This is a genomic window from Nocardia sp. NPDC052566, assembly GCF_044547285.1.
In the GTDB taxonomy this organism is placed as follows: domain Bacteria; phylum Actinomycetota; class Actinomycetes; order Mycobacteriales; family Mycobacteriaceae; genus Nocardia.
Window position 1 is genome coordinate 115,344 of record NZ_JBIUAF010000007.1, and the last position, 55,052, is coordinate 170,395.

At 68.0% G+C, this 55,052-nt stretch carries 59 protein-coding genes and 1 pseudogene (2 of these 60 cut by a window edge); 38 read left to right on the forward strand and 22 right to left on the reverse strand.

Translation table 11 applies throughout. From position 1 onward, the window contains the following. From ACIG5A_RS35185 to ACIG5A_RS35235, 11 genes are all read left to right on the forward strand, one after another. On the forward strand, positions 1–252 hold the 3' portion of the coding sequence (locus ACIG5A_RS35185) for an ABC transporter substrate-binding protein (RefSeq protein ID WP_397248232.1). The gene continues 861 nt to the left of window position 1, outside the view; the window shows 252 of its 1,113 coding nt (coding positions 862–1,113); its start codon lies beyond the left edge, outside the window; it ends in the stop codon at positions 250–252. Between the two features lie 4 nt (positions 253–256). Beyond that, a complete protein-coding gene (locus ACIG5A_RS35190; RefSeq protein WP_397248234.1) occupies positions 257–1,276 on the forward strand; it encodes an ABC transporter permease in 1,020 nt (339 codons plus the stop codon). Then, positions 1,273–2,121, forward strand: coding sequence for an ABC transporter ATP-binding protein (locus tag ACIG5A_RS35195; protein WP_397248236.1), 849 nt, complete (start codon positions 1,273–1,275; stop codon positions 2,119–2,121). The genes ACIG5A_RS35190 and ACIG5A_RS35195 overlap by 4 nt, the downstream gene beginning before the upstream one ends. A 70-nt stretch (positions 2,122–2,191) precedes the next feature. Further along, the gene (locus ACIG5A_RS35200) at positions 2,192–3,580 is read left to right on the forward strand and encodes a PLP-dependent cysteine synthase family protein (RefSeq protein WP_397248238.1); all 1,389 of its coding nucleotides are present in this window, start codon (positions 2,192–2,194) and stop codon (positions 3,578–3,580) included. 11 nt (positions 3,581–3,591) lie between these two features. Then, positions 3,592–4,308 carry a YcnI family protein gene (locus ACIG5A_RS35205; protein ID WP_397248240.1) on the forward strand — a complete coding sequence of 239 codons (717 nt, stop codon included), beginning with the start codon at positions 3,592–3,594 and terminating at the stop codon, positions 4,306–4,308. 627 nt (positions 4,309–4,935) lie between these two features. Continuing rightward, positions 4,936–6,480, forward strand: a complete 1,545-nt coding sequence (locus ACIG5A_RS35210; protein ID WP_397248242.1) for a copper resistance protein CopC — start codon at positions 4,936–4,938, stop codon at positions 6,478–6,480. 645 nt (positions 6,481–7,125) lie between these two features. Beyond that, entirely contained in the window at positions 7,126–7,275 is a 150-nt protein-coding gene (locus ACIG5A_RS35215; RefSeq protein WP_397248244.1) for a hypothetical protein, read from the forward strand. A gap of 83 nt (positions 7,276–7,358) precedes the next feature. Then, on the forward strand, positions 7,359–8,723 hold the full coding sequence (locus ACIG5A_RS35220; RefSeq protein WP_397248246.1) for a glutamine synthetase family protein: 1,365 nt from the start codon (positions 7,359–7,361) through the stop codon (positions 8,721–8,723). Then, positions 8,704–9,471 carry a gamma-glutamyl-gamma-aminobutyrate hydrolase family protein gene (locus ACIG5A_RS35225; RefSeq protein ID WP_397248248.1) on the forward strand — a complete coding sequence of 256 codons (768 nt, stop codon included), beginning with the start codon at positions 8,704–8,706 and terminating at the stop codon, positions 9,469–9,471. The genes ACIG5A_RS35220 and ACIG5A_RS35225 overlap by 20 nt, the downstream gene beginning before the upstream one ends. Beyond that, on the forward strand, positions 9,468–10,826 hold the full coding sequence (locus ACIG5A_RS35230) for an aldehyde dehydrogenase family protein (RefSeq protein WP_397248250.1): 1,359 nt from the start codon (positions 9,468–9,470) through the stop codon (positions 10,824–10,826). Before ACIG5A_RS35225 ends, ACIG5A_RS35230 begins: the two co-directional genes overlap by 4 nt. A 7-nt stretch (positions 10,827–10,833) precedes the next feature. Further along, positions 10,834–11,619 carry a 3-oxoacyl-ACP reductase gene (locus ACIG5A_RS35235; protein WP_397249407.1) on the forward strand — a complete coding sequence of 262 codons (786 nt, stop codon included), beginning with the start codon at positions 10,834–10,836 and terminating at the stop codon, positions 11,617–11,619. Positions 11,620–11,634: 15 nt separating this feature from the next. Here the strand turns inward: ACIG5A_RS35235 and ACIG5A_RS35240 are convergent, their stop codons facing one another. Continuing rightward, positions 11,635–12,354, reverse strand: a complete 720-nt coding sequence (locus ACIG5A_RS35240; protein ID WP_397248252.1) for an SDR family oxidoreductase — start codon at positions 12,352–12,354, stop codon at positions 11,635–11,637. A 74-nt stretch (positions 12,355–12,428) separates the two neighbouring features. On the opposite strand from ACIG5A_RS35240, the gene ACIG5A_RS35245 reads away from it, so the two are divergent. The 4 genes from ACIG5A_RS35245 (at position 12,429) to ACIG5A_RS35260 (ending at position 16,451) form a co-directional block, all read left to right on the forward strand. Beyond that, positions 12,429–13,028 (forward strand): TetR/AcrR family transcriptional regulator, encoded by a 600-nt coding sequence (locus tag ACIG5A_RS35245; protein ID WP_397248255.1) that lies wholly within the window; start codon positions 12,429–12,431, stop codon positions 13,026–13,028. A gap of 86 nt (positions 13,029–13,114) precedes the next feature. After that, positions 13,115–14,281 carry a sensor histidine kinase gene (locus ACIG5A_RS35250; RefSeq protein ID WP_397248257.1) on the forward strand — a complete coding sequence of 389 codons (1,167 nt, stop codon included), beginning with the start codon at positions 13,115–13,117 and terminating at the stop codon, positions 14,279–14,281. Then, on the forward strand, positions 14,278–14,937 hold the full coding sequence (locus tag ACIG5A_RS35255; RefSeq protein WP_397248259.1) for a response regulator: 660 nt from the start codon (positions 14,278–14,280) through the stop codon (positions 14,935–14,937). Before ACIG5A_RS35250 ends, ACIG5A_RS35255 begins: the two co-directional genes overlap by 4 nt. 80 nt (positions 14,938–15,017) lie before the next feature. Continuing rightward, complete coding sequence (locus ACIG5A_RS35260; protein ID WP_397248261.1) at positions 15,018–16,451, forward strand: hypothetical protein; 1,434 nt, start codon at positions 15,018–15,020, stop codon at positions 16,449–16,451. Here ACIG5A_RS35260 and ACIG5A_RS35265 read toward each other — a convergent pair. Beyond that, positions 16,432–17,316, reverse strand: a complete 885-nt coding sequence (locus ACIG5A_RS35265) for an NmrA/HSCARG family protein (protein ID WP_397248263.1) — start codon at positions 17,314–17,316, stop codon at positions 16,432–16,434. The two genes, ACIG5A_RS35260 and ACIG5A_RS35265, sit on opposite strands and share 20 nt — an antisense overlap. A 111-nt stretch (positions 17,317–17,427) precedes the next feature. Between ACIG5A_RS35265 and ACIG5A_RS35270 the strand changes: the two genes are divergently transcribed. Further along, positions 17,428–18,255 carry a helix-turn-helix transcriptional regulator gene (locus ACIG5A_RS35270; protein ID WP_397248265.1) on the forward strand — a complete coding sequence of 276 codons (828 nt, stop codon included), beginning with the start codon at positions 17,428–17,430 and terminating at the stop codon, positions 18,253–18,255. Position 18,256: 1 nt separating this feature from the next. On the opposite strand, the gene ACIG5A_RS35275 is transcribed toward ACIG5A_RS35270, so the two are convergent. Continuing rightward, positions 18,257–18,826 carry a TetR/AcrR family transcriptional regulator gene (locus tag ACIG5A_RS35275; RefSeq protein ID WP_397248267.1) on the reverse strand — a complete coding sequence of 190 codons (570 nt, stop codon included), beginning with the start codon at positions 18,824–18,826 and terminating at the stop codon, positions 18,257–18,259. A gap of 96 nt (positions 18,827–18,922) precedes the next feature. Here ACIG5A_RS35275 and ACIG5A_RS35280 point away from each other — a divergent pair, with 96 nt between their 5' ends. Continuing rightward, positions 18,923–19,360, forward strand: a complete 438-nt coding sequence (locus tag ACIG5A_RS35280) for a hypothetical protein (protein WP_397248269.1) — start codon at positions 18,923–18,925, stop codon at positions 19,358–19,360. 158 nt (positions 19,361–19,518) lie between these two features. Continuing rightward, positions 19,519–20,628 carry an MAB_1171c family putative transporter gene (locus tag ACIG5A_RS35285; protein ID WP_397248271.1) on the forward strand — a complete coding sequence of 370 codons (1,110 nt, stop codon included), beginning with the start codon at positions 19,519–19,521 and terminating at the stop codon, positions 20,626–20,628. A gap of 104 nt (positions 20,629–20,732) precedes the next feature. Here ACIG5A_RS35285 and ACIG5A_RS35290 read toward each other — a convergent pair. Continuing rightward, positions 20,733–21,830: pseudogene (locus tag ACIG5A_RS35290) on the reverse strand (transcription termination factor Rho, short form); the annotation flags it as partial. A gap of 353 nt (positions 21,831–22,183) precedes the next feature. On the opposite strand from ACIG5A_RS35290, the gene ACIG5A_RS35295 reads away from it, so the two are divergent. Beyond that, positions 22,184–23,041, forward strand: coding sequence for a cyclopropane mycolic acid synthase family methyltransferase (locus ACIG5A_RS35295; protein WP_397248273.1), 858 nt, complete (start codon positions 22,184–22,186; stop codon positions 23,039–23,041). 97 nt (positions 23,042–23,138) lie between these two features. Here the strand turns inward: ACIG5A_RS35295 and ACIG5A_RS35300 are convergent, their stop codons facing one another. Together ACIG5A_RS35300 and ACIG5A_RS35305 are read right to left on the reverse strand one after the other, a co-directional pair. Beyond that, a complete protein-coding gene (locus ACIG5A_RS35300; RefSeq protein WP_397248275.1) occupies positions 23,139–23,540 on the reverse strand; it encodes a PaaI family thioesterase in 402 nt (133 codons plus the stop codon). A gap of 35 nt (positions 23,541–23,575) precedes the next feature. After that, complete coding sequence (locus ACIG5A_RS35305; RefSeq protein ID WP_397248277.1) at positions 23,576–24,802, reverse strand: MFS transporter; 1,227 nt, start codon at positions 24,800–24,802, stop codon at positions 23,576–23,578. A gap of 212 nt (positions 24,803–25,014) precedes the next feature. Here ACIG5A_RS35305 and ACIG5A_RS35310 point away from each other — a divergent pair, with 212 nt between their 5' ends. Beyond that, entirely contained in the window at positions 25,015–25,953 is a 939-nt protein-coding gene (locus ACIG5A_RS35310) for a cytochrome c oxidase assembly protein (protein ID WP_397248279.1), read from the forward strand. Between the two features lie 55 nt (positions 25,954–26,008). Here ACIG5A_RS35310 and ACIG5A_RS35315 read toward each other — a convergent pair whose 3' ends face one another. The 3 genes from ACIG5A_RS35315 to ACIG5A_RS35325 form a co-directional block, all read right to left on the reverse strand. Continuing rightward, positions 26,009–26,692 (reverse strand): hypothetical protein, encoded by a 684-nt coding sequence (locus tag ACIG5A_RS35315; RefSeq protein ID WP_397248281.1) that lies wholly within the window; start codon positions 26,690–26,692, stop codon positions 26,009–26,011. A 258-nt stretch (positions 26,693–26,950) separates the two neighbouring features. Continuing rightward, entirely contained in the window at positions 26,951–27,700 is a 750-nt protein-coding gene (locus ACIG5A_RS35320; protein WP_397248283.1) for an SDR family oxidoreductase, read from the reverse strand. A 20-nt stretch (positions 27,701–27,720) separates the two neighbouring features. Further along, positions 27,721–28,092: a hypothetical protein gene (locus ACIG5A_RS35325; protein ID WP_397248285.1), complete on the reverse strand. Its 372-nt coding sequence runs from the start codon at positions 28,090–28,092 to the stop codon at positions 27,721–27,723. 174 nt (positions 28,093–28,266) lie between these two features. On the opposite strand from ACIG5A_RS35325, the gene ACIG5A_RS35330 reads away from it, so the two are divergent. From ACIG5A_RS35330 to ACIG5A_RS35345, 4 genes are all read left to right on the forward strand, one after another. After that, positions 28,267–28,968, forward strand: a complete 702-nt coding sequence (locus tag ACIG5A_RS35330) for a sigma-70 family RNA polymerase sigma factor (RefSeq protein WP_397248287.1) — start codon at positions 28,267–28,269, stop codon at positions 28,966–28,968. 126 nt (positions 28,969–29,094) lie between these two features. Continuing rightward, positions 29,095–30,267: an N-acetylmuramoyl-L-alanine amidase gene (locus ACIG5A_RS35335; RefSeq protein WP_397248289.1), complete on the forward strand. Its 1,173-nt coding sequence runs from the start codon at positions 29,095–29,097 to the stop codon at positions 30,265–30,267. 85 nt (positions 30,268–30,352) lie between these two features. After that, on the forward strand, positions 30,353–31,405 hold the full coding sequence (locus tag ACIG5A_RS35340; protein WP_397248291.1) for a CobW family GTP-binding protein: 1,053 nt from the start codon (positions 30,353–30,355) through the stop codon (positions 31,403–31,405). A gap of 108 nt (positions 31,406–31,513) precedes the next feature. Continuing rightward, a complete protein-coding gene (locus tag ACIG5A_RS35345) occupies positions 31,514–31,705 on the forward strand; it encodes a hypothetical protein (RefSeq protein WP_397248293.1) in 192 nt (63 codons plus the stop codon). A 17-nt stretch (positions 31,706–31,722) separates the two neighbouring features. On the opposite strand, the gene ACIG5A_RS35350 is transcribed toward ACIG5A_RS35345, so the two are convergent. The 4 genes from ACIG5A_RS35350 to glp all read right to left on the reverse strand — a co-directional run bounded on the left by ACIG5A_RS35350 (position 31,723) and on the right by glp (position 35,447). Beyond that, positions 31,723–32,721, reverse strand: a complete 999-nt coding sequence (locus tag ACIG5A_RS35350) for an AraC family transcriptional regulator ligand-binding domain-containing protein (RefSeq protein WP_397248296.1) — start codon at positions 32,719–32,721, stop codon at positions 31,723–31,725. A gap of 62 nt (positions 32,722–32,783) precedes the next feature. Beyond that, positions 32,784–33,227 (reverse strand): molybdenum cofactor biosynthesis protein MoaE, encoded by a 444-nt coding sequence (locus ACIG5A_RS35355; RefSeq protein ID WP_397248299.1) that lies wholly within the window; start codon positions 33,225–33,227, stop codon positions 32,784–32,786. Beyond that, positions 33,214–34,227 carry a bifunctional molybdenum cofactor biosynthesis protein MoaC/MoaB gene (gene moaCB / locus ACIG5A_RS35360; RefSeq protein ID WP_397248301.1) on the reverse strand — a complete coding sequence of 338 codons (1,014 nt, stop codon included), beginning with the start codon at positions 34,225–34,227 and terminating at the stop codon, positions 33,214–33,216. The genes ACIG5A_RS35355 and moaCB overlap by 14 nt, the downstream gene beginning before the upstream one ends. Next, positions 34,224–35,447, reverse strand: a complete 1,224-nt coding sequence (gene glp, locus ACIG5A_RS35365; RefSeq protein ID WP_397248303.1) for a gephyrin-like molybdotransferase Glp — start codon at positions 35,445–35,447, stop codon at positions 34,224–34,226. The genes moaCB and glp overlap by 4 nt, the downstream gene beginning before the upstream one ends. A gap of 121 nt (positions 35,448–35,568) precedes the next feature. On the opposite strand from glp, the gene moaA reads away from it, so the two are divergent. From moaA to ACIG5A_RS35380, 3 genes are all read left to right on the forward strand, one after another. Beyond that, positions 35,569–36,627: a GTP 3',8-cyclase MoaA gene (gene moaA, locus ACIG5A_RS35370; protein WP_397248305.1), complete on the forward strand. Its 1,059-nt coding sequence runs from the start codon at positions 35,569–35,571 to the stop codon at positions 36,625–36,627. Continuing rightward, positions 36,620–36,862 (forward strand): MoaD/ThiS family protein, encoded by a 243-nt coding sequence (locus ACIG5A_RS35375; protein ID WP_397248307.1) that lies wholly within the window; start codon positions 36,620–36,622, stop codon positions 36,860–36,862. Before moaA ends, ACIG5A_RS35375 begins: the two co-directional genes overlap by 8 nt. Before the next feature lie 77 nt (positions 36,863–36,939). Next, positions 36,940–37,341, forward strand: a complete 402-nt coding sequence (locus ACIG5A_RS35380) for a DUF1003 domain-containing protein (protein WP_397248309.1) — start codon at positions 36,940–36,942, stop codon at positions 37,339–37,341. On the opposite strand, the gene nadE is transcribed toward ACIG5A_RS35380, so the two are convergent. Next, on the reverse strand, positions 37,338–38,171 hold the full coding sequence (nadE, locus tag ACIG5A_RS35385) for an ammonia-dependent NAD(+) synthetase (protein ID WP_397248311.1): 834 nt from the start codon (positions 38,169–38,171) through the stop codon (positions 37,338–37,340). The two genes, ACIG5A_RS35380 and nadE, sit on opposite strands and share 4 nt — an antisense overlap. Before the next feature lie 22 nt (positions 38,172–38,193). Continuing rightward, the gene (locus tag ACIG5A_RS35390; protein WP_397249409.1) at positions 38,194–38,811 is read right to left on the reverse strand and encodes a TetR/AcrR family transcriptional regulator; all 618 of its coding nucleotides are present in this window, start codon (positions 38,809–38,811) and stop codon (positions 38,194–38,196) included. Between the two features lie 156 nt (positions 38,812–38,967). Here ACIG5A_RS35390 and ACIG5A_RS35395 point away from each other — a divergent pair, with 156 nt between their 5' ends. From ACIG5A_RS35395 to ACIG5A_RS35420, 6 genes are all read left to right on the forward strand, one after another. Next, entirely contained in the window at positions 38,968–39,537 is a 570-nt protein-coding gene (locus tag ACIG5A_RS35395) for an NAD(P)H-dependent oxidoreductase (protein ID WP_397248313.1), read from the forward strand. A 412-nt stretch (positions 39,538–39,949) separates the two neighbouring features. Then, a complete protein-coding gene (locus ACIG5A_RS35400; RefSeq protein WP_040693941.1) occupies positions 39,950–40,183 on the forward strand; it encodes a redoxin NrdH in 234 nt (77 codons plus the stop codon). A gap of 47 nt (positions 40,184–40,230) precedes the next feature. After that, positions 40,231–40,689 carry a class Ib ribonucleoside-diphosphate reductase assembly flavoprotein NrdI gene (gene nrdI, locus ACIG5A_RS35405; protein WP_397248315.1) on the forward strand — a complete coding sequence of 153 codons (459 nt, stop codon included), beginning with the start codon at positions 40,231–40,233 and terminating at the stop codon, positions 40,687–40,689. A 53-nt stretch (positions 40,690–40,742) separates the two neighbouring features. Beyond that, positions 40,743–42,824, forward strand: coding sequence for a class 1b ribonucleoside-diphosphate reductase subunit alpha (gene nrdE, locus ACIG5A_RS35410; protein ID WP_397249411.1), 2,082 nt, complete (start codon positions 40,743–40,745; stop codon positions 42,822–42,824). A gap of 136 nt (positions 42,825–42,960) precedes the next feature. Continuing rightward, positions 42,961–43,179, forward strand: a complete 219-nt coding sequence (locus ACIG5A_RS35415) for a type II toxin-antitoxin system VapB family antitoxin (protein ID WP_397248317.1) — start codon at positions 42,961–42,963, stop codon at positions 43,177–43,179. Beyond that, the gene (locus ACIG5A_RS35420) at positions 43,170–43,619 is read left to right on the forward strand and encodes a PIN domain nuclease (protein ID WP_397248319.1); all 450 of its coding nucleotides are present in this window, start codon (positions 43,170–43,172) and stop codon (positions 43,617–43,619) included. The genes ACIG5A_RS35415 and ACIG5A_RS35420 overlap by 10 nt, the downstream gene beginning before the upstream one ends. Positions 43,620–43,643: 24 nt before the next feature. On the opposite strand, the gene ACIG5A_RS35425 is transcribed toward ACIG5A_RS35420, so the two are convergent. The 3 genes from ACIG5A_RS35425 to ACIG5A_RS35435 all read right to left on the reverse strand — a co-directional run bounded on the left by ACIG5A_RS35425 (position 43,644) and on the right by ACIG5A_RS35435 (position 46,406). Beyond that, complete coding sequence (locus ACIG5A_RS35425; protein WP_397248321.1) at positions 43,644–44,636, reverse strand: LLM class F420-dependent oxidoreductase; 993 nt, start codon at positions 44,634–44,636, stop codon at positions 43,644–43,646. Positions 44,637–44,735: 99 nt separating this feature from the next. Then, on the reverse strand, positions 44,736–46,139 hold the full coding sequence (locus tag ACIG5A_RS35430) for a glycosyltransferase (RefSeq protein ID WP_397248323.1): 1,404 nt from the start codon (positions 46,137–46,139) through the stop codon (positions 44,736–44,738). 102 nt (positions 46,140–46,241) lie between these two features. Continuing rightward, positions 46,242–46,406 (reverse strand): hypothetical protein, encoded by a 165-nt coding sequence (locus ACIG5A_RS35435; protein WP_397248325.1) that lies wholly within the window; start codon positions 46,404–46,406, stop codon positions 46,242–46,244. 185 nt (positions 46,407–46,591) lie between these two features. Here ACIG5A_RS35435 and ACIG5A_RS35440 point away from each other — a divergent pair, with 185 nt between their 5' ends. Together ACIG5A_RS35440 and mgtE are read left to right on the forward strand one after the other, a co-directional pair. Then, complete coding sequence (locus ACIG5A_RS35440; RefSeq protein ID WP_397248327.1) at positions 46,592–47,101, forward strand: hypothetical protein; 510 nt, start codon at positions 46,592–46,594, stop codon at positions 47,099–47,101. Positions 47,102–47,376: 275 nt separating this feature from the next. Continuing rightward, positions 47,377–48,738 carry a magnesium transporter gene (mgtE, locus tag ACIG5A_RS35445; protein ID WP_397248329.1) on the forward strand — a complete coding sequence of 454 codons (1,362 nt, stop codon included), beginning with the start codon at positions 47,377–47,379 and terminating at the stop codon, positions 48,736–48,738. Positions 48,739–48,790: 52 nt separating this feature from the next. On the opposite strand, the gene ACIG5A_RS35450 is transcribed toward mgtE, so the two are convergent. Both ACIG5A_RS35450 and ACIG5A_RS35455 read right to left on the reverse strand, forming a co-directional pair. Further along, a complete protein-coding gene (locus ACIG5A_RS35450) occupies positions 48,791–49,189 on the reverse strand; it encodes a hypothetical protein (protein ID WP_397248331.1) in 399 nt (132 codons plus the stop codon). Positions 49,190–49,288: 99 nt separating this feature from the next. Further along, the gene (locus ACIG5A_RS35455) at positions 49,289–51,379 is read right to left on the reverse strand and encodes an MMPL family transporter (RefSeq protein ID WP_397248333.1); all 2,091 of its coding nucleotides are present in this window, start codon (positions 51,377–51,379) and stop codon (positions 49,289–49,291) included. 458 nt (positions 51,380–51,837) lie between these two features. On the opposite strand from ACIG5A_RS35455, the gene nrdF reads away from it, so the two are divergent. The 3 genes from nrdF (at position 51,838) to ACIG5A_RS35470 (ending at position 54,114) form a co-directional block, all read left to right on the forward strand. Continuing rightward, the gene (nrdF, locus tag ACIG5A_RS35460) at positions 51,838–52,800 is read left to right on the forward strand and encodes a class 1b ribonucleoside-diphosphate reductase subunit beta (protein ID WP_397248335.1); all 963 of its coding nucleotides are present in this window, start codon (positions 51,838–51,840) and stop codon (positions 52,798–52,800) included. A gap of 117 nt (positions 52,801–52,917) precedes the next feature. Then, complete coding sequence (locus tag ACIG5A_RS35465) at positions 52,918–53,442, forward strand: O-acetyl-ADP-ribose deacetylase (RefSeq protein WP_397248337.1); 525 nt, start codon at positions 52,918–52,920, stop codon at positions 53,440–53,442. A 228-nt stretch (positions 53,443–53,670) separates the two neighbouring features. Further along, complete coding sequence (locus tag ACIG5A_RS35470; RefSeq protein WP_397248339.1) at positions 53,671–54,114, forward strand: DUF222 domain-containing protein; 444 nt, start codon at positions 53,671–53,673, stop codon at positions 54,112–54,114. On the opposite strand, the gene ACIG5A_RS35475 is transcribed toward ACIG5A_RS35470, so the two are convergent. Together ACIG5A_RS35475 and ACIG5A_RS35480 are read right to left on the reverse strand one after the other, a co-directional pair. Further along, positions 54,087–54,326, reverse strand: coding sequence for a hypothetical protein (locus ACIG5A_RS35475; RefSeq protein ID WP_397248341.1), 240 nt, complete (start codon positions 54,324–54,326; stop codon positions 54,087–54,089). The two genes, ACIG5A_RS35470 and ACIG5A_RS35475, sit on opposite strands and share 28 nt — an antisense overlap. Positions 54,327–54,493: 167 nt before the next feature. Then, positions 54,494–55,052, reverse strand: the 3' portion of a protein-coding gene (locus ACIG5A_RS35480) for a polysaccharide deacetylase family protein (RefSeq protein ID WP_397248343.1). 116 nt of this gene lie beyond the right edge of the window; 559 of the gene's 675 nt are visible here — the last part of the coding sequence; its start codon lies beyond the right edge, outside the window; it ends in the stop codon at positions 54,494–54,496.

The window sequence follows — 55,052 nt, forward strand, 5'->3', positions numbered from 1 at the left end:
GGGAGTCGCTGGGCCGGCGCGAACATCGCGCAGACGGCGGCCATCGAGGTCGACAAGAAGTATGTCGCCGCGGAGCGCGATGTCATCGAATCGATTCTGAAGACCTATGGATACAACCCGTCGGCGGCCAAGCTCAAGGGCGAAATCACCCCTGGCATCGCGAAATTCGCCAAGACCGGCTACCTCGACCGCAAGACCGATCCGCAGGCGCTGGCCGACAAGGTCTATGTGGACCTCGGCCTGAACTGGTGAGCGCGTGACGACAACCGTTGATACCGAGCCGATCCGGCCCTCGGTGCGGGAGACCCCCGCCGCCGCGCCGGTTCGGCGCTATCCACCGACGCTCGGCTTCGTCGCGGCATGGGCGCTGTGGGCGCTCACCGCCGCGGTGACGCTGCTCGTACCGGACGAATTGCAGGTCGCCGCGCCGCTCGCGATCGGGGTGGTGTTCTCCGCGCTGACCGTGGCACTGGCCGCCTGGGCGCTGTACGCCTACCGGAATCGGGAAGCGACGCTGCGGCTCCGGCACTGGACGCCCTGGCTCGCCGCGTCCGCGGTCTGGTTCCTGTTCTGGGAGTACAGCACCGCGAAGACCGGCTGGCTGCCACCGCCGCACTTCGCCTCGCCGCAGCAGATGCTGCTCGTGTTCTACAGCGACGCGGGCATTCTCGCGTCGAGCACCTGGCATTCGCTGCTGTTGCTGCTCACCGGATTCGCCATCGGCGCGGTCGCGGGTCTCGGCACCGGCATTGCGCTCGGCTGGTCGAAACTCGCGTCGTACTGGGGCAATCCGGTGCTGCAGACCGTCGGGCCGGTGCCCGCCGCGACCTGGCTGCCCGTGGTGCTCGTGCTGTTTCCGACCACCTACAGCGGCAGCATCTTCATGGTCGCGTTCGGGGTGTGGTTCCCGGTGGCGGCGCTGACCAGGGTCGGCATCGCCGGGGTGGCCCGCGGATATTTCGATGTCGCACAGACACTCGGCGCGTCCAAGCAGTTCCTGATCTGGCGGGTCGCGGTGCCCGGTGCGCTGCCGAGCATCTTCACCGGCATCTTCATGGGCCTCGGCGCCTCGCTCGCGGCGCTGGCGGTGGCGGAGCTGCTCGGGGTGAAAGACGGTCTCGGCTGGTACATCCAGTGGACCAAGGGCTGGGCGGCCTACCCGAGGATGTACGCGGCGATCGTGATCATGATCGTGGTCTGCCGCACCCTGATGGTGGTGCTGTTCCGTGTCCGCAATCGGGTGCTGGCCTGGGAGAAGGATTTGGTGCGCTGGTGAGCACGGAGATTCGGGGCAGCGCGATCGAGATCGACGCGGTATCCCATCAATTCGCGGTCGCGGGTCCACGCAAGCGCGGTCTCGGCGACCTGCTGCTCGGCAGACCGGCGCCGACACCGACGCGCGCACAGGAATTGGGGCGCCTGCGCGTGCTCACCAACGTGTCGCTGCGGATCGAGGCGGGCGAATTCGTCGCGCTGCTCGGACCGTCGGGCTGCGGTAAGTCGACGCTGCTGCGGATGCTCGCCGGGCTCGACCGGCCCTCGCGCGGTGCGCTTTCCGTCGACGGCGCGCCCGTCATCGGGCCGGATCCGCACCGCGCGTTGATGTTCCAGGATCCGACGCTGTTCCCGTGGCGCACCGTCGCGCAGAACGTCGCGCTCGGCCCGCAGGCAAGGGGCACGCTGGCCGCCGACCGGGACCGGGTGGCGCGAGCGCTGGAACTGGTCGGGCTAGCGGAATTCCACGACGCGTATCCGGCGCAGCTGTCCGGCGGTATGGCGCAGCGCGTCGCGCTGGCCAGGGCGCTGGTCAACCGGCCTCGGCTGTTCCTGCTCGACGAGCCGCTCGGCAAGCTCGACGCGCTCACCAGGGCCACGCTGCAGACGGAGATCGCGCGGCTGTGGCAGCGGGACGGATTCACCGCGGTGCTGGTCACCCACGACGTCGACGAGGCGCTGCGGCTGGCCGACCGCGTGGTGGTGTTCTCCCCGCGGCCCGGAAAGGTGTTGCAGGACTTGCGGATCGACGCGCCGCGCCCGCGCGATCACGATCATCCCGAATACCTGCGGCTGCGCAGGGCGATCCTGGCGCTGCTCGGCGAGCAGGGGCGGGCCGTCGCATGAGCGGGTCAGGCCCGGAGGCGGCAGCTTGCGTAACCACGCAGGGCCCCCGCTCGTGCGGGAAGGACACAGTATGAGTGACGGCGTGTACGACTCGATCGTCGAGGCGATCGGCAATACGCCGCTGGTCCGGTTGAATCGGATCGTCGACGGCAGTGCGGCCACCGTCTACGTCAAGCTCGAATACCTGAATCCCGGTGGCAGCGTGAAGGATCGGGCCGCCCGCGCGATGATCCTCGCCGCCGAGGACGCGGGGGAGCTGCGGCCGGGTGGCACCGTGGTCGAGGCGACCTCGGGTAATACCGGGATCGGCTTGGCGGCCATCGCCGCGGCGCGCGGCTATCGGACGATCGTCGTGGTGCCGGACAAGTCGAGCCGCGAGAAGATCGCGCTGCTGCGTGCGCACGGCGTCGAGGTGCATGTGACACCGGGCGGACGGCCAGCGGGGCATCCCGAGCATCTGCGCAGTGTCGCACTGCGATTGGCGGCCGAGATCCCCGGCGCGTGGTTCGCCGGCCAGTACGACAATCCGGCCAATCCCGAGGCGCATCGGCGGACAACGGGGCCCGAGCTCTGGGCGCAAACCGGCGGGCGGATCACCCATTTCGTCGCCGGAGTCGGTACCGGCGGCACCATCACCGGTACCGGCGAATATCTGAAGGAGATCTCCGGCGGTGCGGTGCGCGTGATCGGCGCCGATCCGGCGACCTCGGTCTACGGCGGCGGTGACGGCCGCGCCTGGTACGTCGAATCGGTCGGGCACTACCTGCATCCGGAGACCGAGACCGACGAGTGGCCGGACTCCTACCACCCCGAGATCGTCGACCGGATCGAGCGGATCTCCGACGTCGAATCGCTCACCGTGCTCGGCCGTCTCGCCCGGGAGGAAGGCCTGCTGCTCGGCGGATCGTCGGGGACCGCGGTCGCCGCCGCGCTGCGGATCGCGCGCACGCTCGGCCCGGAGGATGTCGTCGTGGTGCTCGCACCGGATTCCGGGCGGTCGTACCTGTCGAAGTACTTCGACGACGATTGGCTCGGCCGTTTCGGTTTCCCGCTGTACGGACCGGCGAACGAGCCGACCATCGGCGCGCTGTTCGACGAGGTCGCCGGATCGACCCTGCGCACCATCGCCTCGGGAGCCACCGTCGCCGCGGCACGGGAGTTGCTCGAAGTCGCGCCGGTGCTGCCGGTGTTGTTGCAGCGCAGCGCGTCCGGACCGGCCGTGGTGGTGGAGATCCTCGGCGTCGTCACGGCGGCCTCGCTGGCCGGCGCACCCGATGACGCCGTCGTCACCGAATACGCCGACGCGCCGCTGCCGGTAGTCGGCAGCACCGAGCCGGTGCGCCGCGCGGCCGAACGCATCGCCGATCGGCCGGGCCCGGTACTGGTGGCATACGAAGGGCGCGCGGTCGCCGTGCTCGACGGCGCGCGAATCATCGCCGCCGCAACGAATTCGAAGTAGGAAGGTCTGTAGTGAAACGAGTTGGACTGATGGCCGCCGCGACGATCGGGCTGACGCTCGCCGCACCAGGCATCGCCTCGGCCCACGTCACCGCGACGGCCCCCGATGCGGCGCCGGGCGGCTATTCGGTGGTCACCCTGCGCGTGCCCACCGAATCCGAGAAGGCGGGAACCACCCGCCTGGAAATCACCCTGCCCCAGGACCATCCACTGGCCGTGGTCCGCGGCGCGAGCACCCCCGGCTGGGACATCAGCGCACGCAAAACCACCCTCCCCGCCCCGATCGACAACGGCCACGGCGGCAAGGTCGCCGACTACGTCTCCTCGGTGACCTTCACCGCCCGCGAGGGAATCTCCATCGCCCCAGGCGAATTCGCCGAATTCAAACTTCTCCTCGGCCCCCTGCCCGACGTCCGCACGCTGACGCTGCCCGCCATCCAAACCTACAGCGACGGCACCGTGGTCTCCTGGATCGAACGCGGCGTCGACGGTACCAAACCGGACAAGCCGGCCCCGGTAGTCCAACTCACCGCCGCCAAGGGCCACGACACACACGACGCCGCAACCAAGACCGACCCATCGCACACGGAAACACCTGCGGCACAGGCTGATTCACACAAGGATGCTTCGAACACCGGATCCTGGCTCGGCGGAATCGCCCTGATAGTCGCCCTCGCCGCAGCCGCACTGGCCGCCCTCCCGCTTGTCCGCGCGGCCCGAAACCGGTGAACACCCCGCACCACGACACGGATTTCGAGTGGGTGCGGAGCGTAGCCACCCCACGCGCACCGATCGTGCCCCGTACCGCAGTCATCGCGTGATTCAGTGCGCTGCGCCCGATCGACTACGCCGCGCCGATGGCAGGGCGCGACGTGTGACCCGACCGGGGCGACCTACTCGAGCGCCGATCACGCTGCCGCGCACCGATTGCCGTCCCGCGCCGCCGATATCGCAGTATTCGGTGCGCGGCGTCCGAACGACTGCGCGGCACGGCCCCTTGGGCGCGACATGCGGCTGCCGATGATCCGAGAGAGTGCCGCATGCTCGGTGTGCGCGGATCATGCTGCCGCGCACCGATTGCGCCGCCGCGCTGTAGATATCGCGCTATTTGGTGCGCGGCGTGAACATGGTTGCGCGGCACTGGGGTACGGGAGTGATGTGCGGCTGCCGACGGCTCGACCGGGTGCCGCGACCGCTGCGAGCGCCGAGAGTGAATTCGCGCGCCGATTGTGGCGCCGCGCTGCGAATTCGGTGCTATCCGGTGCGCGGCGTGCGATTGGTTGCGCGGCACCGATGGCTAGGTGTGGTTCCGGGGCTGGCGGTGGACTCGGCTGGTGCGGCGATCGGGTGCTGGGCATGACGGTTCGGGTGCTGTTCGGGGTGTTCGCGTTTCTTGCGGTGGGGGTGGTTTCGGCGGGGCCCGCGGCGGCGCATGCGAGCATGGTGGCTACCGATCCGGCCTATGGGGCTGCGGTCGAGCGGGCGCCCGAGCGGATTTCGGTGACGTTCGATGAGACGGTGACGGCGGCGGGGAGCGGGGTGACCGTTGCCGATCGGGAGGGAAAGCGGGTCGATACCGGGGAGGTGCGGGCGGCGGATGGTGGGCACACCGTTGTTGTCGGGCTCGAGCCCGGACTGCCCCAGGGGACGTATCTGCTGAGCTGGACGGTGCTTTCGGCGGATGGGCACACGGTGGGCGGGTCGAGTGTGTTCGGGGTCGGGGTGCCGCCGGATCTGCTGCTCGCGCAAGCACCGCGCGATCCGTTGATCGCTGCCGCCGATACCGTGGTTCGGTTGCTCGCCGCGCTGGGGTATCTCGGCATCGTGCTCGCGGTCGGGGTGCCCGCGGTGGCGTGGGCGGTATGGCGCCCGGGGCTGCGCACCCGAGCAGTGGTGCAGCTGACCAGGGTTGGGGCCACGACGGTCGGGCTGACGTCGCTGTTCGTCCTCGCGGCGACGCCGGTGCGCCTTGCCGGTGCCGCCGGGTTGGCCGATCCGCAGGTGTGGTGGCAGGCGGCCACCTCGACGGTCGGCGCGGCCGCGCTGATCCGCGTCGTCGCCGCCACGGTGATCGCCTGCGCCGGACGGTGGCCGAAAGCTGTTGTCGCCGCGGATATCGTCGTCGTGCTGGCGACCGCCGCCGCCGGACACGCCATGGCGGGGACGGATCGTGTCGCCGCCCTGGTCTCGACAACGCTGCACCTGGTGGCGATGTCGGTCTGGGTGGCCGGTCTCGTCCTTGCCGTACTGGTGTGGCGACGGCCCGATCGGGTGCGGCTGCTCGCCGGATTCGGCAAGGTCGCGGTCGGCGCGATCGCGGTGCTCGCGCTCACCGGCGGGTATCAGAGCTGGCGGTCGGTCGCGCCGCTCGACGCGCTCTGGACGACCTCGTGGGGCCGACTGCTCCTGCTGAAGCTGGCGCTGATCCTGGCCGCCTGCGGTGCCGCGCTGCTCGCCCGGCGTGTGAGTGCCGCGTTGCACGTCGAATTGGCCGTGCAGATCGGCGTCTTGGTGGCCACCGCGATCCTCGCCGGTGTCGCACCGGCCCGCGATACCTACGACCCGGCCGTCACGCTGACCGCCGACGCCGGTCCACTGCGCGCGAACATCACGGTCGATGGCGCGCACGCGGGTACGCAGCGGGTCACCGTGCGCCTGCGGGATTCGAACGGCGAACCTGTCGGCGCCGCAGGACTGACCGGACGGCTCACCCGCGCCGACGGCGAGCTCGGCCCCATCGACATCCCGTTCCGCCGCGTCGATCCGATCGAACTCGGCCCGAACTACTTCACCGCCGATACCGTCCGGATACCACTGGCCGGTGCCTGGCAGCTTCAGTTGACCGTGCTCGCGGATCGCACCAATGGCTATGCCGTGACCGTGCCTTACCGAGTCTGGTGACCCCTGCGCGCCACCGGCGATCGCGCCGCCCGGGCAGTCGACCGGCCGGTCGGAGCGCCGCTGCGCGCGGCCGGATTTCGCGGACGGCTCGGCCGATCGCCAGACGGCACTGGATGAGGTTGTGGGCCAATAAGTTTGGCGCTGCCTACCGCCCGGCGGAGGAGGTGCCGGGCGGGGCAGCCGTGAACGAGTCAACAGGGGCGGTCTGAGCTGACGCCACGAGTCCGATGAGAGGGCGCTGAGAAAGTGCGCACAATGTTCGACTACGCGCACGGCGCGCGCAGAAGAGAACGATGTTCTCGGGAGCGCCTGATGACGGGCCGTCCGTGACCGCGTTCGCCGCCGTCACGCAGCTGCCCGCCCTCGCTTTCGTCGGCATTCCGGCGGTCGGGCACTGCCGCGGCACAGGGGCACCGCCAACGCACATGGCCAAGCGGGAGCGCCGGGGGCCGCGCGGTCCTGGGTGGCCACGGTGGCCTGGCTGACACGAAGTCGGTGAAGTCCCTCACAGCGGGCTTCGCAAGCCGAAGGGCTCGGCATGAGGCTAACCATTTGCCGATCAACGCATCTCGCCGCCGACCACCCCTCGGATACTGGTTGCACCCCGCTATGACTCGCCGGTGATCGTTACCTTCGGTCATTACCTTGGATGCGGTTCGCATCCAGATCAACACGAAGGAACTCGATATGCCGCTGCTCGATTTCGGTTCGGCCGCCCTCAACCTCGCCAATGTGGTGACCGGTATCGCCGCCAACGTCACCTACCTGCTCCAGGCCTGGCACGTCATTCCGTAGGCAACACGCTTTGTGAGTCAGCGCACACGACGCTCTCTTTTGCTCTAGCGTGAGCACGGTTGGTGCCGAGAGAGGTGTCGTTGATGCGTACGGGGATGCTGAGCCTGGCGGAGTTGCGGGAGCGGGTCGAGTCGGGGGCGATCGACACGGTGCTGGTCGCGATGACCGATATGCAGGGGCGGTTACAGGGGAAACGTTGTGCCGCACGGTATTTCCTGGACGAGGTGGTGGCGCACGCGACCGAGGCGTGCGACTACCTGCTCGCCGTCGACGTGGAGATGAACACCGTCGACGGCTACGCGATGTCGTCGTGGGACACCGGCTACGGCGATGTGGTGCTGCGCCCCGACCTGAGCACGCTGCGGCTGGTGCCGTGGTGGCCGGGAACCGCGCTCGTACTCTGCGATGTGGAGCAGGTGCAGCCCGCGGGCGCGCCGGTAGCGCCGTCGCCGCGCCAGGTGCTGCGCGCGCAGCTCGACCGGTTGGCCGAGCGTGGATTGCACGCCTATGTGGGCACCGAACTCGAATTCCTGGTGTTCGACGACAGTTACGAGGCCGCGTGGAACGGCGGCTACCGGCAGCTGACGCCCGCCAACCAGTACAACGTCGACTACTCCATGCTCGGCACCGCGCGGATCGAGCCGCTGCTGCGCCGCATCCGCACCGAGATGGACGCCGCGGGAATGTATGTCGAGTCGGCGAAGGGCGAATGCAACCCCGGCCAGCATGAGATCGCGTTCCGCTTCGACGAGGCGCTGGTGACCTGTGACAACCACAGCATCTACAAGACCGGCGCCAAGGAGATCGCGGCGCAGGAGGGGCGCAGCCTCACCTTCATGGCCAAATACAATGAGCGCGAGGGCAACTCGTGCCATATCCATATCAGCCTGCGCGACAAGGACGGTCAGCCGGTGTTCGCGGGCGGCGGCCCGGAGGGCACCTCGGAGCTGATGCGCCACTTCGTCGCGGGCCAGCTGGACTGCCTGCGCGAGTTCACCTATCTGCTCGCGCCGAATATCAACTCCTACAAGCGATTCGTGCCGGGCAGCTTCGCGCCGACCGCACTGGCCTGGGGCCGTGACAACCGCACCTGCGCGCTGCGGGTGGTCGGGCACGGTCCCTCGCTGCGGATGGAGAACCGGGTGCCCGGCGGCGACGTGAATCCCTATCTGGCGGTCGCCGCTTCGATCGCGGCGGGACTGCACGGGATCGAGCACCTGCTGCCGCTGGAGCCGGGATTCCACGGCAACGCCTACCGGTCGAGCAGGCCGCGGGTGCCGCGCACTTTGCGCGAGGCCGCGCAGTTGTTCGGTGACAGCAAGGTGGCGCGCGCCGCCTTCGGTGATGATGTGGTGGAGCACTACCGCAATGCGGCGCAGGTAGAACTGGACGCCTTCGACACCGCAGTCACCGATTGGGAGCGAATCCGTGGTTTCGAACGACTCTGAGCAGTCAGTTTCCGAGCAGGCAGTACGGCCCGTCATCGGGCTGCCGACCTATCTGGAGTACGCCAGATTCGGCTCGTGGGATACCGAATGTGCCGTGCTGCCACACCCTTACGTGCACATGGTGGAGCAGGCCGGCGGCATCCCGGTACTGCTGCCGCCCGGCGGGGTGGCGCGGCCGGAACTGGTCGCCCGGCTCGACGGGCTGGTGCTGACCGGTGGCGCCGACGTCGATCCCGGCCGCTATCACGCGACGCCCGACCCGTCCCTCGGCGCCGTCCGGCCGGATCGCGACGAATCCGAGTTCACGCTGTTCGCGCTGGCCCGCGCGGTCGAGCTGCCGATGCTGGCGGTGTGCCGCGGGTTGCAGGTGGTGAACGTCGCGCTCGGTGGCACACTCGTGCAGCATCTGCCCGATGTGGTCGGGCACGAGGAGCATTCGGGCGGCGCGAACTGCTTCACGGTGACCCACGTGCACACCACGCCGGGCAGTCGGGTGGCCGGGATAGTCGGACCCGAGGTGAAGGCGAACTGCCATCACCACCAGGCGATCGGCGAGCTGGCCGGGGAATTGGTCGTCACCGCGCGCGCGGCGGACGACACCATCGAGGCGGCGGAGACGCGCGGCGGCCCGTTCCTGGTCGGGGTGCAGTGGCATCCCGAGGCGGACGCGTCCGATATCCGCTTGATGCGCGCCCTCGTCGAGGCCGCCGCCGCGTATCGCGACGAACGAAGGAGTGGGAACAGGTGACGACCAGCCAGGTGATCAACCCGGCGACCGAACAGGTTGTGGCGTCGGTCGATTCGACGAGTGCGGCGGATACCGATGCGGCCGTCGAGCGCGCGCAGGCGGCCGCGCGGACATGGCGCGAGGTCGCGCCGGGTGACCGCGCGCGACTGCTGCGCCGATTCGCCGACGCGGTCGATGCCGATCTGGACCATCTCGCCGGGCTCGAGGTCGCCAATGCCGGGCACACCATCGGCAATGCCCGCTGGGAGGCGGGCAACGCCCGCGACGTACTGCATTTCGCCGCCGGCATGCCGGAACGCCTGCTCGGCAACCAGATTCCGGTCGCGGGCGGTGTGGACATCACCTTCCACGAGCCGCTCGGCGTCGTCGGCGTCATCGTGCCGTGGAACTTCCCGATGCCCATCGCGGCATGGGGTTTCGCGCCCGCGCTCGCCGCGGGCAACGCGGTGGTGCTCAAACCGGCCGAGCTGACCCCGCTCACCGCGATCCGCCTCGGCGAGCTCGCGCGCGAAGCGGGCCTGCCCGACAACGTCTTCCAGGTGCTGCCTGGTAAGGGCTCGGTGGTCGGCCAGCGCTTCGTCACCCATCTCGCCGTGCGCAAGGTGGTGTTCACCGGCTCCACCGAGGTGGGCAAGCAGATCATGGCGGGCTGCGCCGAGCAGGTGAAGCGGGTGACCCTGGAACTGGGCGGTAAGAGCGCGAATATCGTGTTCGCCGACGCCGATCTGGAGCGCGCGGCCGCCACCGCGCCGTACGGCGTGTTCGACAATGCGGGCCAGGACTGCTGTGCGCGGTCCCGGATCCTGGTGCAGCGCAGCGTATTCGATCGATTTCTGGAAATGCTGGAGCCCGCCGTGCGCGGTGTGAAGGTCGGCGACCCCACCGACGAGGCCACCGAGATGGGCCCGCTGATCTCGGCCGCGCACCGCGAGCGCGTCGCCGGATATGTGGCGCCGTCGAAGGTGGCGTTCACCGGCACGCTGCCCGACGGACCCGGATTCTGGTATCCGCCAACGGTTGTGCTGCCGGAGGGGCCCGCCGATCGGGTGCTCACCGAGGAGATCTTCGGCCCGGTCGTCGCGGTGCTGCCGTTCGAGGACGAAGCCGACGCGATCAGGATCGCCAACGACACCGAGTACGGCCTGTCCGGCTCCATCTGGACCAATGACGTCGGCCGCGCGCTGCGGGTGTCGCGCGGGGTTGAGGCGGGCAACCTGTCGGTGAATTCGCATTCCTCCGTGCGGTATTGGACGCCATTCGGCGGATACAAGCAGTCCGGGCTCGGCCGGGAACTCGGTCCCGACGCGGCGCTGGCGTTCACCGAGACCAAGAACGTCTTCATCGCCACCCAATAGAACACCGATCAACCGAACAGGAGATGCTGTGCAGCGCTTAGAGGGTCGTGTCGCCGTGGTCACCGGCGGTGGTAGTGGCATCGGCCTCGCCACGGTCCGCCGCTTCGCCGCCGAGGGCGCGAAAGTCGTTGTCGCCGATATCGACCCGACCTCGGGCGAGAAGGCGGCCGCCGAGGTCGGCGGACTGTACGCACAGGTCGACGTCACCGACGAGGCGCAGGTGCGTGCGATGTTCCAGACCGCCGTCGACACCTACGGCGGCCTGGACATCGCCTTCAACAACGCGGGAATCTCGCCGCCGGACGATGATTCGATCCTCACCACCGGCCTCGACGCGTGGCGGCGGGTGCAGGAGGTCAACCTCACCTCGGTCTATCTGTGCAGCAAGTACGCCATCGAGCACATGCTCGAGCGCGGTAAGGGCTCGGTGATCAACACCGCCTCGTTCGTCGCGGTGATGGGCGCGGCGACCTCGCAGATCTCCTACACCGCCTCCAAGGGCGGGGTGCTGTCGATGAGCAGGGAACTGGGAGTTCAGTTCGCGCGCCAGGGGATTCGGGTCAACGCGCTGTGCCCCGGCCCGGTGAACACCCCGCTGCTGCAGGAGCTGTTCGCCAAGGATCCCGAGCGCGCGGCCCGCCGCCTGGTGCACGTGCCGGTCGGCCGCTTCGCCGAACCCGAGGAGATCGCCGCCGCCGTGGCCTTCCTCGCCAGCGACGACGCCTCGTTCATCACCGCCTCGCAGTTCATGGTCGACGGCGGTATCGCGGGCGCCTACGTCACGCCGCTGTGATCCGCGGTGCGCCCGCTACTTGGGCGCACCCAAGCGCGCGCCGCCGTCGACCCGCACCACGATGCCGGTGGTGAAGCCGTTGCCCGCCAGGAATTCGATGGCCTGCGCGATATCGTCGGCGGTGCCGATCCGGCCGACGGGGGTCGCCGCAGCCAGCGACGAGAACACCTCCGCGCGTGCGTCATCGGGCAGGAAGTTCCACCACTCGGTATCGATGACGCCCGGCGCGACGGCGTTCACCCGCACCGGCGCCAACTCGACCGCGAGCACCGGAACCAGCGCCTCCACACCGGCATTCACCGCGGCGAGCGCCGCCGTTGCCGGAATCGAGCCGCCCGCGGACGCCGACGACACGAGGGTGATCGAGCCGCCCGGCGCCAGGTGCGGCAGCGCCGCCTGAATGGTGGCGACGTGCGGCAGCAGCTTGCCGGAGACGTGGGTGCTCAGCTGTTCGAGGGCGATCTCGCGGAACGGCGTGGTACCGGACGGGCCGGTCACGGTGACCACGACATGGTCGACCTCGCCCACCTCGGAGAACAGGCGGGCCAGGTCGCTTTCGTCGCGTGCGTCCACGGCGCGGCCGGTGACGCCCGGCCCGAGTTCCGCCAGCGCGCTCGCCAGTCGCTGCTGATCACGGCCCGCGATGACAACCTCCGCGCCGTGTGCCGCGAGCCTGCGTGCGGTGGCCAGGCCGATGCCCGAGGTGCCCCCGACGATGACGACACGGTTGCTCATGACTTCCTCCATAATTTCGAACCACTGTGCCTCGTTAATATATTCGAGGCACAGTGTCTTGTAAAGTGATCCGCATGACAGCACCCCGGGGACGACCGCGCAGCGAGGACGCGAGGCGCGCGATCCTGCGCGCCGCGCTCGAGCTCTGTGCGCGCGACGGATATCAGGACCTGACCATCAAGTCGATCGCCGATACCGCCGGTGTCGGCAGGCAGACCGTGTACCGCTGGTGGCCGGACAAGGCGTCGGTGCTGTTGGAGGCGCTGATCGACGTCGGCAACGAGCATCGGGCCGAACTCGCGCCACCGGCGTCGGCCGATGTGCTCGGCGCGGTGGAACTGCTGCTGCGCACCACATTCGAACTGGCGCGCAAGGTGACCGGGCAGGCGCTCGTCGGACTGATGGCGGACGCGCAGCGCGATCCCGAGTTGTCGAAACGACTGCAGGACACCGTGATCGGTCCGCGACGCGCGGTATTGCGGGCGCTACTGCAGGACGGCGTCGACGCGGGCGACCTCACCGCGACGGTGCCGCTCGACCTCGTCGTGGATTTCGCCTTCGGGGCCATGTGGTACCGAATGCTGAGCCATCACGCACCGGTCGACGCCGCATTGGCGCGTGAGGTCACGACCGCGATCGGCGCGATGCTGAATACCGCGATGCCGAATAGCTAGGCGTGCGTGGCTCTGCCGAGTGAGGTGCGTATCCCCCTGGAGGGTGAGGCGGGTTTGCTCGACAGGGGGAGAAACTTGGCCTCACTATGGATCTTCGTGGGGAAGCGGGCCGGGCGGCGCGGGCCGTCGACGATATCGCCCGGCGGGTGCTCGATCGGCTGGAGGGCTTCCCGCCGCGCCTGGTCGATGTCGTACTGACCGGTGCGGTCACGGCGGCATCGGCGGGGCCCGTCATGTTCGCGGGCCGACCGTGGTGGGTGCTCGCGCTGTCGCTGCTCGCCTCCGTGCCGGTGTGGTGGCGCCGCCGCGCGCCGGTGCTGGTGCTGTGGGTGGTCGGACCGGCGATCACCGTGCTCGCCATGCTGCACGCGCTGCCCGCGCTGCCGTACGGAACCATCGTGTGCGCGTACACGATTGCCGCCTACAGCCCGCCGATGCGCCGCCGCGGCGCGCTGATCGCGGCGAGTGCCGGCGTGCTGATCTCGCTGATCGTCCCGAACGAGAGCCCGGATTCCTATGGCTACGCGGCGATGTCGTTTGTCACCGCGTGGGCGCTCGGCACCGGCGTGCGTGCGCGCAGGGCGCGGATCGAGATGCTCGAGGAACGCGCACGCAGGCTCGACGAGGAACGGGTTGCCGCGGTCGACCGGGAGCGGTTGCGCATCGCGCGCGATATGCACGACATCGTCACGCATTCGGTGGGCGTGATGATCGTACAGGCCGAGATGGGCCCGCTGTTCACCCATCGGGATCCGGCACGGGCCGATGCCACCTTCGCCGAGATCGCCGACGCGGGCCGCGCCGCCGTCGATCAGCTGCGCCGCAGTCTCGGCGCACTGCGGGGTGAGAACGGTGATCCGCGACATCAACCGGGCATCGAGGCGATCGCCGATCTGGTCGCGCTGTCGCGGCGCACCGGGCTCAACGCCGTCATCGACGAATCCGGTTGGCGTAGACCGGTTTCCGACGATGTCGGGGTCACCGCGTACCGCGTGGTGCAGGAGGCGCTGGCCAATACCGGCAAACACGCGCGGGCGACCGAGGTCACGGTGGCGCTCGGCTGGTCCGACGATCGGCTCACCGTGCGCGTCAGCGACAACGGAATCGGCGCTACCGCGGGCGCATCCGGCGGGCACGGGCTGCTCGGCATGCGCGAACGCGTCATCGGCTGCGGCGGCACGCTGCACCAAGGCCGGAGCGCGGCGGCCGGATTCACGGTCGCCGCCGAATTACCCATCGCACAGGGGAGTTGAGCATGCGTGTTCTCGTCGTCGACGACCAGGAACTGTTCCGTACCGGATTCGGCATGATCCTGGACGCCGAGCCGGATATCACCGTGGTCGGCGAGGCCGCCGACGGGCTGGCCGCCGTCGCGCAGGCGAACGCGTCCGCGCCCGACGTGGTGGTGATGGACGTGCGCATGCCGCGCCTCGACGGCATCGCCGCCACCCGGCGCATCCGCTCGGAAACCGATGCGAAAGTGCTGGTGCTGACCATGTTCGAACTCGACGAGTACGTGTACGACGCGCTGCTGGCCGGTGCGAGCGGATTCATGCTCAAGGACGTCCGGCGCGAACAGCTGGTCGAGGCGGTCCGGGTGGTCGCCGCGGGCGAGGCGCTGCTCGCGCCGACGGTGACGCGGCGCTTGATCGAGGACCTGACCAAGCGCGGGCAGCCGCGTCCCGAATTGGCGAAACAGCTGGCGGCGTTGACCGATCGCGAAAGCGAGACGCTGCGCCACCTGGCCCGCGGCCTGTCCAACGCGGAAATCGCGGCCGCGCTCGTCGTCAGCGAGCACACCGTGAAAACCCACATCAGCTCGGTGCTCGCCAAACTCGGTGTGCGCGATCGGGTTCAGGCCGTCGTCTTCGCCTACGAGGGAGGCCTGGTCGTTCCAGGCCGCACCTGACGAATCGCTCGTGCGGGGGAGGGGAGGTTCGCCCGCGTCGGCGATGCGGCCGGACCCGGTGCGCGGCGACCATCAGTTACATGAAGCGTTACCTGATCGTCGCGGCGGCGATCCTGGTGTCGGCGGTGCTGTGGCACTTCGGCACCGGGCTGCATCCACTCGCCGGACTTGCCGTGCTGGCGCCATTGCCGGTGCTGGCCATCGCCTTTCGCACATCGGCGAGCATCGCCTTCGGCGCGGGAGCGCTGTCGTGGCTGCTCGGCGATCTCCAGATGTGGTCGTACTACCGCGAAACCATCCAACTGCCGCCGCTGGTCGGCGTGCTGATGATCGGCGGCGCCGCGGTGGCCTACGGCGGGCTCGTCGCGCTGACGCGCGCGCTGCTCCGGCGCGGCCGCCCCGGCCTCGCGGTGCTCGCACTGCCCGCGGGCTGGGTGGCAGTGGAATACCTGCTCTCGGTGGGCGGTCCGTTCGGCGCGTGGTGGAGCGTCGCCTATACCCAGTCGGATGTATCGCTGCTGATCCAGTCGGCCGCGCTGACCGGGCCGTGGGGGATCACCTTCCTCGTCCTGCTCGTCCCCGCCGCGGTCGCCGTGATCACCGCGCCGAATGTGACACGGGCACAACGGATCCGGTCGGGCAGTGCGACCGCCGTGGTACTGCTCGCGGTCGCGGCCTTCGGCGGCTGGCGCCTGGCGATGCCGGAGGAGAAGGACAGCGTGCGGGTAGGGCTCGTCGCGGTCGCACAGCCCGAGGACTACGTCCCGGTCGGTTCGCCCGAAGGCCGCGATATGGTGACCCGCGTCGTTGCCGAGGTGGAGCGGCTCGCCGACCAGGGCGCGCGGGCGGTGGTGCTCCCCGAAAAGTCCTGGCGTGCCGACGAATCCACGCTGCCGCTGCTGTCGGCGCCGCTCACCGAGGTCGCAACGCGCCGCAATGTCCATGTGGTCGCGGGGGTGGCGCTCACCAGCGGCGGTGTCGTCAGCAACGCCGCGATCGACTACCCCTCCGGCGTGCGCTACGCCAAGCACTTCCTGATCCCGGGCCTGGAGGACGAGTTCACGCCGGGCACGGCCTATCGGCGGATTCCCGGTGAACCATGGGCGCTGGCAGTATGTTTCGATCTCGACCGCCCCGGCCTGGTCCGCGACAACCAGCGTCGCGGCGCCACCCTGCTACTGGTGCCCGCGCTGGATTTCGTCGACGACTACTGGCTGCACAGCCGGATGGCGATCATGCGCGGCATCGAAAGCGGTGTCGGCATCGCCCGTTCGCCGCAGCTGGGTGAAATCGTCGCCAGCGATGCGCGCGGCCGGATCGCCGGCTCGGCGCGCACCGATATCACGGTGACCAGGTCGGTGCTCGCCGTCGTCCCCGTCACGGCGAGCGGAACCCTCTACACCCGGCTGGGTGACTGGTTCGCCTGGCTGTCCCTGCTCCTGGTCGCGACCGCGTGCGCCGGTGCGGCGCTGCGGTCGCGGACGGTCAGCGGCCTCACGGCTTCCAACTCGTAGCGCGCAACCAGGATTCGAGCGAAAGCAGATCGGGGTGGTGCACCCGCAGCGCCGCGGTATCGACCGCTGTATCGGTGCCCCCGTTGAAGTAGGCGAACATCTTGCCGACGTTCTCGTCGAAGGCGGCGACCTGTTCGTTGGGCACCTCGTTGCTGCGGGCGGGCAGATCGGCCACCCTGCCGAGTGTTTCGGCGATCTGGGGCGGGGTGAGCCGGTCGCCCGCCAGCGCCACCGTCCTGCCGAGGAACTCGTCCGGCCGATCGAAGGCGATGGCCGCGAAGGCGCCGATATCGGCGACCGAGATGAGCGACATCGGAATATCAGGCCGCACAGCGAGATTCAGCACCAGCTCGCCGTCGACCACGACGGGCCGGTTGAACGAGTTGAAGTTGTCCATGAAGAAGGTCGGACGCAGCACCGTGGCGGGCAGTTCGAGTTCGGCGATCCGCGCCTCGATGAATTTCTTCGCGGCGTAGTACGGCACACCGGTGTCCTCGCCCGCACCTTTCAGCGACGTGTACACCAGGTGCGCGATGCCGGATTCCTTCGCGAGCTCGGCAACGGCTGCGCCGCGGCGCTTTTCGGCTTCGATGCCCGCGTCGGTGATGTGCACCCCGGTCATCATCGTCAGCATCAGGAATACGCCGTGGGCGCCGTCCATCGCCGCCCGCAGCGAGGCGTGGTCGTCGAGGTCGCCGGCGACGAGTTCGGCGCCGGCGTCGCGCAGTGCCAGTGCGGCGGCGGATTCCGGATCGCGAACGAAAGCGCGTACCTGCCAACCACGTTCGAGTAGTTGCCGGGAGGTTGCGGTGCCCTGCTGCCCGGTCGCGCCGATCACCAGAACCGGTCCTGTGCCGCCAGTCATGTCATGCTCCTCAGTAGTGGTGACCGTGTGCGCGGTCATCTCGTGAGAACGACGTTAGAGACGGGTAGCGGCCCGGTCCTGGTACCGATACTGCTATTCACAAGGGATTTCATGACTGATACGCATCGCGCCGAACTCGCTGCCTTCCTGCGTGCGCACCGGTCGCGGCTGCATCCCGCCGACGTCGGCCTGCCCGCGGATCTGGTGCCGGGCCGCCGGCGCACCCCCGGGCTGCGCCGCGAGGAGGTCGCCGAGCTCGCCGGTGTGAGCATGACCTGGTACACCTGGCTGGAGCAGGGCCGCAAGATCACCGCGAGCCCGCAGGTGGTCGACGCGCTGGCGCGGGCGCTGCGGCTCGATGCCGTGCAGCACCGGCATCTGCGCAGGCTGGCCGGTCTGCCGGATCCGATCGTGGACCATCCGCTGCTCCAATCGACGCTGCGGCTGCAGCGGCTCGTCGACGCGATGTCGCCGAATATCGCGGTGGTGCACGACAGTTGGTTCGACTTCGTGGTGTGGAACGAGGCCTTCCGCCGGATACGCACCGATCCGGACGGCTTCGCCGCCGAGCGCAGGAACCTGCTGTGGTGGGTGTTCACCGATGCGCGCAACCGCGCCATGATGCAGCGCTGGGAGCCCGCCGCCCGCGCGGTGCTCAGCCAGTTCCGCGCGGTGGTCGGCCGTCGCCCCGATGATCCGCGGTTGCAGGCCATCGTCGGTGGCCTGTCCGCGGTGAGCGACGAATTCCGCCGGTGGTGGTCGGAGTATCCGGTGCAGGACTTCCGGCCCGCCGTCATCGGGGTCGAGCATCCCGAGGCGGGCTTGATCAGCCTGGAGCTCTACCAGTCCCGCCTGGTCGAGGATCCCGATCTGCTGCTGGTGATCCAGCGCCCGGTGACCGACGAGGACCGCCGCCGCGTGGAATCCGTACTCGGATAGGTCAATCGAACCGGACCGTGGCGATCATTCCGCGCGCCAGCGCTTCCGGATCCCCGGCCTCGTTGAGCGGCGAATTCTCCAGTGCCCCTTCGCGCCACAGCGCGGCGAAGCCGTGCACCAGCGACCACGCGGCCAGCTGGGTGGCGTGCTGCCGGCGCGGCGCCTGATCGGGCTGCTCCTCGGCAGCGCCCGACCGCAGCGCGGCGCCCGCCGCGGTGCGCGCGGCGGCGAGGCGCTCGTCGTCGGCGTGCAGCAGATCGCGCCGGAACATCACGTCGAAGTGGCCGGGGCTGCGCAGCGCGAACCGGACGTAGGCGACCGCCACCTCGCGGAAGTCGGGTCCCGCCGCCGCCAGTTCGGCGGCGAGCCGTTCGAAGCCCTCGATGGCGAGTGCGGTCAGCAGCCCGCTCTTGTCGCCGAAGTGGTGGGCGGGTGCGGCATGGGAGACGCCCGCGTGGCGGGCCAGCCCGCGCAGTGAGACGGCGTCGACGCCGTCCGTCGCGATCTGCTCGGCCGCCGCCGCCAGGATGGTGGCCCGCAGATCGCCGTGGTGATAACCGGTCTTCGCCATGCCTCGATCATGGCCCGCAATCTAGCCATTGACAAGTTTGCGAGATCGGACGTAATCTAGCCACTGTCAAGATTGATCGACCCTCAGGAGAATCCGATGGCCCCGCTGCTCGTACTCGCCGTCGTAACCGGACTCACCCGCCTCGTCGGCTGGCTCGGCGACATCGCGTGGCTCGACTCGTGGCCGCATGCCACGGCGCTCGGGCTCGCCGCGATGTTCGCGCTCACCGCCAGCGCGCACTTCACCCAGCCGAAGCGCGGCGCGCTCATCGCCATGGTTCCACCGCAACTGCCCAACGCCGCGGCGATGGTCACGCTCACCGGCGTGCTGGAACTGGCGGGCGCGGCGGGGTTGCTCATCCCGCCGTTCCCCCGGGTCGCCGCGGCGTGCCTGTTCGTCCTGCTGCTGGTGATGTTCCCGGCAAACGTGCGCGCCTACCGCGCGGGCACCGGCGTCAAGACGATGCCGCTGCCGCTGCGCACCGTGGTGCAACTCGTCTTTCTCGCCGCGTGCGCGCTGGTCGTTCTCGGCTGAGCGGCCCGACGTTGCCCTGCGGCGTACCGTAACCCGGTCCGCCGCAGGGCTTTCGGATATTTGCCCATGATTTGCAGATTGGCTGCGCGCGATTCGTTGCGGGATCGGCCGAGCCGGTACTCTCCAGCCAGGTATGAGTTTCGGATAAGGACAATGCGTTGCCGATATTGCCGATTCCCGGTCCGATCGCGTGGTCGGTGATCGGCTACCTCGTCGTCATCCTGGCGAGCCGATTGTTGCTCATCGCCGGCTCGACCTTCGACCTCTTGATCAACCGGCTCGGGTTCTGGGGCCTCGCGGCACTGCTGTGTTACCGGTGCACGGCGGTACTGAGCGTTACCAGCCCGATGCATCAACTCGCGTTGGGCTGCATCGTGATGGCGACCATGCATTTCTACCTGATCGCCTGGTACTGGCAGGCGGGTGGCGATGCGGAAATGGTTGCGCGACTGCGTTTCTGCCACCGCATTGCCGCGGCGGCGATGGTCGCCCTGCTGCTCGCCGGGATGACGGCAGGCAGCGACGGCGCATCGGCGGATCTTCGTCTCGATGTGCCAGGTATCGTCGTCGGTCTCGCGTTCGGGCTTCCGGTGGCAGTGAACGGCTCGCTGCTCGCTCGGATGTGGATCCGCGAACTGCGGGTCGATTCGATCTCGACCCGGCTGAAATTCCTCTGTGGCGGACTGATCGTCGCCAATGGGGCCGTCGCGATGATACTGGTCAGCACTGTGTTCGAGGTGATCGTGGGCCGCTCGGTGCCGATCCTCGGCCCGCACCTGGTGCGGATCGAATGGGTACTGACCTTGTGCGTCGCTCTTTCCGCGACAGTCTTCGCCGTACCCGTGGTTGTCGTGCTGCTCGAGCGAACGAATCTGAATCGGGCAGGCCGGACCTGTCGTCGACTGCGTCCACTGTGGCGCGACTTGACGGCGGCCGTGCCCGAGATCGTGCTGCATCGACCAGATGACCCGACGACCGGCACCGATGCGCGTTTACTGCGCATGATCGTCGAGATCCGTGATGCGCTGCTACATCTCGGGCCCTACCTGTCGGCGGCGCCCGTCACAACCCGGACCGAATCCGGTGGGAACAGTGAGGATTACGCCATGCGGCTCGCACGTGCGATACCGGCTCGCCGCGCGGGTATCCCACTCGCCGTTGCCCATGATCGGCACCGAATCCCGCTGAACGCAAACGATTTCGATACCGAACTGCGGCAGCTGCTCGCACTTGCCGACGTCTGGCCGCGGGCCCGTGACCTGGCGTGATCCATACGTTTGCCCGATCGGCCCTGTACCCCCCTCCTGGTACAGGCCCGATCGGGCTTGTACCCAATATGCGGGGGAGGGCTAGGGAGACGCTTAAGGTCGGCTTAATGGGTCAGTTGGGCGAGGAAGGCGGCGTTGGTCTTGTTCTTGCGCAGGCCGTCGAGGAGGACGTCGATGGCGCGTTGCTGGTCGACGCCCGCGAGGGTGCGGCGCAGGAGATGGGTGGCGGCGAGCTCGTCGGGGGTGAGCAGTAGCTCGTCTTTGCGGGTGCTGGACTGGGCGAGGTCGACGGCGGGGAAGACGCGCCGGCCTGCGGTGGCGCGGTCGAGTTTGAGTTCGGCGTTGCCGGTGCCCTTGTACTCCTCGAAGATCACCGTGTCGGCCATGGAGCCGGTCTCCACCAGTGCGGTGGCGATGATGGTGAGCGAGCCGCCGTTCTCGATATTGCGGGCGGCGCCGAGGAATTTCTTGGGCGGTGCCAGCGCGGTGGCGTCGACGCCACCGGAGAGGACGCGGCCGGACGCGGGAGCGGCCAGGTTGTAGGCGCGGGCGAGCCTGGTCAGCGAATCGAGCAGGACCACGACGTCGCGGCCCTGTTCGACCAGGCGCTTGGCGCGTTCGATGGCCAGTTCGGCGAGCGCGATGTGCTCGCGCGGCGTCTGGTCGAAGGTGGCGGCCGCGACGTCGGCGGGCACGGCGCGGGACAGATCGGTGACCTCTTCGGGCCGCTCACCGACGAGCACGAGCATCAGCTCGCATTCCGGGTGATTCTTCGCGATGCCATACGAGATCGCTTGTAACACAGAGGTTTTACCCGCCTTGGGTGGCGCGACGACGAGGGCGCGCTGGCCCTTGCCGATCGGCATCACCAGATCGGTGACCCGGGTGGTGAGCGCGTGCGGTTCGGTTTCGAGCCGCAGCCGCTCGTCGGGATAGACGGGGGTGAGGTCGGCGAAGTGCGGGCGATGCACCGCGCGGTCCGGGTCCTGGCCGTTGACAGCCTCGATGGTGATCAGTGGATCCCGCTTGTCGCCCGCCGCGTCCTGCGCGGTGCCGGTGAGGTAGTCGCCACGGCGCAAACCGAATTCGCGGATCAGGCGGGGCGAGACATAGACGTCGTCGGGGCTCGGCAGGTAGCCGTCGACCCGCAGTGTCGCGCCGCGCCCTTCGGAGGTGTCGAGGACGCCCGATACGGAACGGACCTGCCGTGTCGCTTCGGGTGTCTTGTTGGGAGATTCGTTGGTAGTCATGGTGTTTCCTTCGGGTGAATGGGTGTGGAGTGCGTGCGGGTGATTGATTCGGCGAACTGCCGTGACATGCGGCGCGATCCGACGCGCCGCGGGGAGGAATCCCGATCCGGTTCCGGTGACGAATCCACTACAGATGCGGATGGTCGTGCGGAAACGGGAGGGATGAATGGCCGGTGGGAGGAATTACCTGCGTCCACTAGCCGGACATGGCCGAGAGTACGGCCTCGCTGTGGGTTGCGCAAGCATGAACCGCCCGGCGTGGTCGTCCGTACCTGTGTGTACCCCGCGAGTACAGGAGTTTCGCCATGGCCGACCTCCAGCCCTTCTACCGGGACGTGCAGTCGCATTACGACGTCTCCGACGACTTCTACCGGCTGTTCCTCGACCCGTCGATGACCTACAGCTGCGCCTATTTCGAACGCGACGATCTCACCCTGGAGCAGGCGCAGCTGGCCAAGATCGACCTCGCGCTCGGCAAACTGGATCTACAGCCGGGTATGCGCCTGCTGGATATCGGGTGTGGTTGGGGCGCGACGATGGTGCGCGCCGCCCAGCGCTATGGCGCGCAGGTGCTCGGACTCACGTTGAGCCGCAACCAGTACGAGCATGTGGCCGCCGCGATCGATCGGCTCGGCCTGACCGGTGCGGAGGTCAGGCTCCAGGGCTGGGAGGAGTTCGAGGGCCGGGTCGACCGGGTGGTGAGCATCGGCGCCTTCGAACATTTCCGGCGCGATCGCTACTCGGAGTTCTTCGACCGGTGCTATCGGATACTGCCCCAGGACGGGCGGATGTTGCTGCACACGATCATCGGCCATACGTTGAACGACCTGCGGCGGATGAATATTCCCGTGACCCGCGACGCCGCGCTGTTCCACATCTTCATGAAGCGGGAGATCTTCCCGGGCGGGCAGCTTCCGCAGCCCGCGGAGGTCACCCGCTCGGCCGGTCGCGCCGGGTTCGGTACCGAACGGATGCAGGCGCTGCGCCCGCATTACGCGCGCACCCTCGACCTGTGGGCGCAGGCGCTGGCCGAGCATCGGGCGGAGGCGGTGCGGCTCACCTCGACGCAGGTGTACGAGCGGTATATCAAGTACCTCACCGGCTGCGCGTCCTACTTCCGCAGCGGGCATTTGGACGTCGTGCAGTTCACCTTGGTGAAGTGAGTGACCAGGACGATCCGAAGGCACGCCTCCTCCAACTCCCAACAGCACTGCTGACGCAAGACATGTCGCGCCGTGAAACGGAGGACGGCTGTGAGAACTACAGCACCGCTTGGGTTTGCGTCACCTTGGCGACGAGTTTGCCTGCGTCGTCGTGTATTTCGGTTTCCACAACGATGAACGTCCGTCCCGCGTGCAGTGGCCGCGCCGTCGCCGTCGCGTATCCGGACCGCACCGCCCTGAGGAAGTTGGTCTTCGATTCGACCGTCGTCGTCCCGTGTTTGCCCTCGGGCAGATTGAGGAACGCGCAGACGGCGGCGGTCGAATCCGCAAGCGACATGAGCACTCCGCCGTGCATGACCCCGCCGAGCGTGCACAGCGATTCGTGCCAGGCGATTCTGCTTCGCACCACGTCCGGTCCGTGTTCGAGCACCTCGACATCGAGCTTCTCGGTGAACGGCATGGACTGGTGGAACAGCTTCGTGCCCGCTTCGTCGATCATGATCGCATCTTGCCCGACCGCCCGCGGTCAGGCGATTACTTCCGCGGTAATGCGATTCGATCCGGCCAGCGCAGTCCGCATGCCCGATGCGCGGCGGCGGCGAGGATCACCAGTGTCGCGATCGCTCCCGCGGCGAGCAGCACCGTGGACGGCGAGCCGTGGTCGACGACGACGCCACCGGTCAGCGCGCCGAGCGAGAGAGTCGCCTGGAACGACGCGGTGAACAGCACCGCCGCCGCCTCCGGCGCCTCGGGCGCCGCCTTCGCGAACCAGGTCTGCGTGGACACCGGCACCGCGCCGTAGCCGACACCCCAGACGACAAGCATCGCCAGCGCTCCGCATTCCCCTCGGCCGAGGACGGGCAGCACCAGCACCGATCCGGCGATCATGGCCGCGGCCGCCGCGAACGCGCCGCGCGGCCACCGGGTGATGGCGCCGCCGCCGAGGAAGTTGCCGAGGACGCCCGCGACGCCGTAGACCAGCAACAGCACCGTGATCGCTCCCGGCCCGACGCCGGTGACCTGCTCCAGGAACGGCGTCACGTAGGTGTAGGCGCCGAAGTGCGCGAGCACGATCAGGAAGGTCATCGCCAGCGCGAACCGCGTATTGATCCCGCGCAGGAGGGCGCGCAATACCGCCACTCTGGTCGTCCGCCCCGCGGGCAGCGGCGGCAGGAAGACCAGCAGCAGCACCAGCACCACGGCCGACAGCGCGCCGACGACCACGAAGGTCGCCCGCCAGCCCGCGATCTCACCGAGGAAGGTGCCCGCGGGCACGCCGATCACCGAGCCGAGCGGCACCGAGGAGAAGATCACCGCATTCGCCCGCCCGGCCGCCGCCGCGCCGACGAGGCGCTCGGCCAGCCCGGCCGCGATCGACCAGAAGCCGCCGACGGTGACACCGATCAGCACCCGCGACACCAGCACCACCCAGTACTGCGGCGCGACGGCGACAAGCGCGTTGGCGAGGACGAGCAGAAATATGAACAGGCACAGCATCTTTCGCCGATCTGTGCGCGCCGTCGCGAGGGTGACCACCGGTGCCGCGATCGCGGCGACCAGGCCGGGCATCGTCATCATCAGCCCGGCCCGCCCCTCGGAGATGGCGAAATCGCCCGCGATCGAGGTGAGCAGCCCGATCGGCATGATCTCGGTGGTGACGATCGAGAAGATCGCGACGGTCACCGAAAGCGCCGCGAGCCAGCCCGTCAGTGGCCGGGGAGTGGTGGGAGTAGGTGGGGGAGTAGTGCGAACCGTGGACACGAAGCCCAGTTCAGCAGCGCGGCCGCACGGGCTCCGGCGGGTTTTCGACGGCACCGTCGCGCTGTGGCCTGGCTCACGATCCCGTTGCCTATCTACGCACCAGCTACGTACTTCACGTATGGTCGGATGCTTATGTGCGAATGCGTGCCGCGCTGGGTCGGCGTCGATCCCGCTCCCGAGGCCTCGGATAGGTCGAATCCAGGTGTGACGCAATGATATTGGCCGGAGTGGCGCATATCCCGACCGCGCCGCCCTCGCTGGGCGCGATGCTGGCCTGGTATCCGCAACCGATCCCGCTGCTGCCCGCGCTCGCGATACTCGCCGCGCTGGCCTACGGACTCGGCCTGCGCCGACTGCGCGGGATCGGCCGACCGTGGCCGTGGTGGCGTAGTGCCTGCTTCCTCGGTGGTTGCGCGCTGCTGCTCGTCGTCACCGGCCTCGCCATCGAGGGCTACGGCTACACCCTGTTCAGCGCGTGGATGTTTCAGCACCTGACCCTGTCCATCGCGATCCCGCCGCTGCTGGTGCTGGGCTCTCCGGGGGTGTTGCTGCTGCGCGCGGTCCCGCATCACGGGCTCGGCCGATGGGTGCTGCGGCTCGCACTCGGCGCGCTGCGCGGCCGCCCGGCGCGCATTCTGCTGAGCCATCCGGTGACCATCTCGCTGTTCCTGTTCAGCTACTACGGCGTGTACCTCACCTCGATCGTCGACGTGGTCGGCGCGTCGACGATCGGCCATCTCGGGCTCGAGCTGTTCTTCCTCGCCTCCGGCATCCTGTTCATCGTCCCGGTGCTGTCCACCGGCCCACTTCCGGTGCGCCAGACCAATATCGGCCGGTTCTTCGACCTGTTCCTGGAGATGCCGCTGCACGCGTTCTTCGGCGTGATCATCATGATGGCGACCTCGCCGATGATCGAGCGGTTCGCCCATCCGCCCGCCGGGTGGGGCGTCGATCCCATGGCGGATCAGCAGCTGGCCGGCGCGCTGGCCTGGTCCTACGGTGAGCCGATCGCGTTCGTCATCGTGGTGGTCTTCGCCATCCGGTGGCGGCGCGACGAGGAGCGTTCGGCGGCGAGCAGGGAGCGCGAGAACCGCAGCGGCGACGCGGAACTGGCCGCGTACAACGCCTACCTCGCGGACCTGCGCCGCTGATGGGGCCGAGGCCAGGCGCGTGACGGATCACGCGCCTGGCCTCGGGGTCGTGGCGCTACGAGCCGTAGACCGTGCTGAAGAACTGGATCGCGCTGGCGATGCCGACCGGCACGCCGACGATCACCATGCCCGCGGCCGCGCCGAGCGCGATACCGGCCGAGGCGCCCGCGATACACATGCCGATCGGGCCGCCGAGGAACAGCGCGGGCATGCCGACGATCGCACCGGCGACACAGCCGAGCACCGCGCCGACGATGGTGCCGACCAGGGTGCCGATGGCGGTGGCCAGGCCGAACTGGGTGGCCGCGAGGCCGAGGGCGGTGTTGAAGTCGACCGAGCCGATGGTCTTGGCGTCGACCGGCTTCAGCATGGTGGCCGGGTGGGCCGTCGCCGGATCGGTGCTGGGCGTGAAAGTCGCGGTGTTGCCGTCGATCTGGGCCGCGATCGGCCATTCCATACCGTCTTTGAGGTAGGTCAGCGGCACTCCGGCAACCATGTTTCCGGCATTATCGAGCACCTGGAACTGGGTGCCCTGAGTGGTCAGCGATCCGGCATCGGTCTTGAGTACCACCGAATTGTCGACGACATTCGCGGTGTAGTGGATGCCGGGCAGAATGTCGGTCTGGATCGTCGTCCCCGGGGCAGGGGCGGGCGCGGGCTGGGCGTACGCGGTCCCGCTCGAGATGCCGACGGCCGCGATGACCAGCATGGACGCAGCGGCGAACTTCTTGATCTGCATGTACTTCGAACTTCCTCATCAGCAGGAGCACCTTCGGGCCCGAGGGGCTCGAGCCGGCGCGGCTCATCGATACGAACCTTCCTGAAGGTTCGCTGTGGTTTATTACAGATGAGTAACATAGCCCGCAAAGGAAATGTCAATAAGAAGTGAAGCGCGTTAACAAATCATAAACTCGGACATTTCAGCAAATTATCAGCACTCGAAAGTGGCGTGGGCCACGACTTTTCACTCGGTCGTGGCCCGGTGCCGAGGCCGAACTCACCCCATGCGGCTGACGAGTGCCGCGGGCAGATGGGGAAGTACCAGGTCGATCAGCCGCCACGGCCAGCCGGGCACGCACGCGCGGGCCTTCTCCCGCTCGATCGCGTCCACCATCGCGGCGACGCCCTTGTCCAGCGGCGCGACCATGCGCGCATCGCCCGCCTTCGCGGCCATATCGGTGGCGATGAATCCGGGCAACAGCGTGGTGACCGCGATCGGCGATGTCGCCAATTCCACCGTCAGCGCCTCGCCGAGCGCGGCGAGCCCGGCCTTGCTCGCCGAATAGGCGGCCTTCTTTCCCGGCAGCCCGCGTACGGCGCTCATCGAGGACACCAGCACCAGATGCCCGGAATTCTGGGCGCGGAAGATCGCCATCGCGGCCTCGGTCTGCGCCAGCGCGCTCACGAAATTCGTTGTCGCGGTGGCCAGATTGGCGTCGGCCCGGCCGCTGCCGATGACCGCGCCCTTGCCGATACCCGCGTTGACGATCACCCGGTCGACGCCGCCGAGCTCGTCGCGTAGCTCGTCGAACACCTCCGGCACGGCCTTGTGGTCGTCGACGTCGAGCGCGCGCACCGCGACGGTGATCCCCGGATGCGCGGCGGTGAGCTCGGTGCGCAGTGCCTCGAGCGCGTCCAACCGCCGGGCGCACAGCGCCAGGTCGCGGCCCTTGGCCGCGAAGTCGCGCGCCATGGCCGCGCCGAGTCCGGCGCTCGCCCCGGTGATCAGAATCCTGTTCCTCGTCATGGGGCGACCTTACTGGCGAGTCAGCCGCCGAACGAGCCGGTGCGCGGTGGTGGCGGCACGAGATGCCAGGCGCCGCAGTTCACCGTCTTGAATGCCACGTCCTTCGCCTTGATCTCCACCCGGACCGGGCTCAGGCGGGTGTAGTTGTTGCCGATGATGTAGTTCATATCGGTGTTGTCGCCCTCCACCTTCCACAGCCTGCGCCAGTCGCAACCGTGCGCGGGATCCTGTGGGCCAGGCGCCTCCCAGATGCCGGGGAAGATATCGACGCCGACGAGATAGAGGCCGTCGTCCGGCATGGTGGTGGCGGGCTCGGCGGCGGCGACGCCCGCGCCGAGCAGGGTTACCGCGGCCGCTGTCGCGCCCGCGACCATGAGTGGGCCTGCACGCATGGTGATGTTCTCCTCGTATCGTCATCCGCCGCCTCGTAGCGGCTGACCTGGGATCTACCAGAACCAACCGGTCAATTCGGCGGAACGGGGAGATTTGGGTCACGTGCACAGTACGTCGCCGCATTGATCGTGTGTGCTGTTGTCACTCGGCGCATCGCCCGCGATATCCGAGGCATGAAGTGTGTTCGGCCCACGCCGAAGGCCGCTGTATCCGGATCGGCCGCCTGTGGCGCCCGCTGCGCGAGACTGTGTACCGACGCCGGTCTGTCCACCGTCCTGAAAGAGGATCGGGCACTGCTGCATTGGCGGGCCATGCGCTCGCTGAGCGACACCGGGCTCGCCGAACATGTGGTGCAGGAGACGCTGTTGCGCGCGTGGCGCGCGTGCGCGCAGTTCGACGAGCGCAAGGGCTCGGTGCGCACCTGGCTGCTGGCGATCCAGCGCAACGTCATGATCGATCTCGCGCGTGCCCGCGCCGCAAGGCCCGGCGACAGCGGCTGGGACGCGATCGAGGAACTCGGCGATATCCGCTACGCCCAGCCCGACTTCTCCGACGGGCTCGTCGACGGCCTACTGGTGGCCGAGCTGCTGTCGGTATTGCCCGCCGCGCAGCGCGAGGCGGTGGTCGAGGTGATCCTGCGCGACCGCGCCTATCAGGAGGTTGCCGACGACTTCGGCGTCCCGGTCGGCACGGTGAAGACGCGAGTGCACTACGCGCTCCGCTCCCTGCGCCAGCTGCTTCCCCGCCACTCCGCGACCTCCGCCGGTCGTGAGGAGGTGGTGGACTCGCGTCGCGGGCCTGCGGTTGGGGGCCGATCGGGTTCCGGGCGTACCCGGCGAGTTACCCATGTCCCCGCGAAATCGGTTGTCGCCTGATCCACATTGATAACATTTCGATAACGAGCCTTGCTCTGTGTGACGCATGTTGCGAGAGTGAACCACTGGGTTTGATGTGACTAGTGGGAAGGGAGGGGTGCTCCGTTCCAGGGGCGCCGACCGCACATGAAAAGCATCATCAAGGCCGGAATCTGCACCGCCGTCACGGCCGCGGTAGTGGTAGTCATGGCCGGGCTGGTCCCGGTCACCGCGCTCGCCGTGCCCATATCGCCGGAGATGGGCACCAAGCTCGCGGGCAAGACAGTATTCCTCGATCCCGGTCATCAGGGGGCGAGCCACACCGAGAGCCTGGCCAAACAGGTCTCCGACGGTCGCGGCGGCACCAAGGACTGCCAGACCACCGGCATGACCACCGTCAACGGCGTGCCCGAGCACACCATCAACTGGGATGTCGCGCAGCTGGTCCGCGCCTCGCTGGAGAGCCTCGGCGCGCGCGTGGTGCTGAGCCGCCAGGACGACACCGGCTGGGGCGGCTGCATCGATGACCGGGCGAACGCCGCGAACCAGTCCGGCGCCGCGGTCGCGGTGAGCATCCACGCCGACAGCGCACCCGCGCAGTTCAGCGGCTTCCATGTGATCCAGCCGGAACTACCCATCCTCGACCCCGCCATCGACCGGATCCAGTCCGGCGCGGGCCGTGCCGCGGTGACCGCGATGCGCGACGCGTATGTGCAGGCCGGCTTCAAGCCCGCGACCTACGCCGGTGTGCAGGAGGGTGTGCAGACCCGCAAGGACGTGGCCGGTCCCGCGCTCACCGCGGTCCCGCTCGCGTTCGTCGAGATGGGCAACGGTGGCAATGCCGACGACGCGGCGCTGCTGGAGAGCAAAGAAGGTCAGCTCAAGCACGCGATCGCCATCACCACCGGTCTGGTCGGCTTCCTGCTGAGCTCGCCGACGCCCGCCGGTGCGCCCGCGCTGACCGGCTCGGCCGCCGATCGCCCCGCCGCGGCGCCCGCCGCACCGCAGATCCAGGCGGCTCCGGCGGCACCGCAGGTTCAGGCAGCGCCGCAGGCGCAGACCGCACCGCAGGCGCAGACCGCGCCGACCGTGCCGGGTGCGCCACAGTCGCCCGCCGCGCCGCAGCTGAAGACCGCGCCGGGCACCCAGCCCGCACCCACCGCGCCGGGCACCGGCGCGACGGCCAACCTGGTCGGCACGATCCTGCAGCTGCTGATGCCGCTGGCCGGTTCGCTCGGCCTGGACAGCACGGTCGCCACCTCGGCACTGCTCAACCTCGCCTACACGCTGGCGGGCGGGTTGCTCAGTCCCGCCAAGTAACTCGGCAGTTCGCCGGACGCCACCTCACCTCGAGGTGGCGTTCGGCGTTCGCGGGGCCGTCGCGCACCTCGGTAGGGTGGTCGGAATGGCGGAGCGGATTCCTGTGGTGATCGTGGCCGGTTTCCTCGGATCGGGGAAGACGACGCTGCTGAACCATCTGCTCCGCAACAATCGCGGCACCCGGATCGGGGTGGTTGTCAACGACTTCGGCGCCGTCAACATCGATTCGATGCTGGTGGCCGGGCAGGTCGACGCCATGGTGTCGCTCGGCAACGGCTGCGTCTGCTGCGCGGTGGACGTCAGCGAGCTGGACGACCTGTTCACCCGGCTGGCTCAGCCGCGCGCCGGCATCGATGTCATCGTGGTCGAGGCCAGCGGCCTCGCCGAGCCGCGCAACCTGATCAGGATGGTGATCGGCAGCGACAATCCGCGCATCCGCTACGGCGGGCTGGTCGAGGTGGTCGACGCCGAGCTGTTCCCGGCCAGCCGGGAACGTCATCCCGAGCTGGCCACCCATCTGCGCCTGGCCGATCTGGTGGTGGTGAACAAAGCGGACCGGGTGCCCGCCGAGCGGCTTGCCGCGCTGCGCGCGGAGATCGGCGCGCTGATCGGGCAGGTGCCGGTGTACGCGACCACGCACGGCAGGCTCGACCCCGGCCTGCTCTTCGATGAGCCACTGCGCGAGATGCCCCTTGTCGCAATGCAATTGAGCTTCGACGAACTGCTCGACGACCATGATCACCACGACCACGATCACGACGGCGCGCACGAGCACCGGCATCTGCACGACGACTACACCAGCGTGTCCTTCACCAGCGAAAGGGAACTCGACCCGCGCAGGCTGATCGGGTTCCTGGAGGATCCCCCGCCCGGGTTGTTCCGCGCCAAGGGCATCGCCGCCTTCGGCGTCGCCGACGAACGGCGAAAGTTCGTGCTGCACATGGTCGGGCGGCATATCGTCTTCGAGCCCGGCAACTGGCGCCGCGGCGAATCACGCACCAGCAGCCTGGTTCTCATCGGCGCCGGGCTGGATACCGATGCCGCGCTCGACCGGTTGAGCGGCACCGTGCACACCGCCGACGCCCCTTTGGACGACCGAGCGATGCTCGGTATCTGGCGCTACACGCCACATTCGTGATCTTGGCGCGAACGGCTGCGAAGTGGCGCGTTCGGCGCTAGCGGAGCATTCGCCCAGGCGGCAAGACTGGCAACGTGCCCGCAGGATCGCGACCGATTGGAGAGTGCCATGTCCGATAGCTGGGAGAGCGCGACCGAATACGTGATCGCGGCGCTCGAGGCCAAGGGATCCGCGACCCGTGACGATTTCGATGTCGCGGCGATTGTCGCGGCATCGAGGGAAATCGCCGACGGCTGGGATTTCGGCGCGATCGAACGCGCCACCTTCTGGCGGATCGCGTCGTGCCATCTGAAGGTGTGACGGTGGGAACCGACGGCTCAATCGAACTGATCGGAGCCCGGCATGATGAGCGACCGGCGTCTGCTCGCACGGCGCAGTGAGCCGACATCGGCGTAGCCGAGCAGCTCTGCCTGTCTGGCTCGGCTGAGCGGACCGGTCGCGGTGGCCTGGGTGAGCCGGGCGCTGCGCGCCCGATCCAGCTCGCGCCGCCAGGTGGTGCCCGCCTCCGTCAGCCTGCGCTGCAGCGTGCGCGGGCTGGTGGCCAGGCTGCGCGCCACCCGGTCCAGTGAGACCTCGCCTTGTTCGAATGCCTCGGCCAGCGCGGCGGCCACCCGCTCCGGCCAGGCCGTGGCCAGCGGCGGCGGTGGCGGCAGTGCCGCGGCCAGCGGCCGCAGCACCGCGGCGAGCACCGGATCGGCGGTGATCAGCGGCAGTTCCATATCCGCGGCGGACAGCGTCAGCGCATCCGTCGCGGCCTCGAATTCGATCGCGGTGGTGCCGAATATCTCGTGGAAGGCACGCACGTCGCGCGGTGCGCGCTGGCGGAAGGACACCTGGGTCGGCACCAGCGGTGCGTGCACGGCGCGCCGGGCCCGGCTGAGCACGGCCGTGATGCCCCACAGCTGAGTCAGGTCACGACCCTGACCTTCGCCGTCGATCATCTCCAGCGACATGGTCGCCGTCTGTTCCTGCTCGGTGAACTCGAAGCGGTGATTGGTGGTGACCGCGGTGACATACGGCCCGCAGGTGGCCAATCCCGCGCCGAGGGTCGGCGCGGTGGAGAACAGGTAGTCGTACAGGCCGAGGCTGCTGAGCCGGAACCGGCTTGCCACGCGCAGCGCGACATTCGCGTCGCCGAGGCCGTGCGCGCCGAGTTCCCAGAGCCGGGAGAAGGTGTGGCTCGGCAGGTGCAGATCCGCGCCCGCCATCGTCCATTCGGGTAGACCGGTCTCCTTGATCAGGCGGTCCCGGTCCAGCCCGGCCGCCGTCAGCTCGGAGATCACGAATCGATGCAGCAGAACCTGGTCGGTGCCCAACGCTTCCTCCTCCTCGCCGTACCGCCGATTGCGCTGCGCGGAAGGCTATCTCGGGCCCGGCGTCAACCGCAGGCGTTCACCCACTCCGACAGCCCGTCCGCGAAGAGCTGGCGTTTCCAGATCGGCACTTCGTGCTTGATCCGGTCCACCAATTCCGCACAGGCGGCGAATGCTTCGGCTCGGTGCGGTGCGGCCACCGCGACGACGATCGCCAGATCGCCGATGGCGAGCTCGCCGATCCGGTGCACCGAGGCCACCGGAAGGCCGCTCGCGCGGGAGATTTCGGCGCAGCAGCGGCGCAGGAACCGCTCGGCGTCGGGATGCGCGGAGTACTCCAGCGCGGAAACCGCCTGTCCGCCATCGTGATTGCGGACCTTGCCGGTGAAAACCACCACCGCGCCGTGCTCCGGCCCGGTCACTGCGTCTTCCGCCTCGGCCGGATCGAGCGCCTCGGCGCTGATCCTGGCCAGGCGCACCAGGTCCCGATCTATCTCACTGGTTGTCATGGTCGCCGCCTCCGGCTACTTGCGCGAGCAGATGATCGAGTAGCGGCTCGAGCACCGCGATACCGTCCTTGACACCGCCGGGGGAGCCGGGCAGGTTCACGATCACCGATCGGCCGGACAGTCCAGCCACCCCGCGGCTCAGCGCCGCGAGCGGGAACTTCGCGGTGCCGCGCTGCCGGATCGCCTCGGCGACGCCGGGCAGTTCGCGGTCGAGGACCGCCAGCGTCGCTTCGGGGGTCGCATCGGTGGGCGAGGCGCCGGTGCCGCCGGTGCTGATCACCAGCGAGGGGGCAAGGCGCAGGGCGTCGGCAAGGCCTGCCGCGATCTCCGCGTCCGCGTAGACAAGGGGGCCGCGCACCGAATAGCCGAGTCCGCCGAGCCATTCCGCGAGGACGGGGCCGGTGGTGTCGGTTCTGGTGCCCGCGGCGGCCCCGGTCGAGGCGACCAGTACCACCGCCGTGCGGCCATCGGTATCGGGCAGGTCGGTATCGGGCAGATCGGCGATGGATTCGCCTGCGCGCGAGTCGGTTTCGGGCCGCGTCCACTGTCCGTGTTTCCCACCCTCTTTGGTGAGCAGCCGCACCCCGTTCATGGTGGCGCCCGGGTCGACCGCCTTCACCATGTCGTGCAGGGTCAGCCCGGCCACCGCGACGGCGGTGAGCGCCTCCATCTCGACACCGGTGGGGCCCTTGGTCTTCGCCGTCGCCTCGACGGTGATGCCGGTCTCGGTGAAACCGAACTCGACCTGCACCGAGGACAGCGCGAGCTGATGGCACAGCGGGATCAGCTCGGAGGTCTTCTTCGCCCCGGCGATGCCCGCGATCCGCGCGGTGGACAGCACATCGGCCTTCGGCATGCCGTCGGCCTTGACCAGGGCGATCACCTCGGCGGTTGTCTGCAGCTCCCCGGCGGCGACGGCGATCCTGGTGGTGTCGGCCTTGGCGCTCACGTCGACCATGCGCGCGCGACCCTCCCGGTCGACATGGGACAACTCGTTCATAGCGACCACACTCGCACAATCGTCCCGACGGGCAGCGAGGTGTCCGCCGCTGGTACATCGATGAGTACGTCCGCCCATGCCATGCCCGCGATCAAATGGGATCCGGGCCCGGAGACCACCGCGACCGCCGCCGGATGCCGGTCCTGCGACCACTGGATGCTGCCACGCAGGAATTGCCGCTTGCCCTCGGGCGAGCGGATCGGATCGAGCAGCGGCAGCTGGTAGCTCTGCGCGGGCGCCAGCCCGGCCAGATGGCGCAGGATCGGCCTGGCGAAGATCTCGAACGACACCATGGTGCTGACCGGATTGCCAGGGAAACTCAATACCGGGACACCGTCGACGACGGTAAGCCCCTGCGGCCCACCGGGTTGCACCGCGACCGCGCCGAATTGTCCGCCCAGCGGCTGCAATACGTCCTTGACGACCTCGAAATCGCCCTTGGACACCCCGCCCGAGGTGAACACCACATCGGCCGATCTCGTTGCGGCGGTGAGCAATCGGCGGAACTGCGCCGGATCGTCGGTGCTGTGCTGTACCGAGACCACCCGCACGCCGTTCGCGGTCAGCGCCGCGGCTAGCGCAATGCCGTTGGAGTTGTAGATCTGCCCGGGCCGCAACGCGGTGCCCGCGGGGACGAGCTCGTCGCCGGTGGTGATGACGGCGGCGCGGACCGGAAGGAACACCGGAACCTCGGCGACACCGACCGCGGCGAGCGCGGCGATATGCCGCGGCGCGAGCGAGGTGCCCGCGGGCACCAGCAGCTCACCCGCGCGGACATCGGTGCCGGGTTCACGGACGAACTCGCCCGCCGTGCGGCCGCGCTGCACGGTCACGCTCGCGCCGTCGGTCTCGACATCCTCCACCGGAACAACGCAGTCGGCGCCGGGCGGAATCGGCGCGCCCGTCATCACTTTCATGGCCGCGCCATGCGGCAGCGGCGCCTGGCCCGCCGCGCCCGCGGCGACCACCCCGGCGAGCGGTAGCGTCACGGGGGCGACCACCACGGTCTCGGCCTGCACCGCGTAGCCGTCCATCGCGGAATTGCGGAACACCGGCAGGTCGATGGGCGCGTGCACATCCTCGGCCAGCTGCCTGCCCAGCGCGGCGGGCACCGGGACGGATTCGAGGGCGCGCGCCGCGAGCGGGCGCAGCAACTGCTCGATGCTGTCCCGGTATTCGTCGACCGATCGGGCCGAGACGCTGACGCGCCGAGAATTCATGGTGGCCAGCCTAGCGTTCGCCGTGGAAGGGCCGTCGATCGTAGGTTCCTACGAATTCGCGGGCCCGCGACCGGCGAACCTTCTGCGGCCCAGGTCGGCGAACCAAGGTAATAATGGACAAATGACGCTGGTCGAGATGGGGATCCCCGCCTTACGGTCCAGGCGGCCCTCGCTCGACGGACGCCCCGACACCCCGTATCTGGTGGACAAGTTCGGCCGGACGGCCCGCGATCTGCGGGTGTCGATCACCGAGAAGTGTTCGCTGCGCTGTACCTACTGCATGCCCGAGGAGGGCCTGCCGCCGATTCCGCGCGACGAGCTGCTCACCACGGACGAGATCGTGCGCCTGGTCGAGCTGGCCGTGCGCGAGCTCGGCGTGCACGAGGTCCGATTCACCGGCGGCGAACCGCTGCTGCGCCGCGATCTGGAGCAGATCATCGCGGGCTGTCACGCCAGGGTGCCCGAGACGCCGCTCGCGATGACCACCAACGGCGTCGGCCTCGAGCATCGCGCCCGCGGCCTGGCCGCGGCCGGATTGCACCGGGTCAACGTCTCGCTCGATACCGTCGACCGCCAGGGCTTCGCCAAGCTCACCCGGCGTGACCGCCTCGATTCGGTGCTCGCCGGCATCCGTGCCGCGCATGCCGTCGGCCTGGCCCCGGTGAAGGTGAACGCGGTGCTGATGCGCGAAACCCTGCCCGGCGCCGCGGATCTGCTGCAATGGTGCCTGGCCGAGGGCTGCGAGCTGCGGTTCATCGAGGAGATGCCGCTCGACGCCGATCACGAGTGGGCGCGCGCCAATATGGTGACCGCCGCCGATCTGCTGGATGTGCTGAGCGCCCGATTCACCCTCACCCCCGCCGGCCGCGCCGACCCGTCGGCGCCCGCCGAGAAGTGGCTCGTCGACGAGGGGCCGGGCACCGTCGGCATCATCGCGACGGTGACCCGCAAGTTCTGCGACACCTGCGACCGGACCAGGCTCACCGCCGACGGCATGCTGCGCTCCTGCCTGTTCAGCGACGAGGAATACGATCTGCGCCAGGCGCTGCGCTCCGGCGCGGACGACGGTGAGCTCGCCGCGATCTGGCGCGGCGCGATGTGGAACAAGTGGGCAGGCCACGGTATCGATGCCGAAGGTTTCGTCCCGCCGGAACGGACGATGGGAGCCATCGGTGGTTGAGATCCGTTACTTCGCCGCGATCGCCGATGCGGTCGGCAAGACCTCGGAGACATTCGACCTCCCGGCCGGCGCCACCGTCGCCGACCTGCGCAGCACCCTGTCCACCACCTACGGTCCGGGCCTGGACAAGATGCTCTCGGTCTGCGCCTACCTCGTCGGAGACGAGCTCACCCGCGACCCCGCCAGTCCGCTGAGCAAACAGGTCGATGTCCTGCCGCCGTTCGCGGGCGGATGACGCCGACCACCCAGCCCACCGGATAGCATCGGCGCGCCACCGCGTTTCGCCGACCTACCGGAGGAGTCGACCGGCCTATGTCCGATCCGATGAAGGTGTTGCAGCATCCGGCCGTGCTGAAGTTGCGGGCGCAGCGGGCGGCCAGTATTCAGCTTCGGGTCGCCGATCTCATCACCAAGTTCGCCGGGTCGATGCAGTTCGTCTACATCCACGCGGTGCTGTTCGCGGTCTGGATGGTCTGGGGTGAAGCGAGCCCGTGGCCGACGCTGACCCTGGTCGTCTCGCTGGAGGCGATCTTCCTGTCCACCTTCGTGATGATCGGGCAGAACCGGCAGGCCGAATTCCAGCAGCTCAAGGCCGACCACGATTTCACCCAGCAGGAGCTGGAGCTGAAGACCAACACCGAGCTGACCAGGGCCATTCACCAGATGACCAAGGAACTGCACCGCAGGCTCATCGACGAGCCCGAGGGGCGTTAGCCCTCGGCGCGCCACCATGTGTCGAGCGGGGTAACCGGGACGGCGCGCTTGTGCCTGGTGTTGCGGAAGATCGACTCGACCTTCGCCGCCACCTCGTCGGTGACGTCCTTGCCCTCGAGGTAGTCGTCGATCTCGGTGTAGCGCAGGCCGAGTGCCTCCTCGTCGGGGAGCGCGGGGCGGTCGTCTTCCAGATCGGCGGTGGGCACCTTGGACCAGATGCTGGACGGCGCGCCGAGTTCCTGCAGCAGCGCCGCGCCCTGGCGCTTGGTGAGCCCGGTGAGCGGCGTGAGGTCGACACCGCCGTCGCCGTACTTGGTGAAGAATCCGGTGACCGCCTCGGCCGCGTGGTCGGTGCCGACCACGAGCAGGTTGCGCTGGCCCGCGATGGCGTACTGGATCACCATGCGCTCGCGCGCCTTGATGTTGCCGCGCACGAAGTCCCGCAGTTTGTCCACCTTCGCCGCGGTGGCCACCTCGGCGGCGACGGCATTGGCGCCGGGGCGCACGTTCACCACCACCGACTCGTCGGGCTGGACGAACTTCAGCGCGATCCGCGCGTCGGCCTCATCGGACTGGACGCCGTAGGGCAGCCGCACCGCGACGAAGGTGGCGTCGGTACCGTCCGCGCGCAGCTCCTCCGCGGCCAGCTGGCACAGCCGCCCGGCCAGCGCGCTGTCCTGCCCGCCGCTGATGCCGAGCACGAAACCCGTTGCGGGAGTGGCCCGCAGATAGTCCTTGAGGAACTCGACCCGGCGCCGTACCTCGGTCTTCGGTTCGATGCTCGGCTGGACACCCAGTTCGGTGATGATCTGTTCGCGCAGGTTCCCCATGGCAGTTCACTTTACTGACGATTCACGCGCTGACAACGCGCCGGACGAACGCTTCCCAGTTGTCGCCGATCTGCTCGGCGGTATAGCCGAGCACGTGCAGCTGATGCATCACCAGCGCGGCGCTGAGCATGCCCATCAGCCCGTCGGCGAGCAGCGTTATTTCGCCGGGACATCGGGCCTCACGCAGCAGCATCGCCAAGTGCGCTCGGAGCAGGCCGTAGGGCTTGCCCGCGTATCGATCGGCCGCGTCACCGAGCTCGGCGGCCCGATACAACTCACCCTCGATCTCGATATCGAGCAGCCGGATGCGCCCGAAGGCGATGAGCCGGTCCAGTACCGGCGCGCCGGGACCCAGCGGCGGCGGCCCGAACATGAAGCCCTGCTGGAACTGCATCTCCGAATGGTTCAGCAGCGCGTGCAGCAGGCCGGATCGGTTGACGAAGCGCCGGAACACCGTGCCCTTGCCGACGCCTGCGCGTTTGGCCAGTGCGTCCATGGTGAGCCCGTCGACGCCGTGCTCGCGCACCAGCTGCTGGGCGGCGTCGAGCAGCAGCTGCCGGTTGCGCGCCGCGTCCGCGCGTTCGGTGTGCTCGTCCGCGTCGATCAACTGCGGGCCGATCGACGTTCGGCCGCGCGGCAGCAGGGATCGCTCGGGGATCGGCTCCTCGCCGCCGCCAGGCAGTGGGGTGGTGTAGCTCACAGCGCTCACACGCTCTCCAGGGGAAGTAATCGGACCGTGGTCCGGTTGTGTCGTGATGAAAGTTCGGACACCCCATTCAGTACACCAGGAGCAGCCATGACTCAGACCCGCATCCTCGCTCTCGTCGGCAGCCTGCGTGCCGATTCGTTCAACCGCAAGCTCGCCGAGGCGGCCGTGCAGACCGCGCCGGAGGGCGTGACGATCACCCTCTTCGAGGGCCTCGGCGATATCCCCTTCTACAACCAGGACATCGACGCGCCGGGGCTGGTGCCCGCCGCGGCTCAGGCGCTGCGCGACGCCGTCACCGAGTCGGACGGTCTGCTGCTGGTGACGCCGGAGTACAACGGCACGCTCCCCGCCGTGCTGAAGAACGGCATCGACTGGGCCTCGCGCCCGTACGGTGTCGGCGCGCTGAAGGACCGGCCGGTGGCCGTGGTGAGCGGGTCGATCAGCCCCAACGCGGCGCAGTGGGCGCATGGCGACGCGGTCAAGGCGCTCGGTGTCGCGGGCGCGAAGGTCGTCGAGTCGGCGCACCTGCACTTCGGCACCTTCGATCAGCGCTTCGCCGAGACGCATCCGCGCGAGGATGCCGAGGCGCTTGCGCAGCTGGCCGCGACGGTGCGTGAGCTGGTGCAGGCGGCGAGTCCCGAACTCGTGAGCGCCTGAATCGTGCGGTGCGTCCGTTCTGTGGGTCGCCCCCTTCCCGAGTGGAAGCGGGGCGACTCTTTTTGTCGTACCCCTGAGGTTTGCTGAGTGTCAGCTACGGTACGAAATTGTGATCTAGGCCACTGTTGTGTCGAGTTGCGTATCGAGCGTCCAGGTACTTACCGCGTAGGAATTTCATCCATGTGACTCGCAACATGTCGTGTTGGATGAATCTGTCGGCCACTAGGTGTAGTGTCTTCGGTACTGGAGGACGGCACGAGACCCCACGCGGCGCGACCAGGTGAGAACCGGTTCGAGCAGGGGATTCAGGACCCGATCCAGGAGTTTGCGCAGCATACGTCGGACCATGCATCGAAACATCACTGCATACGGATCACAGGCTGTGGACTAGGCATAGGAGAGAGGGACATCAATGACCATCACCGTGTACACCAAGCCCGCTTGCGTCCAGTGCAATGCCACCTACAAGGCGCTCGACAAGGCCGGGGTGGATTACGAGGTCATCGACATCTCCGAGAACGACGAGGCGCGTGACTACGTCATGGCGCTCGGCTACCTGCAGGCTCCGGTCGTCGTCGCCGGTGAGGATCACTGGTCCGGCTTCCGGCCCGACCGCATCAAGTCGCTCGCGACCGTGGCGGCCTGACCGCCTCCTTTTATTGCCGGTTCATCCGATGGGGAAGGGAGCGAACCATGTCCGACAACGGACTGGTCTACTTCTCGAGTGCCTCGGAGAACACTCATCGTTTCGTCGAGAAGCTGGGCCTCCCCGCGACTCGCATACCATTGCACACCGCCGATTCGCTGCGCGTCGACGAACCCTACGTGCTGATCGTCCCCACCTACGGGGGCGGTCGGCACGTTCTGGGTGGTACGAGATCCGATAAGGATTTCGTACCTCGGCAGGTCGCCAAGTTCCTCAACGATCCGCACAACCGCGCGCTGCTGCGCGGTGTCGTCGCGGCGGGCAACACGAACTTCGGCGATACGTATTGCTTTGCAGGGGAAGTCATCTCGCGCAAATGCGGGGTGCCGTACCTGTATCGCTTCGAACTCATGGGAACCGCCGAGGACGTCGAGCGCGTCCGAGAGGGATTGGGATTGTTTTGGCAACAACAACGACAGCACCGGCCGGCAAGACAGCTCGCGTAGAGCGTCCCGCGGTCCAGCCGGGCGAGGTACTCGACTACCACGCCCTCAACGCGATGCTGAACCTGTACGGCCCGAACGGCGAGATCCAGTTCGACAAGGACCGCGAGGCCGCGCACCAGTACTTCCTGCAGCACGTCAACCAGAACACCGTCTTCTTCCACAACCTGGACGAGAAGCTGGATTATCTGGTCAAGGAGAACTATTACGAGGCAGAGGTTCTGGAGCAGTACAGCCGCGAATACATCAAGCGGCTGTTCCAGCAGGCCTACGCGCACAAGTTCCGGTTCCCCACGTTTCTCGGCGCGTTCAAGTACTACACCTCGTACACGCTGAAGACCTTCGACGGCAAGCGCTACCTGGAGCGGTTCGAGGACCGGGTCTGTATGGTCGCGCTCACCCTGGCCGCCGGTGACGAGGTGCTCGCGAGCAAGCTGGTCGACGAGATCATCGACGGCCGCTTCCAGCCCGCCACCCCGACCTTCCTCAACTCGGGCAAGAAGCAGCGCGGCGAGCCGGTGTCCTGCTTCCTGCTGCGCATCGAGGACAACATGGAGTCCATCGGGCGCTCCATCAACTCCGCGCTGCAGCTGTCCAAGCGCGGCGGCGGAGTCGCGTTGCTGCTCAGCAACATTCGCGAGCACGGCGCGCCGATCAAGAAGATCGAGAACCAGAGCTCGGGTGTCATCCCGATCATGAAGCTGCTGGAGGACTCGTTCTCCTACGCCAACCAGCTCGGTGCGCGTCAGGGCGCCGGCGCGGTGTACCTGCACGCGCACCACCCGGACATCTACCGGTTCCTCGACACCAAGCGGGAGAACGCGGACGAGAAGATCCGCATCAAGACGCTCTCGCTCGGCGTCGTCATCCCGGACATCACCTTCGAGCTGGCGAAGAAGAACGAGGACATGTACCTGTTCTCGCCGTACGACGTGGAGCGCATCTACGGCAAGCCGTTCGCCGATATCGATGTCACCGAGAAGTACTACGAGATGGTCGACGACAAGCGGATCCGCAAGTCGAAGATCAAGGCGCGCGAGTTCTTCCAGACCATCGCCGAGCTGCAGTTCGAATCCGGTTACCCCTACATCATGTTCGAGGACACGGTGAACCGGGCCAACCCGATCGCGGGCAAGATCACCCACTCGAACCTGTGCTCGGAGATCCTGCAGGTCTCCACGCCGTCGCTGTTCAACGACGATCTGTCCTACGCCAAGGTGGGCAAGGACATCTCGTGCAACCTCGGTTCGCTGAACATCGCCAAGACGATGGACTCGCCGGACTTCGCGCGCACCATCGAGGTGGCCATTCGCGCGCTGACCGCGGTGTCGGATCAGACGCACATCTACTCGGTGCCCTCGATCGAACAGGGCAACAACCAGTCCCACGCGATCGGCCTCGGGCAGATGAACCTGCACGGGTACCTGGCCCGTGAGCACGTGCGCTACGGCTCCGACGAGGGCATCGACTTCACCAACATCTACTTCTACACCGTTGTCTACCATGCGATCCGGGCGTCGAACCTGATCGCCAAGGAGCGCGGCGCCTACTTCGGCGGGTTCCCGGAATCGAAGTACGCCAGCGGTGAGTACTTCGACAAGTACACCGAGCAGGTGTGGGAGCCGAAGACCGACCGGGTGCGTCAGCTGTTCGCCGACTCGGGCGTGCACATCCCGACCCAGGACGATTGGCGTGAGCTGAAGGCCTCGGTCATGGAGTACGGCATCTACAACCAGAACCTGCAGGCGGTGCCGCCGACCGGTTCGATCTCCTACATCAACCACTCCACCAGCTCGATCCACCCGGTGGCGTCGAAGATCGAGATCCGCAAGGAAGGCAAGATCGGGCGCGTCTACTACCCGGCGCCCTACATGGACAACGACAACCTCGAGTTCTACGAGGACGCCTACGAAATCGGCTACGAGAAGATCATCGACACCTATGCCGCGGCCACCCAGCACGTGGATCAGGGCCTGTCGCTGACCCTCTTCTTCAAGGACACCGCGACCACTCGCGACCTCAACCGCGCCCAGATCTACGCCTGGCGCAAGGGCATCAAAACCCTCTACTACATCCGCCTGCGCCAAATGGCCCTGGAGGGAACCGAAGTCGAGGGCTGCGTCAGCTGCATGCTGTAGGCGCGACGCCGCAAAGGGGTCTCCGAATCGGAGACCCCTTTTTCATGGGGGTGTATCGATGAATCATTGTAGGCATACGAATGCTGGCGCTTGTATGCTTGATGATGGCTTGATCGGCATATCGAGGAGGGGTTGAATGTCGCGCACGATGATCGATGTGGATGATGACGCGCTCGCGAAGGTGAGCAGTCTGCTCGGGACGGACACCAAGAAGGACACCGTCAACGCGGCATTGCACGAAGTCATCGCGCAACGTAGGCGAGCGGCCGCGCTGGAGCGGATGTTGGCGCGATCACGCGCCGGCGAATACGACGATGTGATCGCGCCAGGACGCAAGGCCGAGGCGTGGCGCTAGAGCGGTATCTCATCGATACGAGCGCCCTGGTCCGGGTCGGGCACCCGGCGGTCGCCTCGGTGTGGGCGGCCACCCTGCAGGCAGGACTGGTGCACATCTGTCCGGCCACCGAAGCCGAATTCCTCTACTCCGCAAGGTCTTTGGACGATTACGAGCAGAACCGGGATGACCTCGCCGATATCTGTCCGTGGACGCCCATGCCGGAGGACGTCTGGGACCGGGTACGGGAAGTCCAGTACGACTTGGCGAGGACGGGGTGTTTGCGCAGTGCCGGACTGGCGGATCTGCTGGTGGCAGCGACCGCGGAGCTCGCGAAGCTGACGGTGCTGCACTACGACGGCGATTTCGATGCCATCGCCAAGATCACCGGTCAGCCGACTCGCTGGATTGCCCCGGCGGGCTCGCTGGGGGAGAGCGCCGAGCCGCGGCCACCGGTGTAGGCGGCCGCGGATCCTGCTGGACGCTCAGCGCAGCGCCGGGGCCACCTCGCGTTCGAAGAGGTCGATGCCCGAGGTGTCGTAGGCGGCTTCGGCGAAGTTGAAGATGGCGTAGCCGAGGCCGAGATCGCGGACCTTCGAGAGGTTTTCGATGATCTGCTCGGGGGTGCCGACGGCGGCGGTGCCGCGGTACAGATCCTTGATGTAGTTGGCGGCGCCCTCGGCGCCGACGAACGGGATCAGCCTGGCCTCCAGGGCGCGAAGGCGTTCCTCCACCTCGGCTTCCGTCGCGCCGATGGCCACGTTGAAGTTCGACGAACGGGTGATCGCGTCGAAATCGGTGCCGACGTCGGCGCAGTGGGCGCGCAGGATGTCGGATTTGTGGGTGAAGCCTTCGGGATCACCGCTGAAGTTGGTGTACTGCGCGTACTTCGCCGCGATCCGCAGCGTCACCTTCTCGCCGCCGCCGGCGATCCACAGCGGAATCCCGCCCTCCTGCAACGGAAGCGGCCGCACGATCGCGCCGTTGACCTGGTAGTGCTTACCGTCGAGGGTCGCGGTGCCGGTATCCCAGGCCTGGCGGAAGATCTGCACGCCCTCGTCGAGGCGGCCGAGCCGGTCACCCGCGGAGGGGAAGCCGTAACCGTAGGCACGCCATTCGTGTTCGTACCAGCCGCCGCCGATGCCCATCTCGACGCGGCCGTCCGAGATCAGGTCCACCGTCGCCGCCACCTTGGCCAGGTAGGCCGGGTTGCGATAGCTCATCGCGGTACACATCTGCCCGAGCCGGATGCGCGAGGTGGACGCGGCGAAGGCCGACATCAGCGTCCACGCCTCGTGCGTCGCCTCCTCGCTCGGCACCGGGACGGTGTGGAAATGGTCGTACACCCACAGCGAATCCCAGGTGCTCCCCGCGTCGGCACGCTGGGCGAGATCCCGCATCACTCCCCACTGCGCCGCGGGGTCGATGCCGACCAGGTCGAGCCGCCAACCCTGGGGGATGAAGATGCCGAAGCGCACAGAACTCTCCTTCGTCTGTCTCAATTCCTGTCCAGCGTCCACTGTTCCGGGTTCTCGGCGGTGCGGCAACAGTTCCGCGCTCGATGCGCCGGAACTCGGTCAGCGTCCCCGATCGGTGCTGTCGCCGCCGTGGGCCTGGTCGGCACGCGCCGGGCCGGCCAGCGGTTCGGGACGGTCCGGTTCGATGACCGGCGCGTTGTCGGCGGGGCGAATGCCCGGCTGGGTTCGGCTCGGCGGGGTGTAGATCGGAATGGATCCGGACTTGCTGCGCCTGGCCGCCACCGCGGGCGCGTAGTGCTGCTCCAGCAGGTCCGCGCCGCGCTCGGTGCCGCCCGCCGCGGCGAATCCGGCCGCGACCCGTGCCGCGCCCGCCCGGCAGGTCATGGCCTCGTCGATACCCGCGCGCAGGCTCGCGACACTCAACCGTTTCCGTGACACCCAGGTGCCCGCCGCATTGCTCACCACCCGCCTCGCCACCTCGGCCTGATCGCGCCCGAACGGTACGACGCACACCGGAATGCCCGCGGCCAAAGCCTTTTGGGTGACGCCCATGCCGCCGTGGGTGACCACCACGGCCGCGCGATCGAGCAGCAGGTGGTGCGGCAGGAACGATTCGACGCGGGCATTCGGTGGCGCGGCGAAGAATTCGGGTTCGATGGCGCCGGAGGTGACCACGGTGAACAGGCCGCTGCCCGCCAGCGCGTCCATCGCGACCTGGGCCAGCCTGCCGTCGTCCTGGAAGTCGGTCGAGCAGGTGACCACGGCGAGCGGTTTGTCGATCGCGTCGAGCCAGGCCGGGCGTTGCGCCGAGGGCGCCCACAGTCCCGGCCCGATCTGCCGCACCGAGGCGGGCCAGTCGGTGCGCGGATCGTCGAACGGTGGTGCGGTGAAGTTGAGCATCAGCGGCGCCTGCCGCAGGTAGTCGACGGTGTGCGCGAGCGGTTCGAGCCCGTAGTACTGGCGCATGTGGTTGAGCTGCGGCAGCACCTCGTCCCACATGCGGTGCAACACCCATCGCACCGAGCCGTCGCGTAGTCGGCCGAGCGGGCCAGACCTCGGAAACAGCCCGGGGCCGAACGGCGGCACGGCACGCGAGGGGATGGGGAGCACGATCGGCGACCACGAGGCCCACGGCAAACCACTGGCAGCCGCGTAGATCTGGGCGCCGGGCGTGGTGACATCGATGAGCAGCGCCTCGGGCCGCTCGGCGAGGATCGCGGCGCGCACCGCTTCGATCTCCTCGGGAATGCGCGCGGTGAGCGTGCGCAGCGCGGCACGCAGCGCCGCGATCCGCGACTTGGATTTCCAATCCTTCAGGTTGTCGTGCGCGAGTGCGGGCGGCAGGTCGACCACCTTGATGCCGAGGGGATTCAGCGCTTCGTCGCTGTCCGGCAGGGTCACCACGGTGACGTCGTGTCCGCGCGATACCAGCTCAGCCAGGACCGGTGCGATCGGGTAGAGATGCCCTTTAGCCGGTGAGGTGAAGGCCAGTACTTTGGTCATGCCAAAGGCTAACGCACAGCTACTGATTGCGTGGGCGATATCGGCCATGGCGCGAGGGGATTATCGCGCGCTATCGATCCGCCGGTACTTCGGCCGGTCGGCTCAGGGTTCGATGTGGATCGTGTTCCCGCGCAACGGTTCTGGTGTCACCACGAGGTAGGAGAGATCGTCGTCGGGGTCGGAGTCGGGCGCGTAGGCGCCGACTCGGTCCTCCGCCGCCCCCTCGGGGTGACGCGGGAGCTGGAGCGCCGCGAACAGCGTGCTCATCGGGTGTTGGTGTGCAACCATCCGGACCGCCTGATCATCGAGTAGGGATCGGATCCGGCCGCGAGGCCGGCTACCTGGCACGGCATGCAGCCCCATGATACTCGCAAGTTAGCCAGTGAGTTGCTGAATTTTTCGAGATCGAAATAGCTGGCGTGAGCGGCCGGAGCGGGTCATGCTCGAGGTCGATGAATGAAGAAACACAACCTAGGCTCGGCATCGATTTCGGCCGGGTGATTCAGGGGGCGGCCCTTCGGGTCGGCGACGCCGACACCGTATTTCTCTCCGGTGGTCTCGACGCGGCGTTGCGAACACCGCCGAGCCCCAATGCTTTCGAGGTACTGCCCCGGCTGGTCGAGCGCTTCGAAGGGCGCGCATGGGTGATCTCCAAATGCGGGCCGCGGGTCGAGCGGCGGACGCTGCAGTGGCTCGACCACCACGAGTTCTACGACCGGACCGGGCTACTGCGTGGCAACGTGCGATTCTGCCGCGAACGCGCGGACAAGGCACTGCACTGCGCCGAACTCGGCATCACGCACATGATCGACGACCGAATCGAGGTGCACGAGGCGCTGCGCGATCTGGTGCCGCACCGCTATCTGTTCGGCGTGCAGGCCGACCCGATTCCGGACTGGGTCGAACACGTGCCGACCTGGCTCGACGTCGAGCCCGCCGTCGCGGTCACCCTCGCGAGGTGAATCGGCCGCCCGAGCCATGTATCCTGCACAGGGACGCTTGTGCGTTCAATCAACGATTTCGGTAGACGGTGCGGACGCGAACGATCCGTGGCGATGACACAGAAGGAGGTGCTGCGATGCGCGGCGAACCTCCCAGTCGAACGCCGCGCGGCGCCGCCCATCCGCTCGCCTAGGTAGTTCTCGTAATCCTGGGTTGTCGGCGAATGCCTGGCCGGCGCCTCGCGGTGTGCATCACACGTTTTCTTGTGCCACTCCCGCTGTGCCGAGGACCCCCCATGCCGCAGATCGAACTCACCGAAGTACGTCCGCTGTCGGAATCCCTCCAGGATTTCTGCGACGGCCACCATGTCGACGCCGCACTCGACTGGCTCGACAACCACCAGCCGCACATGATCGCCGATCAACTCGCCAGGATGGACGCCGTCCAGGCGGGCATGGCCTTCCGGCTGCTCGACAAGGATCGCGCGCTCGCCGTGTTCGAGGAACTCGAACCGGTCGACCAGCAGCAGATCCTGGCCGGGCTGCGCGATCAGAGTTTCCGCGACCTGGTCGAGGGTATGGATCCCGACGATCGCGCGCGCATGCTGCGTGAAGCGCCCGCCAAGGTCGCCAAGAAGGTGCTCGCCGGGCTGAGCCCGCGGGAACGGCGGATGACCGCCGCGCTGCTCGGCTACCCGGAGGGTTCGGCGGGCCAGTACATGACCCCCGAGGTCGTCGCGCTGCCGCGCAACCTCACCGTCGCCGAGGCGCTCGCCACGGTGCGGGCCAAGGGCGGCAATGCCGAAACCGTGTACACGCTGCCCGTCGTCGACGCGGGCAGGCGGCTGATCGGCGTCGTCGAACTGCGTGAGCTGGTGCTGAGCGGGCCGGAGACGATGGTGTCCGAGCTGGTGGTCACCGAGCCCGCGTTCGCGCGCGCCACCGATTCGGCGGAGAAGTCGGCGCGGCTCATGCGCTCCACCAACGACATCAACCTGCCGGTGGTGGACAGCGAGGACCGGCTCGTCGGGCTGCTCACCATCGACGACGCGGTGGAGGTCATCGAGGCGGCTGACAGCGAAGACGTTGCGCGCCAAGCAGGTTCGGCCCCGTGGGAGGGGCACTACATGGCGGCCAAGGTTTTTCAGCTCGCCCGCTATCGCGCGCTGTGGCTGCTGCTTCTGCTGTTCGCGGCGACCCTCACGGTCAGCGTCACCGACTTCTTCGAGGGGACGCTGCAGCAGGCCGCGCATCTGGCGCTGTTCATTCCGCTGCTCATCGGCGCGGGCGGCAACGCGGGCGCGCAGGCGGCGACCGCGTGCGTGCGTGCGCTGGCCGTCGGCGAGGTGCGGGTCTCCGACCTGTTCAAGGTGATCTGGCGCGAATGCCGGGTCGGGCTGGTGCTCGGCGCCATGCTCGCCGCGGCGGGCGTGGTGATCGGCTCGTTCTTCGTCGAGACCAAGGTGGCCGTCGTCGTCGGCATCACACTGGTGATCATCTGCGGCTGGGCCGCCACCATCGGCGGCACCATGCCGCTGCTGGCCAAGAAGCTGCGCATCGATCCCGCGGTCGTCTCGGCCCCGATGGTGACCACCCTGGTCGACGCCACCGGGCTGGTCATCTACTTCACCACCGCCAAGCTGGTCCTCGGCATCTGATCCCGCACAGCGGTATCCGGTCCCGTGGGGCCGAACACCGCTGTGCCCGTTGCTATTCGGCGGCGAGCTGGCGGGCCAGCGCCCAGATCACCAGGATGTCGATGGCGATCATGACGAGGGCCCAGAACGGGTAGATCGGGGCGAACAGGAAGTTGTCCAGGATGCTGATGGCGGCCATCACGATGCCCATCACGTAGCCCCAGGTCTTGCCGGTGACGACGCCGACGCCGGCGATCACGACGAGGATCGCGATCACCAGGTGGATCCATCCCCATGCGGTGACGTCGACGAGGAACACCTGGTCCTCGGTGACCACGAAGATATCGCGCCCCGCGATGGCGGCGATGGCCGTCAGCAGGTGCAGTATCCCGGTGATGAGGATCAGCACGCCCGCGAAGATCGTCATATCGTTGAGCGCCGGGCCTTGTCTGGTCGGGCCGGGACTGGTCATGAACACACACTCCTTCCGAAACGCGTGGTAACAACCGAACGGCCACAACGTAGCGGGTGGGTGCGCGAAATCGGCGCAGGCTGCGGGCTGCCTGGCGGGTCACTTGGTCAGGCTGACCTCCGGTTCCGGTCGTGCGGAGCCCCGGGACAGCGCGCTCGGCCACCAGATGCGGTCGCCGATGTCCAGGGTCAGCGAGGTGACCAGGATCGAGCGGACCACCACGGTATCGAGCAGCACGCCGACCGCGATCACCACGCCGATCTCGGCGAAGGTCACCACGGGCAGCGTGGTGAAGACCCCGAAGGTGCCCGCGAGCACCAGGCCCGCCGAGGTGATCACGCCGCCGGTCGCGGCGAGCCCGATGATCGAGCCCGCGCGCGTCCCGTGTTTCTTCGCCTCCTCGTGCACCCGCGACATCAGGAAGATGTTGTAGTCGATGCCGAGTGCGACCAGGAAGACGAAGGACAGCAGCGGAAGTCCCGCGTCGATGCCGACGAATCCGGCCAGATCGAAGATCCAGCGGCTCAATCCGAGTGCGGCGAAATACGACAGCACCACGGTCGCGGTGAGCAGCACCGGCGCGAGCAGCGAGCGGAGCAGCAGCATCAGGATGATCATCACGATGGCCAGCACCAGCGGCACGATGATCCGATTGTCGTGCGACACCGCATGTTTGATGTCGAGCAGCACCGCGGTCTGCCCGCCGACCTTGGCGTCGGGAGCCACCGCGTGCACGGCGGCGCGCACCCGCTCGATCGTCGCGTCGGCGGCGCGGCTGTCCGGCGGGTCCGACAGGGTGCCCTCCAGATAGGCCCATTCGCCCCTGACCACCGGCGCGGTCGGGGCCGTGATGCCCTTCGTCGAGCCGACGGCCGAGGCGACCGCGGCGATGCGCGCGGACGGCGCGATCACCACCACCGGCTGCCCGGTGCCCGCGTCGAAATGCCGTTCCAGCACCGAGGTTCCGGTGACCGCGGCGGAGTCGCCGACGAAGGCGTTCTTGTTCTCGATGCCGTTGGCCCGCAGGCCGACGACACCATAGGCCAGGCCGAACAGCAGCAGCGCGGTGACGATCCACACCGTGCGCGGACGCCGCGAGATGAACAGGCCCGCGCGCGCCCAGACGCCGGATTCGGTCTGGTCGACGGTGCCGAGCCTGGGATGGCGCGGCCAGAAGATCCACCGGCCCGCGATCACCAGCAGCGCGGGCAGCAGGGTGAGCATCGCGGCCAGCGCGATGGCGATGCCGATGGCGCAGACCGGCCCGATGCCCTTGGTCGAATTCAGTTCCGCGACAAGCAGAGCCAGCATCGCGACGATCACCGTGCTGCCGCTGGCCAGCACCGCGGGCCCGGCCCGGTGCAGCGCGACCGCCATCGCCTCGTGCTTGTCGGCGTGGCGGCGCAACTCCTCGCGGTAGCGGGCCACCAGCAAGAGCGCGTAGTCGGTGCCCGCGCCGAAGACCAGCACGGTGAGAATGCCTTGGCTCTGCGCGTTGACCGTGAGCCCGAGCTTGGTCGCGCCGTAGACCGCGCTCATCGAGATCGCCAGCGCTACCACCGCGGTCAGCAGCGGCAGCGTCCACAGCATCGGCCCGTAGGTGATCAACAGGATGACGATCACGATCGCGCCCGCGGCATACAGCAGCAGGCCTTCGATTCCCTTGAACGCCTTGCCGAACTCCGCCGCGAATCCGGCCGGGCCGGTGGCGTACAGCGCGAGTCCGTCGGGGTGATCGGTGGTCGCGTCGGTGACGCCGCGCACGTAGTCCGTCAGCTCGTTCCAGCCCGCCGTGCCGATCTTGATGGGCACCAGGATCTCCACGGCCTGGCCGTCCCTGGACGGGATCGGGCCGAGCACCTTGTCGGTGACCACGTGCTCGACCTGCCTGATCCGCGCGGCATCGGCGCCGATGGCCCGCCGATCCGCCTCGGTGATGCCGCTGGTGCGCTCGTACACCAGCACCACCGGTACCTCGTCGCTGGTGCCGAACTTGTCCGCCAGCCGGTAGGCCTGGGTGGATTCGGCGCTGTCCGGTAGCCACGTCACACTGTCGTTTTTCTGCGCGCCACTCAGTTTCCCGGCGAACGCGCCGAGCGCGAGCAACGCGATCAGCCAGACGCCGAGCACGACCCACTTGCTGCGGCGCCCACTCGGGATTCGCGCCAATCGGCCGAGCGCATCGTTCATTTCAGGATCGGTTGGTGCGGACATCCGGTGAGGCCCCCTGGAGACGTGTGTCGCACGATGGCACCGATCGTACGGATCGGGTGTGACATCGGCGACGAAAATCCGGCGGGCGTCCGATTCCACGCGAATCGTGTCCGACAACGCGTTTCGCGCCGGACGGCGGCAAATCGGTTGGGGCGTGCGCTGTTCGTGGTGCACGCGGCGCGCCGTTGCCGCGGCCGATCGCGGGCAAACGACCGGCGACCGGCAGGGGTCGGCGCGGACCGATGTGCCCGCGTGGGCGCGCGTGCCGCACAATAGGGGCCGCAGGCGGTGCTCCCGGCGTATCGTGCCCGTGGTGATAGGCGCCGCCGCGACACAAGGTGTTGTGCGGCACGGACTTGTCACCCACTAGGAGTAGTGTTCCAGGGGAGTAATTCCGTGACGGTAGCGTGCTCGGGAAAGGGCGTGGAGGCAGGATGAGACTGATCGATCGGGTGTCGGCCATCAATTGGAATCGGGTGCCCGACGAGAAGGATGCCGAGGTCTGGGATCGGCTGACCGGCAACTTCTGGCTGCCCGAGAAGGTTCCGGTGTCCAACGACATTCCGTCGTGGAACACCCTCACCGCCGATGAGAAGCAGCTGACCATGCGGGTCTTCACCGGCCTCACCCTGCTGGACACCATCCAGGGCACGGTCGGCGCGGTGAGCCTGATCCCGGACGCGCTGACCCCGCACGAGGAGGCGGTGCTCACCAACATCGCGTTCATGGAGTCGGTGCACGCCAAGAGCTATAGCTCCATCTTCTCCACGCTGTGCTCCACCAAGGAGATCGACGAGGCGTTCCGCTGGTCCGAGGAGAATCGGAACCTGCAGCGCAAGGCCGAGATCGTGCTCGAGTACTACAACGGCGACGATCCGCTCAAGCGCAAGGTGGCCTCGACGCTGCTGGAGAGCTTCCTGTTCTACTCCGGCTTCTACCTGCCGATGCATTGGTCCTCGCGGGCCAAGCTCACCAACACCGCGGACATGATCCGGCTGATCATCCGTGACGAGGCGGTGCACGGCTACTACATCGGCTACAAGTACCAGAAGGGCCTGGAGCTGGTCTCCCAGGCCGAGCGCGACGAGCTGAAGAACTACACCTTCGAGCTGCTCTTCGAGCTCTACGACAACGAGGTCGAATACACCCAGGACCTCTACGACGAGGTCGGCCTCACCGAGGATGTCAAGAAGTTCCTCCGCTACAACGCCAACAAGGCGCTGATGAACCTCGGCTACGAAGGCCTGTTCCCGAAGGACGAGACCGACGTCAACCCGGCCATCCTGTCGGCGCTGTCGCCGAACGCCGACGAGAACCACGACTTCTTCTCCGGCTCGGGTTCCAGCTACGTGATCGGCAAGGCCGTCAACACCGAAGACGCAGACTGGGAGTTCTGAGCCCGGTTGTAACAAGGCAGCCCTTCCCGCTCCAGTGGGAAGGGCTGCTTGCGTTTGCGGCCCCTCGACTCCGAACTATGGCGTGTCCCCGGAAGTAAGCTCGTACCCTCTCCAGACATGAGCACCCACTCGCCGACGATCGAAGTGGTTTCGGGCGACATCACCCGCGAGCAAACCGACGCGATTGTCAACGCGGCCAACGAATCCCTGCTCGGTGGCGGCGGCGTGGACGGCGCGATCCACCGCGCCGCGGGACCTCGTCTGGCGCGTGCCGGTGCCGAGCTCGCACCGTGCGACCCTGGTGATGCGAAGGCGACTCCGGCTTTTGATCTGACCCCGCCCATCAAGCACATCATCCACACCGTCGGCCCGATCTGGGAGGGCGGCAACCACGCCGAACCCGAAACCCTGGCCTCCTGCTATCGCCGCTGCCTCGAGGTAGCCGACGAACTCCGCGCCGAAACCCTCGCCTTCCCAGCCATTTCCACCGGCGTCTACGGCTTTCCCGCCGACCGGGCCGCCCACATAGCCGTCACCACACTCCGCACCACCCCGACCAACGTCCGCCACATCCGCCTGATCGCCTTCGATCAGCGGACTTACCGCCTCCTCGCCGATGAGCTTGCCCGGCAACAACTGTGAGCCATCGAAGGGACTTGCCGGAACAAGGCGCCAGCTACGGTCGCGACCATGTGCCACCGTGGCGAAACATGCTCCCGCCGACGTACGCGGCGTCAGTTGTGCGGGGTGGGCAAGCTGATCACCATGGGGTCCGGGTCGATTGGGTGGGTCGCGCTCAACTGATCGTCCGGGGGAAGGGGCACGCGCGGTTCGCGGACGCCCGCGGCGCCACCACCAACCGGCCCGCGTTTGACCTTCCGCGTCGCCGCGACCACCCAGCTGGGCTCGTTCCACACCATGTGTGGTGAGCCGATCGAGCCCCGCATGCCCGCCACCGCTGCCGCGCAGGTCGAGGGCGCGGTATCGGTCGAGCACGCACGAGTGATCCACAAGGTCCTCAACCGGATCCCGGGCTGTATGGACAACCCCGAATGCGAAGCCGCCGAACAAATCCTGGCGACAGTGGCGCGGGAAGTGACCCCGGAACAGGTCATCCAGGTGGGCGAGAAGATCCGGTCCTACCTCGACACCGACGGCCAGCTGAGCACTCACGCCGATCGCCAGCGCATGCGCGGTATCACCCTGGGGCATGAACGCTCCGACGGAATGGCAGCGATCACAGGCAGTGTAATGACAGTGACCCAGGCGGTAGACCGCTGGCCAACTCAATTGTCGCCGAAGGGTTTCCGATAGATCGGCACAACCTGAGCGAGATCGGTTCCGTCGCCCGAACCCGCCGCCTCGCGGTCCCCCATACTCTCTTGAATGGCAGAAATCCTGCTGTGAATCGCGGCCAGCTGCTCATGAATTTGCGCCATCGCCACGGTATCGCACCGAGTCCGATGATCCCGCCACAACTCCAACTCGAATAGCCGCTGCCCCAAGGCCTTCTCACTGCTTGTCATGAACCGAGCCCTCCCTCGTCCACTCCGACGTCGAAACACGCTCCATAGACTCGCAGCGCCGCTGTCTCCGGGCATAGTGGACGATGGGTCGTCCTCCAGTTGTCCGGTCGGGGGCTGCCCAGAACCTCGCTGCCGCAAGCCTGGACACCGGCGACCAGCACCCTGTTTCAATCCGGGATGTAGTCCCGCAGCGGCGCGGGCCGCAGACCGGCCGCATCGGCGGCGGCGAGTGCGCGGGCCAAATCGACGGCCACCGTTTCATTGAAATGCAGCAGCACGATATCGCCGGATTTCAGCGCGGGCGTCGGCGGCGTCACCCCGGACCAGGTGGTGAAGTCGTAGGTCCAGGTCACCAAAGCCTTTGCGCCACAGGCTCGGGCGACCACCCGAGTGGTGTCGTTGTAAGCGCCGTACGGCGGCCTGGCCAGGCGTGGCTCCTGGCCGAACTCGGCCAGGGCCTTCTCGCGCGCCGCACACAGTTGACCCCGCTGCCCGGCCGCGTCCATCGTGGTCAGATTCGGGTGGTCGACGGTGTGGTTCTCGACGCGAGCCGGGCCGTGGTCGAGCAAGGTGTGAAAGTAGCCCGCGTCGTAGGAGTATGCGCCTGGCAGCAGGAACAGGGAGGCGGGCACCCGACGGTCCAGCAACAGGTTCTGCGCGGCCGGGTCGTGATTCCACCCGTCGTCGAGGGTGATGAAGACGACCGGCTCGCTTGTGGTTACGCGA

Coding starts and splice junctions, on each gene's coding strand:
- ACIG5A_RS35200 (WP_397248238.1), top strand. CDS start 2,192: ATGAGTGACGGCGTGTACGACTCGATCGTCGAGGCGATCGGCAATACG.
- ACIG5A_RS35210 (WP_397248242.1), top strand. CDS start 4,936: ATGACGGTTCGGGTGCTGTTCGGGGTGTTCGCGTTTCTTGCGGTGGGG.
- ACIG5A_RS35220 (WP_397248246.1), top strand. CDS start 7,359: ATGCGTACGGGGATGCTGAGCCTGGCGGAGTTGCGGGAGCGGGTCGAG.
- ACIG5A_RS35240 (WP_397248252.1), bottom strand. CDS start 12,354: ATGAGCAACCGTGTCGTCATCGTCGGGGGCACCTCGGGCATCGGCCTG.
- ACIG5A_RS35245 (WP_397248255.1), top strand. CDS start 12,429: ATGACAGCACCCCGGGGACGACCGCGCAGCGAGGACGCGAGGCGCGCG.
- ACIG5A_RS35250 (WP_397248257.1), top strand. CDS start 13,115: ATGGATCTTCGTGGGGAAGCGGGCCGGGCGGCGCGGGCCGTCGACGAT.
- ACIG5A_RS35260 (WP_397248261.1), top strand. CDS start 15,018: ATGAAGCGTTACCTGATCGTCGCGGCGGCGATCCTGGTGTCGGCGGTG.
- ACIG5A_RS35265 (WP_397248263.1), bottom strand. CDS start 17,316: ATGACTGGCGGCACAGGACCGGTTCTGGTGATCGGCGCGACCGGGCAG.
- ACIG5A_RS35270 (WP_397248265.1), top strand. CDS start 17,428: ATGACTGATACGCATCGCGCCGAACTCGCTGCCTTCCTGCGTGCGCAC.
- ACIG5A_RS35275 (WP_397248267.1), bottom strand. CDS start 18,826: ATGGCGAAGACCGGTTATCACCACGGCGATCTGCGGGCCACCATCCTG.
- ACIG5A_RS35280 (WP_397248269.1), top strand. CDS start 18,923: ATGGCCCCGCTGCTCGTACTCGCCGTCGTAACCGGACTCACCCGCCTC.
- ACIG5A_RS35295 (WP_397248273.1), top strand. CDS start 22,184: ATGGCCGACCTCCAGCCCTTCTACCGGGACGTGCAGTCGCATTACGAC.
- ACIG5A_RS35300 (WP_397248275.1), bottom strand. CDS start 23,540: ATGATCGACGAAGCGGGCACGAAGCTGTTCCACCAGTCCATGCCGTTC.
- ACIG5A_RS35310 (WP_397248279.1), top strand. CDS start 25,015: ATGATATTGGCCGGAGTGGCGCATATCCCGACCGCGCCGCCCTCGCTG.
- ACIG5A_RS35315 (WP_397248281.1), bottom strand. CDS start 26,692: ATGCAGATCAAGAAGTTCGCCGCTGCGTCCATGCTGGTCATCGCGGCC.
- ACIG5A_RS35320 (WP_397248283.1), bottom strand. CDS start 27,700: ATGACGAGGAACAGGATTCTGATCACCGGGGCGAGCGCCGGACTCGGC.
- ACIG5A_RS35325 (WP_397248285.1), bottom strand. CDS start 28,092: ATGCGTGCAGGCCCACTCATGGTCGCGGGCGCGACAGCGGCCGCGGTA.
- ACIG5A_RS35330 (WP_397248287.1), top strand. CDS start 28,267: ATGAAGTGTGTTCGGCCCACGCCGAAGGCCGCTGTATCCGGATCGGCC.
- ACIG5A_RS35335 (WP_397248289.1), top strand. CDS start 29,095: ATGAAAAGCATCATCAAGGCCGGAATCTGCACCGCCGTCACGGCCGCG.
- ACIG5A_RS35340 (WP_397248291.1), top strand. CDS start 30,353: ATGGCGGAGCGGATTCCTGTGGTGATCGTGGCCGGTTTCCTCGGATCG.
- ACIG5A_RS35345 (WP_397248293.1), top strand. CDS start 31,514: ATGTCCGATAGCTGGGAGAGCGCGACCGAATACGTGATCGCGGCGCTC.
- ACIG5A_RS35355 (WP_397248299.1), bottom strand. CDS start 33,227: ATGACAACCAGTGAGATAGATCGGGACCTGGTGCGCCTGGCCAGGATC.
- moaCB (WP_397248301.1), bottom strand. CDS start 34,227: ATGAACGAGTTGTCCCATGTCGACCGGGAGGGTCGCGCGCGCATGGTC.
- glp (WP_397248303.1), bottom strand. CDS start 35,447: ATGAATTCTCGGCGCGTCAGCGTCTCGGCCCGATCGGTCGACGAATAC.
- moaA (WP_397248305.1), top strand. CDS start 35,569: ATGACGCTGGTCGAGATGGGGATCCCCGCCTTACGGTCCAGGCGGCCC.
- ACIG5A_RS35380 (WP_397248309.1), top strand. CDS start 36,940: ATGTCCGATCCGATGAAGGTGTTGCAGCATCCGGCCGTGCTGAAGTTG.
- nadE (WP_397248311.1), bottom strand. CDS start 38,171: ATGGGGAACCTGCGCGAACAGATCATCACCGAACTGGGTGTCCAGCCG.
- ACIG5A_RS35395 (WP_397248313.1), top strand. CDS start 38,968: ATGACTCAGACCCGCATCCTCGCTCTCGTCGGCAGCCTGCGTGCCGAT.
- ACIG5A_RS35400 (WP_040693941.1), top strand. CDS start 39,950: ATGACCATCACCGTGTACACCAAGCCCGCTTGCGTCCAGTGCAATGCC.
- nrdI (WP_397248315.1), top strand. CDS start 40,231: ATGTCCGACAACGGACTGGTCTACTTCTCGAGTGCCTCGGAGAACACT.
- nrdE (WP_397249411.1), top strand. CDS start 40,743: ATGCTGAACCTGTACGGCCCGAACGGCGAGATCCAGTTCGACAAGGAC.
- ACIG5A_RS35415 (WP_397248317.1), top strand. CDS start 42,961: ATGTCGCGCACGATGATCGATGTGGATGATGACGCGCTCGCGAAGGTG.
- ACIG5A_RS35430 (WP_397248323.1), bottom strand. CDS start 46,139: ATGACCAAAGTACTGGCCTTCACCTCACCGGCTAAAGGGCATCTCTAC.
- ACIG5A_RS35435 (WP_397248325.1), bottom strand. CDS start 46,406: ATGAGCACGCTGTTCGCGGCGCTCCAGCTCCCGCGTCACCCCGAGGGG.
- ACIG5A_RS35440 (WP_397248327.1), top strand. CDS start 46,592: ATGAATGAAGAAACACAACCTAGGCTCGGCATCGATTTCGGCCGGGTG.
- mgtE (WP_397248329.1), top strand. CDS start 47,377: ATGCCGCAGATCGAACTCACCGAAGTACGTCCGCTGTCGGAATCCCTC.
- ACIG5A_RS35450 (WP_397248331.1), bottom strand. CDS start 49,189: ATGACCAGTCCCGGCCCGACCAGACAAGGCCCGGCGCTCAACGATATG.
- ACIG5A_RS35455 (WP_397248333.1), bottom strand. CDS start 51,379: ATGAACGATGCGCTCGGCCGATTGGCGCGAATCCCGAGTGGGCGCCGC.
- nrdF (WP_397248335.1), top strand. CDS start 51,838: ATGAGACTGATCGATCGGGTGTCGGCCATCAATTGGAATCGGGTGCCC.
- ACIG5A_RS35465 (WP_397248337.1), top strand. CDS start 52,918: ATGAGCACCCACTCGCCGACGATCGAAGTGGTTTCGGGCGACATCACC.
- ACIG5A_RS35475 (WP_397248341.1), bottom strand. CDS start 54,326: ATGACAAGCAGTGAGAAGGCCTTGGGGCAGCGGCTATTCGAGTTGGAG.